Annotated in this window: 53 protein-coding genes (1 of these 53 running past the window's edge); 28 read left to right on the top strand and 25 right to left on the bottom strand. The window is 64.9% G+C overall.

Annotation, left to right across the window (positions count from 1 at the left end; translation table 11 throughout):
• Positions 1-117: 117 nt before the first annotated feature.
• Both istA and istB read left to right on the top strand, forming a co-directional pair.
• On the top strand, positions 118-1,629 hold the full coding sequence (gene istA, locus OXR08_RS08155) for an IS21 family transposase (protein WP_267349264.1): 1,512 nt from the start codon (positions 118-120) through the stop codon (positions 1,627-1,629).
• The gene (gene istB, locus OXR08_RS08160; protein ID WP_267349265.1) at positions 1,616-2,344 is read left to right on the top strand and encodes an IS21-like element helper ATPase IstB; all 729 of its coding nucleotides are present in this window, start codon (positions 1,616-1,618) and stop codon (positions 2,342-2,344) included. The genes istA and istB overlap by 14 nt, the downstream gene beginning before the upstream one ends.
• A gap of 1,357 nt (positions 2,345-3,701) precedes the next feature.
• On the opposite strand, the gene rpsU is transcribed toward istB, so the two are convergent.
• Positions 3,702-3,902 carry a 30S ribosomal protein S21 gene (rpsU, locus tag OXR08_RS08165; RefSeq protein WP_112383140.1) on the bottom strand — a complete coding sequence of 67 codons (201 nt, stop codon included), beginning with the start codon at positions 3,900-3,902 and terminating at the stop codon, positions 3,702-3,704.
• 489 nt (positions 3,903-4,391) lie between these two features.
• On the opposite strand from rpsU, the gene OXR08_RS08170 reads away from it, so the two are divergent.
• The 7 genes from OXR08_RS08170 (at position 4,392) to OXR08_RS08200 (ending at position 10,034) form a co-directional block, all read left to right on the top strand.
• Positions 4,392-4,892: a ferritin-like domain-containing protein gene (locus OXR08_RS08170; protein ID WP_112383139.1), complete on the top strand. Its 501-nt coding sequence runs from the start codon at positions 4,392-4,394 to the stop codon at positions 4,890-4,892.
• A 67-nt stretch (positions 4,893-4,959) separates the two neighbouring features.
• Complete coding sequence (locus tag OXR08_RS08175) at positions 4,960-5,196, top strand: hypothetical protein (RefSeq protein WP_112383138.1); 237 nt, start codon at positions 4,960-4,962, stop codon at positions 5,194-5,196.
• 268 nt (positions 5,197-5,464) lie between these two features.
• Positions 5,465-5,713, top strand: coding sequence for a hypothetical protein (locus tag OXR08_RS08180; protein WP_112383136.1), 249 nt, complete (start codon positions 5,465-5,467; stop codon positions 5,711-5,713).
• A gap of 15 nt (positions 5,714-5,728) precedes the next feature.
• Positions 5,729-6,889: a TonB-dependent receptor gene (locus tag OXR08_RS08185; RefSeq protein ID WP_267349266.1), complete on the top strand. Its 1,161-nt coding sequence runs from the start codon at positions 5,729-5,731 to the stop codon at positions 6,887-6,889.
• A gap of 523 nt (positions 6,890-7,412) precedes the next feature.
• Complete coding sequence (locus OXR08_RS08190; protein ID WP_267349267.1) at positions 7,413-7,991, top strand: hypothetical protein; 579 nt, start codon at positions 7,413-7,415, stop codon at positions 7,989-7,991.
• 241 nt (positions 7,992-8,232) lie between these two features.
• Positions 8,233-8,679 carry a DUF2231 domain-containing protein gene (locus OXR08_RS08195; protein ID WP_267349268.1) on the top strand — a complete coding sequence of 149 codons (447 nt, stop codon included), beginning with the start codon at positions 8,233-8,235 and terminating at the stop codon, positions 8,677-8,679.
• On the top strand, positions 8,676-10,034 hold the full coding sequence (locus tag OXR08_RS08200; RefSeq protein WP_112383133.1) for a sorbosone dehydrogenase family protein: 1,359 nt from the start codon (positions 8,676-8,678) through the stop codon (positions 10,032-10,034). Before OXR08_RS08195 ends, OXR08_RS08200 begins: the two co-directional genes overlap by 4 nt.
• A 144-nt stretch (positions 10,035-10,178) precedes the next feature.
• Here OXR08_RS08200 and OXR08_RS08205 read toward each other — a convergent pair whose 3' ends face one another.
• Complete coding sequence (locus OXR08_RS08205; RefSeq protein ID WP_112383132.1) at positions 10,179-10,469, bottom strand: hypothetical protein; 291 nt, start codon at positions 10,467-10,469, stop codon at positions 10,179-10,181.
• A gap of 148 nt (positions 10,470-10,617) precedes the next feature.
• Between OXR08_RS08205 and OXR08_RS08210 the strand changes: the two genes are divergently transcribed.
• Positions 10,618-11,289 (top strand): hypothetical protein, encoded by a 672-nt coding sequence (locus OXR08_RS08210; RefSeq protein WP_267349269.1) that lies wholly within the window; start codon positions 10,618-10,620, stop codon positions 11,287-11,289.
• A gap of 133 nt (positions 11,290-11,422) precedes the next feature.
• Positions 11,423-11,821 (top strand): Dabb family protein, encoded by a 399-nt coding sequence (locus tag OXR08_RS08215; RefSeq protein ID WP_112383130.1) that lies wholly within the window; start codon positions 11,423-11,425, stop codon positions 11,819-11,821.
• A 41-nt stretch (positions 11,822-11,862) separates the two neighbouring features.
• Here the strand turns inward: OXR08_RS08215 and OXR08_RS08220 are convergent, their stop codons facing one another.
• On the bottom strand, positions 11,863-12,810 hold the full coding sequence (locus tag OXR08_RS08220; protein ID WP_267349270.1) for a hypothetical protein: 948 nt from the start codon (positions 12,808-12,810) through the stop codon (positions 11,863-11,865).
• A gap of 201 nt (positions 12,811-13,011) precedes the next feature.
• Positions 13,012-14,256 (bottom strand): glycoside hydrolase family 43 protein, encoded by a 1,245-nt coding sequence (locus OXR08_RS08225; RefSeq protein WP_267349271.1) that lies wholly within the window; start codon positions 14,254-14,256, stop codon positions 13,012-13,014.
• 411 nt (positions 14,257-14,667) lie between these two features.
• Between OXR08_RS08225 and OXR08_RS08230 the strand changes: the two genes are divergently transcribed.
• Positions 14,668-17,031, top strand: a complete 2,364-nt coding sequence (locus OXR08_RS08230) for a membrane-bound PQQ-dependent dehydrogenase, glucose/quinate/shikimate family (protein ID WP_267349272.1) — start codon at positions 14,668-14,670, stop codon at positions 17,029-17,031.
• A gap of 69 nt (positions 17,032-17,100) precedes the next feature.
• On the opposite strand, the gene OXR08_RS08235 is transcribed toward OXR08_RS08230, so the two are convergent.
• The 9 genes from OXR08_RS08235 to OXR08_RS08275 form a co-directional block, all read right to left on the bottom strand.
• The gene (locus OXR08_RS08235; protein ID WP_267349273.1) at positions 17,101-17,508 is read right to left on the bottom strand and encodes a DUF2809 domain-containing protein; all 408 of its coding nucleotides are present in this window, start codon (positions 17,506-17,508) and stop codon (positions 17,101-17,103) included.
• Positions 17,501-17,893: a HAMP domain-containing sensor histidine kinase gene (locus OXR08_RS08240; protein ID WP_267349274.1), complete on the bottom strand. Its 393-nt coding sequence runs from the start codon at positions 17,891-17,893 to the stop codon at positions 17,501-17,503. Before OXR08_RS08240 ends, OXR08_RS08235 begins: the two co-directional genes overlap by 8 nt.
• Positions 17,894-17,962: 69 nt before the next feature.
• Positions 17,963-19,048, bottom strand: a complete 1,086-nt coding sequence (locus tag OXR08_RS08245; protein ID WP_267349275.1) for a histidine kinase dimerization/phospho-acceptor domain-containing protein — start codon at positions 19,046-19,048, stop codon at positions 17,963-17,965.
• Complete coding sequence (locus tag OXR08_RS08250) at positions 19,039-19,740, bottom strand: response regulator transcription factor (protein WP_205411642.1); 702 nt, start codon at positions 19,738-19,740, stop codon at positions 19,039-19,041. Before OXR08_RS08250 ends, OXR08_RS08245 begins: the two co-directional genes overlap by 10 nt.
• A gap of 34 nt (positions 19,741-19,774) precedes the next feature.
• Positions 19,775-20,266, bottom strand: a complete 492-nt coding sequence (locus OXR08_RS08255) for a hypothetical protein (RefSeq protein ID WP_267349276.1) — start codon at positions 20,264-20,266, stop codon at positions 19,775-19,777.
• 5 nt (positions 20,267-20,271) lie between these two features.
• Positions 20,272-21,021: an archaeosortase/exosortase family protein gene (locus tag OXR08_RS08260; RefSeq protein ID WP_112383124.1), complete on the bottom strand. Its 750-nt coding sequence runs from the start codon at positions 21,019-21,021 to the stop codon at positions 20,272-20,274.
• Positions 21,018-23,333 (bottom strand): VIT domain-containing protein, encoded by a 2,316-nt coding sequence (locus OXR08_RS08265; protein WP_267349277.1) that lies wholly within the window; start codon positions 23,331-23,333, stop codon positions 21,018-21,020. The genes OXR08_RS08260 and OXR08_RS08265 overlap by 4 nt, the downstream gene beginning before the upstream one ends.
• A gap of 286 nt (positions 23,334-23,619) precedes the next feature.
• The gene (locus OXR08_RS08270; protein WP_112383122.1) at positions 23,620-24,408 is read right to left on the bottom strand and encodes an SDR family oxidoreductase; all 789 of its coding nucleotides are present in this window, start codon (positions 24,406-24,408) and stop codon (positions 23,620-23,622) included.
• Positions 24,405-24,740, bottom strand: coding sequence for a nuclear transport factor 2 family protein (locus OXR08_RS08275; protein ID WP_112383121.1), 336 nt, complete (start codon positions 24,738-24,740; stop codon positions 24,405-24,407). Before OXR08_RS08275 ends, OXR08_RS08270 begins: the two co-directional genes overlap by 4 nt.
• Before the next feature lie 95 nt (positions 24,741-24,835).
• On the opposite strand from OXR08_RS08275, the gene OXR08_RS08280 reads away from it, so the two are divergent.
• Positions 24,836-25,726, top strand: coding sequence for a LysR family transcriptional regulator (locus OXR08_RS08280; protein WP_112383120.1), 891 nt, complete (start codon positions 24,836-24,838; stop codon positions 25,724-25,726).
• A gap of 100 nt (positions 25,727-25,826) precedes the next feature.
• On the opposite strand, the gene OXR08_RS08285 is transcribed toward OXR08_RS08280, so the two are convergent.
• Positions 25,827-26,381 carry a GNAT family N-acetyltransferase gene (locus OXR08_RS08285; RefSeq protein ID WP_267349278.1) on the bottom strand — a complete coding sequence of 185 codons (555 nt, stop codon included), beginning with the start codon at positions 26,379-26,381 and terminating at the stop codon, positions 25,827-25,829.
• The gene (locus OXR08_RS08290) at positions 26,378-26,737 is read right to left on the bottom strand and encodes a DUF1778 domain-containing protein (protein ID WP_240313548.1); all 360 of its coding nucleotides are present in this window, start codon (positions 26,735-26,737) and stop codon (positions 26,378-26,380) included. Before OXR08_RS08290 ends, OXR08_RS08285 begins: the two co-directional genes overlap by 4 nt.
• An 879-nt stretch (positions 26,738-27,616) precedes the next feature.
• Here OXR08_RS08290 and OXR08_RS08295 point away from each other — a divergent pair.
• From OXR08_RS08295 to OXR08_RS08310, 4 genes are all read left to right on the top strand, one after another.
• Positions 27,617-27,874: a hypothetical protein gene (locus tag OXR08_RS08295; RefSeq protein ID WP_267349279.1), complete on the top strand. Its 258-nt coding sequence runs from the start codon at positions 27,617-27,619 to the stop codon at positions 27,872-27,874.
• 185 nt (positions 27,875-28,059) lie between these two features.
• On the top strand, positions 28,060-28,233 hold the full coding sequence (locus tag OXR08_RS08300) for a hypothetical protein (protein ID WP_162844004.1): 174 nt from the start codon (positions 28,060-28,062) through the stop codon (positions 28,231-28,233).
• Positions 28,233-28,505: a hypothetical protein gene (locus tag OXR08_RS08305; protein WP_112383115.1), complete on the top strand. Its 273-nt coding sequence runs from the start codon at positions 28,233-28,235 to the stop codon at positions 28,503-28,505. Before OXR08_RS08300 ends, OXR08_RS08305 begins: the two co-directional genes overlap by 1 nt.
• Positions 28,506-28,735: 230 nt before the next feature.
• A complete protein-coding gene (locus OXR08_RS08310; protein ID WP_112383114.1) occupies positions 28,736-30,508 on the top strand; it encodes a sensor domain-containing phosphodiesterase in 1,773 nt (590 codons plus the stop codon).
• 22 nt (positions 30,509-30,530) lie between these two features.
• Here the strand turns inward: OXR08_RS08310 and OXR08_RS08315 are convergent, their stop codons facing one another.
• The gene (locus OXR08_RS08315) at positions 30,531-30,956 is read right to left on the bottom strand and encodes a hemerythrin domain-containing protein (RefSeq protein WP_112383113.1); all 426 of its coding nucleotides are present in this window, start codon (positions 30,954-30,956) and stop codon (positions 30,531-30,533) included.
• Positions 30,957-31,571: 615 nt separating this feature from the next.
• On the bottom strand, positions 31,572-32,432 hold the full coding sequence (locus OXR08_RS08320; RefSeq protein ID WP_267349280.1) for an aldo/keto reductase family oxidoreductase: 861 nt from the start codon (positions 32,430-32,432) through the stop codon (positions 31,572-31,574).
• 91 nt (positions 32,433-32,523) lie between these two features.
• On the opposite strand from OXR08_RS08320, the gene OXR08_RS08325 reads away from it, so the two are divergent.
• On the top strand, positions 32,524-33,486 hold the full coding sequence (locus OXR08_RS08325) for a LysR family transcriptional regulator (protein ID WP_267349281.1): 963 nt from the start codon (positions 32,524-32,526) through the stop codon (positions 33,484-33,486).
• A 421-nt stretch (positions 33,487-33,907) separates the two neighbouring features.
• Here the strand turns inward: OXR08_RS08325 and OXR08_RS08330 are convergent, their stop codons facing one another.
• From OXR08_RS08330 to OXR08_RS08350, 5 genes are all read right to left on the bottom strand, one after another.
• Positions 33,908-35,305: a PLP-dependent aminotransferase family protein gene (locus OXR08_RS08330; RefSeq protein WP_240313547.1), complete on the bottom strand. Its 1,398-nt coding sequence runs from the start codon at positions 35,303-35,305 to the stop codon at positions 33,908-33,910.
• A 42-nt stretch (positions 35,306-35,347) separates the two neighbouring features.
• Positions 35,348-35,647, bottom strand: a complete 300-nt coding sequence (locus OXR08_RS08335; RefSeq protein WP_150131798.1) for a hypothetical protein — start codon at positions 35,645-35,647, stop codon at positions 35,348-35,350.
• Positions 35,640-36,077: a DUF983 domain-containing protein gene (locus tag OXR08_RS08340; RefSeq protein ID WP_112383108.1), complete on the bottom strand. Its 438-nt coding sequence runs from the start codon at positions 36,075-36,077 to the stop codon at positions 35,640-35,642. Before OXR08_RS08340 ends, OXR08_RS08335 begins: the two co-directional genes overlap by 8 nt.
• A 578-nt stretch (positions 36,078-36,655) precedes the next feature.
• Positions 36,656-38,518 carry an NPCBM/NEW2 domain-containing protein gene (locus tag OXR08_RS08345; protein ID WP_267349282.1) on the bottom strand — a complete coding sequence of 621 codons (1,863 nt, stop codon included), beginning with the start codon at positions 38,516-38,518 and terminating at the stop codon, positions 36,656-36,658.
• Between the two features lie 40 nt (positions 38,519-38,558).
• Complete coding sequence (locus OXR08_RS08350; protein ID WP_267349283.1) at positions 38,559-39,668, bottom strand: glycoside hydrolase family 43 protein; 1,110 nt, start codon at positions 39,666-39,668, stop codon at positions 38,559-38,561.
• Between the two features lie 604 nt (positions 39,669-40,272).
• Here OXR08_RS08350 and OXR08_RS08355 point away from each other — a divergent pair.
• The 4 genes from OXR08_RS08355 to pelA all read left to right on the top strand — a co-directional run bounded on the left by OXR08_RS08355 (position 40,273) and on the right by pelA (position 47,964).
• Positions 40,273-43,788, top strand: coding sequence for a TonB-dependent receptor (locus OXR08_RS08355; RefSeq protein WP_112383180.1), 3,516 nt, complete (start codon positions 40,273-40,275; stop codon positions 43,786-43,788).
• A gap of 83 nt (positions 43,789-43,871) precedes the next feature.
• On the top strand, positions 43,872-45,116 hold the full coding sequence (locus tag OXR08_RS08360; RefSeq protein WP_205411640.1) for a family 43 glycosylhydrolase: 1,245 nt from the start codon (positions 43,872-43,874) through the stop codon (positions 45,114-45,116).
• Positions 45,113-46,693 (top strand): family 43 glycosylhydrolase, encoded by a 1,581-nt coding sequence (locus OXR08_RS08365; RefSeq protein ID WP_267349284.1) that lies wholly within the window; start codon positions 45,113-45,115, stop codon positions 46,691-46,693. The genes OXR08_RS08360 and OXR08_RS08365 overlap by 4 nt, the downstream gene beginning before the upstream one ends.
• On the top strand, positions 46,690-47,964 hold the full coding sequence (gene pelA / locus OXR08_RS08370; protein ID WP_240313546.1) for a pectate lyase: 1,275 nt from the start codon (positions 46,690-46,692) through the stop codon (positions 47,962-47,964). The genes OXR08_RS08365 and pelA overlap by 4 nt, the downstream gene beginning before the upstream one ends.
• Before the next feature lie 6 nt (positions 47,965-47,970).
• On the opposite strand, the gene OXR08_RS08375 is transcribed toward pelA, so the two are convergent.
• Together OXR08_RS08375 and OXR08_RS08380 are read right to left on the bottom strand one after the other, a co-directional pair.
• Positions 47,971-48,879 carry a rhamnogalacturonan acetylesterase gene (locus tag OXR08_RS08375; protein ID WP_112383105.1) on the bottom strand — a complete coding sequence of 303 codons (909 nt, stop codon included), beginning with the start codon at positions 48,877-48,879 and terminating at the stop codon, positions 47,971-47,973.
• Positions 48,852-49,793 carry a pectinesterase family protein gene (locus OXR08_RS08380; protein ID WP_112383177.1) on the bottom strand — a complete coding sequence of 314 codons (942 nt, stop codon included), beginning with the start codon at positions 49,791-49,793 and terminating at the stop codon, positions 48,852-48,854. Before OXR08_RS08380 ends, OXR08_RS08375 begins: the two co-directional genes overlap by 28 nt.
• Before the next feature lie 232 nt (positions 49,794-50,025).
• On the opposite strand from OXR08_RS08380, the gene OXR08_RS08385 reads away from it, so the two are divergent.
• Positions 50,026-52,374: a TonB-dependent receptor gene (locus tag OXR08_RS08385; protein ID WP_267349285.1), complete on the top strand. Its 2,349-nt coding sequence runs from the start codon at positions 50,026-50,028 to the stop codon at positions 52,372-52,374.
• A gap of 273 nt (positions 52,375-52,647) precedes the next feature.
• Here the strand turns inward: OXR08_RS08385 and OXR08_RS08390 are convergent, their stop codons facing one another.
• Positions 52,648-53,265: a GntR family transcriptional regulator gene (locus tag OXR08_RS08390; RefSeq protein WP_267349286.1), complete on the bottom strand. Its 618-nt coding sequence runs from the start codon at positions 53,263-53,265 to the stop codon at positions 52,648-52,650.
• A gap of 149 nt (positions 53,266-53,414) precedes the next feature.
• Here OXR08_RS08390 and OXR08_RS08395 point away from each other — a divergent pair, with 149 nt between their 5' ends.
• The 5 genes in view from OXR08_RS08395 to OXR08_RS08415 are tightly spaced (at most 12 nt apart) and all read left to right on the top strand, a layout consistent with a single transcriptional unit that may run on beyond the window.
• On the top strand, positions 53,415-54,011 hold the full coding sequence (locus tag OXR08_RS08395) for an amino acid synthesis family protein (RefSeq protein WP_112383102.1): 597 nt from the start codon (positions 53,415-53,417) through the stop codon (positions 54,009-54,011).
• A complete protein-coding gene (locus tag OXR08_RS08400; protein WP_267349287.1) occupies positions 54,011-54,844 on the top strand; it encodes an alpha/beta fold hydrolase in 834 nt (277 codons plus the stop codon). Before OXR08_RS08395 ends, OXR08_RS08400 begins: the two co-directional genes overlap by 1 nt.
• Complete coding sequence (locus OXR08_RS08405; RefSeq protein WP_267349288.1) at positions 54,844-56,316, top strand: aldehyde dehydrogenase; 1,473 nt, start codon at positions 54,844-54,846, stop codon at positions 56,314-56,316. The genes OXR08_RS08400 and OXR08_RS08405 overlap by 1 nt, the downstream gene beginning before the upstream one ends.
• A 12-nt stretch (positions 56,317-56,328) precedes the next feature.
• Entirely contained in the window at positions 56,329-56,829 is a 501-nt protein-coding gene (locus OXR08_RS08410) for a flavin reductase family protein (RefSeq protein ID WP_112383176.1), read from the top strand.
• Positions 56,826-57,446, top strand: partial view of an NAD-dependent succinate-semialdehyde dehydrogenase gene (locus OXR08_RS08415; protein WP_276589400.1) — the 5' portion only. Its footprint extends 825 nt past the window's final position; the window shows 621 of its 1,446 coding nt (coding positions 1-621); its start codon is at positions 56,826-56,828; the stop codon falls past the right edge of the window. Before OXR08_RS08410 ends, OXR08_RS08415 begins: the two co-directional genes overlap by 4 nt.

The raw sequence follows: 57,446 nt of genomic DNA on the forward strand, positions 1-57,446 counted from the left end.
CTGTGGATCAGCGTGGAAAAAGGACCCCGGTAGCGGGGTGATCGGCGTCGAAAAAGGACCCCTCATCCCGGTGGTCTAGGCTGCACGCTTGGCGGTGTGTCAGGCGGCGAGATCGGGATGTTGGTATTGGAGACGGTGTTGAGGATCCGGCGCGAGCATGCGGCGGGGAAAGCCATCAAGGCGATCATGCGAGACCTGCATTTATCTCGCAAAGTGGTGCGCAAGGCGATCCGGTCGCCGGAGGCGGACATGGGCTACCGGCGCGAGGTGCAGCCGCTGCCCAAGCTGGGGCCGTTCCAAGCGCGACTGAATGCGTTCCTGGAGGAAGACGAGGCGCGGCCGCGGCGCGAGAAGCTGCGCATCACGCGCATCCACGATCTGCTGCTGCGCGAGGGGTTCGATGGCTCATACGATGCGGTGCGTCGCTATGCGGCCCGCTGGCGGCAGGCACGTCGTCGGGACGTGATGAATGCACCGGCGTTCATCCCGCTGCTGTTTCGACCGGGCGAGGCCTATCAGTTCGACTGGAGCCACGAGGACGTCGAGATCGCGGGCAAGCCAATGCGCGTGAAGGTCGCTCATGTGCGGCTGTGTGCGTCACGCACGATGTATGTGCAGGCCTATCCGCGCGAGACGCAGGAGATGCTGTTCGACGCTCATGCGCGGGCGTTCGCCTTCTTCGGAGGCGTGCCGACGCGCGGCATCTACGACAACATGAAGACGGCGGTGACGAGCGTGTTCACCGGCAAGGAGCGGGTCTTTAACCGGCGCTTCCTGGTCATGGCCAGCCACTACATGGTTGAACCGACAGCCTGCTCGCCGGCAGCCGGCTGGGAGAAAGGCCAGGTCGAGAACCAGGTGCAGACCGCGCGCGGCCGGTTTTTCCAGCCGCGCCTGCGCTTTGCCAGCATCGAGGAACTGAACGGCTGGCTGGAGGCGGAGTGTCGGCGCTGGGCTGAGCTACACCAGCATCCCGAGCAGAAAGAGCTGACGGTTGCTCAGGCCTGGGCTGCGGAGCGTGGCATGCTCCAACCGGTCGTCGCGCCCTTCGACGGGTTCTACGAGAGCGAACACGCGGTGAGCGGGACGTGCCTGATAAACTTCGACCGCAACCGCTACTCGGTCATGGCCAAAGCGGTGCGGCGCGCGGTCCAGGTTCGTGCCTATGCCGACCGCATCGTCGTGCGCTGCGACGGCGAGGTCGTTGCCGACCATCCCCGGTTCTTTGGACGCAACCGGACCATCTACGACCCGTGGCACTATCTGCCGGTGCTAGTGACCAAGCCGGGCGCTCTGCGCAACGGCGCGCCATTCCAGGGCTGGGAGCTGCCACCCGCGCTGTCACGGCTGCGTCGCAAGCTCGGCGCCAGCGACGATGCCGACCGGCGGTTCGTGCGGGTGCTGGCGACTGTGCTCGACGACGGACTGGAAGCGGTGGAAGCGGCCGTGCGCGAGGCGCTGCTGGCCGGCGTCACCAGCGATGACGTCATCCTCAACATCCTGGCCCGCAGGCGCGAACCGCCAAGACCATTGACCATCGTCACGCCCGAGGACTTGGCGCTCCGCCATCCGCCGCGTGCCGACTGCGGTCGCTACGACAGCCTGCGGGGCCTCCATGCAGCGGCATGAGATGATGACGGCGATGGCGGGGCTCGGCCTCAAGGGCATGGCCGGCGCCTTCGACGAAGCAGTGACCACCGGCCTGCAACGCAAGCGTACGACGATGGAGATCCTGACCGACCTGCTGCGTGCCGAGGCAACCCACCGCCATGCAGCGTCGGTCCGCTACCGGATGTCGGCGGCTAGATTGCCGGCGGTGAAGGACCTCGACACCTTCGTCTTCGACGGCACGCCCATCAACGAGGGTCTGGTGCGCTCGCTGCACGGCGGGTCCTTCCTGGCGGGCCAGCGCAACGTCGTGCTGGTCGGTGGAACGGGCACCGGCAAGACGCATCTCGCTAGCGCCATTACAGCCAATGTCGTGCGGGAGGGCGCCCGCGGGCACTATTTCAACACGGTCGATCTGGTGAACCGGCTTGAGGAGGAGAACCGCCTCGGCAAAGCCGGCGCGCTCGCAAAACAGCTCTCCCGCCTCGATGTCGTGGTGCTGGACGAGCTCGGCTATCTGCCCTTCGCCCGCTCAGGCGGTCAACTGCTCTTCCATCTGGTGAGCAAGCTCTACGAACGCACCTCTGTCATCGTCACGACGAACCTGGCCTTTGGCGAATGGCCCACCGTCTTCGGCGACCCCAAGATGACCACCGCGCTGCTCGACCGCATTACCCACCATTGCGACATCGTCGAGACCGGCAACGACAGCTGGCGCTTCAAGCATCGCAGCTGACGCCCAGAGCCACCGGCAGAAGATGCTTCGCGCTGGTCGCGCCTCCGGTCGGGCTACGCCCGCCCTACGCCGCAACCAGCGCGAACGGCGCGCCCGCCATAACCGTCACACCGCTCAACGAAGGGGGGTCCCTTTTGAACGCCGATAGGGGGTCCTTTTTGGACGCCGATTGACAGGCTGAGATCATGCCGCCGCGTCACAGGAGCTGGTTCCTTGTACTGGTTGGCGGCTACCTTGCGGCTAGCGGTGCTGCGCATCTATTCGAACCTTTGTTCGGCTGGCGCAGCTTGTGGTTACAGGGCTTCCGCACCGGTGTGCTGCTGCTCGCAATGGCACGGTGGATCCCCGAGTCCCCTCGCGTCCTGATGGAATGGGGTATGGACGCTGAGCTGGCCGACATGTCCCGCAAATTCGGCATAATCAGGCGTGCGCCTCAAGCTGCTCCACTCGATGGCAGCAGCGCAGCGCCTCACCACCGGGAGCTGATCATTGCACTGGTAATCACTGCCCTGTCGTGGAGCTCCGTTAATTTTGGGCTGCTGCTGTGGCTTCCCTCCGATCTCCAAGAGCGAGGTTTCAGTGCCGAGATCGCGAGCGGTATCACCGCTAGTTCAGCACTCGTCGCCTTACCGACGATCATGGTTGCCGCCTTGCTGTACAGCTGGTGGAGCAGCAAACGAACTATGATCGGCACGGTACTCCTCACCCTTGCAGGCCTTGCCGGAGCATTGCTGCCGGCCCCAACGCTGGCTTGGCCGCCAGTGCTAATCGCTGGGATCGCGCTGCTGGTAGTAGTTGGCACCAACGGTTTGATCGCCGTGCTCCTGCCCTATGCAGCCGAAAATTACGCCTTGCGCGTTCGTGGTCGAGCCACTGGGCTAATCGCGGGAAGCAGTAAGTTGGGGGGGTGCGGCCCAGCTAGGAGCATTCGCAAGGCTGATCCCCACAATGGGTGGCGTGGCAGTGGCGTTGATCATACCGATGACCCTGTCAGCAGTACTGATCGGACGCGCAGGAAGAGAGACACGCGGCCGCAGCTTACGCGAACTGGAAGCGGCGACCTAGCTGTGTGCTCGGCATGAGCTGCGCGGGACGTCGTTTATCGGCACTTTCCTATTCAGAAGCGGACCGTCTACAATCCCCCAATTACCGTCGTCCAAAAGTCGCCGCTAGCTGCCAAAGACCAGTCCTTCGTTCATTTCGCAGCCCTGGCCGGTTCAGCATTGCTTGCGGCCAAGGCGGTTCGCTCAAGCTGGGCCAGTATGAGGCGGGAAAACTCCTTTCGGATGACGCTTTTGCAGGTAGAAGGCACCGCCGTCCCGGATCAACGTGCCGATCTCATCGATCCGGGTGCCGATCACCGATCGCGTTCTGCGCGTTTGCGGTCGGCCTTGCGCGCACGGCTGATCGCGGCCGCGCGCTCGCGGGCCCGTCGCTCGGAAGGCTTCTCATAGGCCTGGCGGCGCTTCATCTCGCGGTAAAGGCCTTCGCGCTGGAGCTTCTTCTTCAGGGCGCGCAGCGCCTGGTCGACGTTGTTTTCGCGGACGATGATCTGCATGTCGGACGGGGCTCGTAGAGATATGATGTGGTTGGTGTGAGCCGATGTAGAACGGTTGAATCCGGCTGCCAAGCGGACAGGGCCTCAGCGGCGCCACTAAAGGCTGATGTTGCGCCGCTCCATTTCCGCAAAGGCGATCTCACCGAGCGGCTTATCCCGCTGGTCGCGAAGATGTCGGCCAGGTCGAGGATGTCCTCGTCGGTCAGCTTCGCCAGGGAAGCTTCGATTTCGACCAGCCGCCGCAGCGCCTGCTCGCCGCTGCGGGCGTCTCTCTTCATCCGTGTTCTGAGCATCCGCTCCCTCTATCATCAACCTCGCGGCACGGAAGCGTGTATCCGGTATCGCGTGGTCGAGGCTTCGCGCGCTGGCCCTGGATCTCATGACAATCCGGATAGGCGATCCTGCCCCGGGAACATTGGACGATGGCCTCGGTTGAGCCAATCGCCAGCACGCAGCGGCAGTAAACCATTCAAGATCAGGAACTTGATTATGTCCGCTCCCGAAGACTTCGATGAAATCTACACGGACGAGCTGAAGGACCTCTGGTCCGCCAACGACCAGATGAACCGTGTCATCAAGAAGCTCACTTCCAAGGCATCCGCCCCTGAGCTGAAGGAGATGCTGCAAAAGTCACATGATGGGATCGAGAAGCACACCGGCATCGTCAAGGAGCTGATCGTCGCGGCCGGCGAGAAGGCATCCAAGGAGCACTGCAAGGGTATGGAAGGCCTTGTCGCGGAGGCTACCAAACACTGCATCGAAGAGGCGCCCAAGAAGGGCCCGCTGCTCGATGCGCTCATCATCGCTCAGTATCAGCGAATGACCCATTACGGTATCGCAGGCTTCGGTACCGCTGCCGCCTACGCAAAGGCTCTCGGCAAATCCGACGACGCCAAAAAGCTGAAGGACGCTACCAAGGAGATCTATGGTGGCGATGAATATATGAACCGCCTTTCCGAGACGGTGAACGCCGATGCACAGGATGCCTGATTGACGAGCGGCTCGCCGTCGACAGACGGCGAGCCTTCTCAGCCAAAGCTATGAAGTGGAGCCAGCAATGCAACAACCAGGCCTGCACAACCGGCACCGCAACAAGGACGGCGAGATCAGCCGGAAACACGGCAATACCCTCGTCAGCACGTTGCGCAAGATCTATGGTCCGTCCTTTGCGCCGGACGCACGGCCGGGCGAGACGCTGTCCGAAGTGCTCGCCGAGCTTGACGAGCCGTCACTGACCAGCCTCGTCCATGATCACCAGCGTGGTGCTCTTGAGGGAAAAATCGCGGCAGCATAGTGGTTCGTAGGCGGCTGGCGTTCTTGGTTCCAAGCCAGCAACGTTGCCTCAGGTGGCACACCAGCGGTAGCCTTGTTTCAGTTCTAACAAGTGTTCAGGGTCAGGCGGTAAAGGTGTCGATGATTGCTGCTCGTCGGACACGGCATTCCGCGAGCGCCGTGTAAAACGTTTCCAACAGGTCATCTGCCGTCTTTGTTGGCAAGGATTGCATTCGCAGCCTCGTCATCAGCCTCGCCTGCCTGGCGATGCGGAGCTCCCCTTCAACGATATGGCGGTTAGTCATATCAAGATCGGCTTCTGTGTCGGCATCCACCGCGATCTCGACTGGACGGTCGACTTCGGCAGCGTCGGCCTCGGTTTTCGCGCGACGGCGGAGGATCGTGGCCTCGGCGCGAGGGTCGGCGTGGCGGTGACACGCACCGACCTGTCCTACGACCAGCGGTACGACGAGTTCGACTCGGCCAATGCGGCGGGGCTGGCGAATATCGGGACGTTCTCCGGGATCATCTATCCATAGCGGCCCGCGACCTACATGACGCCGGGCGTGCCCTATCTGTTGATCGACCGGCCGGCCGCGTGGCGGCGGTTCGAGGCGAACCGCAGTGCCTTTATCGCGACCAACCAGATCGCCAACAACGCCGCCGACGACTTCCGCGACATCGAGACGACCAGGGCCGCCTATGCGCAGGCGCTGTTCTGTACCGACGACTTCGGCGTCCAGGCCGGGGTCCGCTACGACGCCACGACGGTCGCGGTCTTCACCAACCAGGCACCCACCGTCCGCGTCGCCACCGCCTATGAACCGGTCCGGCGGACAACAGACTATGATTACTGGCTCCCCTCGCTGCTCGCCACCTATCAATTGGGCGTCGGGATGCGGGTGCGGGCCGGGGTGTCGAAGACGATCGGCCGTCCCGACTACAGCCAATACGCCGCGCGCACCTCGTTCGGGGTCGGCACCGACGGGACGCTGACGATCAACACCGGCAACCCGGACCTGCGCCCGCGCGAGGCGTGGAACTACGACCTGTCCTATGAATGGTATATGGGCGGGGGCGGCCTGCTGTCGGTTGTCGGGTTCGTGAAGGACATCCGCAACGAGATCTTCACCAGCAGCGAACAGAGGCCGCCGACGGTCTTTCAGGGCGAAACCTATCAGAGCGTCTTCGTCCGCACACCGCGCAACGCCGCTGCCGCGCGGGTCAAGGGGGTGGAACTGGGCTTCACGCAGGAGCGGCTGGCGGCGATCCCCGGCCTCGGCTTCAACGCCAATTTCACGCTGCTCGACGGGTCGTACGATCAACCGGCCAGCGCCGCGGCGGTCGCGGCCGGGCTGTCCGCCACCCGCGCCACCAGCGGCCTCATCCAGCAGCCCGACTATATCGCCAACCTGACCCTGTTCTACGGCACCGGCCCGGTCGAACTGCGCGCCTCCTACAACCGGATCGGCCGCGCGCTGCAATCGGCGGACGGCGATACCGCGACCCGCGACCTTTATCAGGAGCTGCGCCAGCAGGTCGACGTCCAGGCGCGCTACGCGGTCGGGCCGGGGCTGGAACTGGTCGGGCAGGTGCAGAACCTGACCAAGTCGCCGTTCGTCGTGCGGCAGGGGATGCGGCGCGACTATGTGAACTATTTCTTCCCGGTCGGCCGCACCTTCTGGCTGGGACTGACGTGGAAGCCGGGCCGGTGATCGCCCGCATCGTCACAGCGGCGCTCGCCGCCCTGATCGCCGTGGCACCTGCATATGCGGAGCAGCAGGACGCGCCGGTGCGGATCGTCCTCAAACTGGTCAAGCGCGCGCCCGGCACCGGCGTCCGCTTCGATCCCGAGAGCTGCCGGGCCTGCACGCCGGTGACGGAGGCCAACTGGAACGCCGACAATCCGCGCGAGACGGTGGTGGCGCTCGCTGTCCCGCGCATGCGCAGCCTGGAGCTTGGCTTCGCGGGTGCCGCCGCCAACATCCGCCGCGTCGTGCTCGAAGGCGGCGACGTACCGTTCCGCCGCGAACGCGACCGGCTGATCGTCGCGGTGCCCCGGCGCACGCCGACGCGATCACCGCCGCGGAGGTCGCGACCCACATCGTCGAGCCCGGCATGGTCCTCCGCTTCGAGCACGCCGACCCTGCGCGGCGGGCGGGCGACTATGCCACCGGGCTGTTCCCGACCGTCCAGCGCGCCGCGGCCAATGTGCTGGAATTCGCGTAGCGCGAGGTGGTGCGCGAACTGGGGCTGGGCGAGGAGGTCGAGCGCCGCGACCTCGGCCGCATCCAGATCATGGGGTTCGACACCAACGCGCCGCACGACCACACCGACTCGCCGCCGCACATGCACATGCATCTGCGCTGGCCGCGCAACGCGGGCACCCAGATCGGCCATTACTATATCGGCGCGGACGGGCTGCTCAGCCACAATCTGGTCGGGATCAAGGCCATGCGCGCGCCGCAACGCCGCTTCGGCCGCGGCGAGGCCTTCACGACGATCGGCGCCGACGGTGCCCCGGTTTACACCCACCGCATCACGGCGGAAGGCTGGCTCGATCTGGGGCGCGCGGGACAACCGCCCTGCCTGATCCGTCCGGCAGGGGCGGACGGCTTTGCCGGCGGCGCGACCGTCGCCTGCCCCGGCCGGCCGGCACGCCGCATCGTGGTCACGGATGATCTCGCCCGCGGGCTCCTGACCGTCGACACCAATGCGGTTCGCGAAACTTTCCGCTACGACCCCGACACCGGGCGCCTTTTGTCTCCCACCGAAGTGCCGGCACCCGCGCCGTCCGTCTTTACAGGTGAAGGGTAGCTCGCACGCGGTTGCGCCACGCCAACCGTTGCAAAACTCGGGTCTGAGTGTCCGGAAGCGGCGTGGTCTCGGCGGGGGCTGTGCGAAATCGCATGTGAGCGGCCGCCGCGCCCGTAAATGTCGCATCACACGTTAGTCTATGGAAGGTAACCGCATGATTATGTGCTGACATATCGCCAATTGAGGAACCGCCGCCGCCGCGGCTCGTAGTCATCGCGGCTCGGCGGTGAGGATATGGATAATGGCGAGAAGCTCAACTCCTGCCCCGGTCAGGCTTGTCGGACCGGCCGCGCATCCATTGTACCCGGCGCTGTTGCCAATTCCGATCATCTGCTTCGCTGGCGCGCTGATCACGGATCTGGCGTACATTGCGAGCACGGAGATGATGTGGCTCGATTTCTCTTCGTGGCTCCTGCTCGCTGGATTGATCGGGGGCGGCCTCGCAGGTGCCTTGCTGATCATCGAATTGGTTCGTAGTCATAATCGGCGCGCGCTCGTCCCACACCTCGCCTGCCTCCTCGCCGCCTGGGTGATCGCGGTCTTCAACTCGTTCATCCACGCGCGCGACGGATGGACCGCCGTCGTCCCAACCGGACTATCCCTGTCCATCGCCGCCACCGTGCTCGGCGTGCTTGCGGGCTGGTTCTGGCAATCTGCCTATCATCGCCCGGCGGAGATCGTACGATGACCCGCATCCTGATCACGAGCCTCTGCCTGCTGCCCCTTGGCGCATGCGGCAGCGGTCAGACGATCGACCCGAACAGCCAATATGGCGCAAACCCGTTCCTGCCCGCACCACACGAGCAGCTCGTGGCAGACGTCGGCGTGTTCGAGACGGTCGGTTGGCAACGCGGGGAAACCCCGGCCGTCCCCGCTGGCTTCCGGATTGCGGCGGTTGCACAAGGCCTCTCCAATCCGCGCAACGTGCTGGCGCTGTCCAATGGTGACGTGCTGATTGTTGAGTCGCGCAACGAAGGCGGCGAACCGGTGCAACGACCCAAGGATCCGATCAGAGACTGGATCATGGCACGGGCGCACTCACAGACGAAGAGCGGGCAAACACCAAAGCCGAGCAACCGGATAACGCTGGTCCGTGACGTGAATGGCGACGGTCGATCCGAGTTTCGCACCGTGCTTGTCGACCATCTGCACGCGCCGTTCGGCATCGCGGTCCTCAACGGATTTCTGTATGTCGCGAACACCGACGCTATCATCCGCTACCCGTTTTCACCGGGCGAAACGCGGATCACCGCACCTGGCGTAAAACTGGTTGATCTACCTGCAGGCGCGATCAACCACCATTGGACGAAGAGCCTGACGGCGAGCCCGGATGGGTCGAAGCTTTTCGTGAGCGTGGGTTCGAACAGCAATGCGATGGAGCGCGGGTCGGACGCCGAACGGGACCGGGCGGCGATCCATGAAGTCGACCCGCAGACCGGGCTCATGAAGACGTTCGCAACCGGCCTGCGCAATCCCAACGGCCTGACCTTCTATCCCGGATCCAATACCCTGTGGACGGTGGTCAACGAACGCGACGAACTCGGCCCCAATCTCGTGCCCGATTATATGACGTCGGTTCGCCCCGGCGGTTTCTACGGCTGGCCTTACAGTTATTACGGGCAGCACGTAGATCCACGTGTGCGGCCGCAACGTGCCGACCTCGTCGCGCGCGCGATCCGGCCCGACTATGCCTTGAGTTCGCATGTCGCGGCACTCGGGCTGACCTTCTACACGGGCGCCAGCTTCCCTGCGCGGTTCCGCGGTGGCGCCTTTGTTGGCGAGCATGGCAGCTGGAACCGCACCGATCCGCATGGCTACAAGGTGGCGTTCATCGGTTTTAGTGGGGGCCGGCCGGTCGGCATCCCGCAGGATTTCGTGACCGGCTTCCTCAAGGACAGGAAGGCTCACGGCCGGCCTGTGGGTGTCACGATCGATCGCACCGGCGCTTTGCTGGTCGCCGATGATGTCGGCAATACGGTCTGGCGTGTGAGCTACGCTGGCGATCGGGTAGCGTCACACGAAGATCGGCTCCTGAGTCGATAGAACAACATGAACGACCGTCCGCTTTTTTGGGGACGTTCGAGTTCAGGTGAACGGCCGATATTAGGGTCTGATGCCAGCGCGATAGGCATCCCGACCCAAGGGGTAAGTCTTTGCGGCCTGCAGACGGCCAGAATGCTTGCTTACTTACTTATTCTTATCGTCAGCGGCGACATCGAGACGGCGTTCCACCCCGGCCCAGAAGCGGTTCAAACGATCGAGTGCATGCTGGCGGATACGATTCACCTCGTCGGCGCTCATCGCCTGGACGCCTGTGGCGCGTAGGCTGGCGAAATCACGCAACATGGTCTGTGCCGTCGCCCGGCAGGCGCCGACAGGATCGGGATCACCGACCAGGAGCAGGGCGTACAGATTTTCCAGAACAAAGCCGTGGGCAGCCAGGGTGCCGGCGATAGCCTCCGCAAATTCATCATCCAACGCGCATCTCCATCAAGGATTTTCCCGGGTAGTAGCTGGTCGAATGGCCGTGGGCCATATATTCGGGAGGCAGCGCTACGGCGCTATGCTACGCAAAGCACACAGCATATCTTCGGGCGGGTGGATCGTGATACGGCAGGTTGGACAGATGATGGCGGCCATCGCACTGCTTGCTGGTGCAAAGGCGTATGCTGTCGCCCCTCGACCGATCGGATTGCAGTGTACGGCGGTTGAGACATGGGCCTGTGAGGAAGGCAAACCGTGCCGCGCTGGCGGGGATGATACCGGCGTACGCTACAGCTTCGATCTCGTCGCGATGACATATCAGACTTCTGGCAATCACGGCGTGATCACCGACCTGGAAGAGGACGACGGCGGCTTCATGACCTTCGTACTGGATAGTGGACCGCGCTACGTCCACAAGAATGCCGACCAGGGTGATCCGATGACGTCGTTCCTGTATATCGGCGCAGACAATATGCGGGAGTTGCGGTGCACGGCGCGTTACCCGACGGCGACTTCAAGGATCGAAACCGAAGCGCACCGGGATCTGATCGGCCACTACTATCTTTCCGGCGTCAGAGAGACGGGATCCGAACTGCTGCTGCGCCCGAACGGGCGATTTTCCTGGTTCATGAGTTATGGTGCCGTCGACCAGGCGGCAGAGGGTGAATGGCGCGTCGATGGCAAGACGGTCCTGCTCGACGCCGCGCCGGATGCCAGGGTCGAACCCGCGTTCAGGCAGATACGACTGCAGATCGACCAAGGCGCGCTCCTGCTCATCGGCTTTGGAAAGGGCCGGTACGAGCGCCGCCCGTGAAATGTCGTTCAAGCGCAGACGAGCCTGTCGAAGCCTGGATCACACAGGCATGCTCCTTCCGACGCGGCCGCAATCACGTTGACCGCACGATGGCATCGTGTTCAGCTATCAGGCAGCGCCAACCGGAGACATTATGGATATCGATCGACGGACCCTCGTGATAGGGATAGCACTGAGCGGCGCTGGAGTGAGCGTGGCGGGGCAGGCCGAGGCCGGGAAACCGGGCGGCATACGTCATCAGGTGTTCTTCTGGCTCAAGCGACCCGGAAACGCTGAAGACAGGGCAAAGCTGGTCGAGGGGCTGCGCACGCTGGCCGCGATCCCGCAGGTGCGTGAACTCTATCTTGGCGTTCCTGCGGCAACGGAACAGCGTGACGTAGTGGATGCGAGCTTCGATGTGTCGGAGATGATGCTGTTCGACACGCTGGTGGACCAGAAAGGCTATCAGGACCATCCAGCGCATCAGGCCTTTGTGGCGGCTTGCTCACCTCTTTGGCGCAAGGTCGTGGTGTATGATACCGTTTCGGCGTGACGGGCGGCATGATCTTCATGGTGCGCTGAAGAAGCACCACCTCAAGGCGAGGCGTATGCCCGCCCCGACTGGATCAGCCGCTGCCGCGCGGTATTGCCGGGCACGGCGACATGGGTGGCGGGATCATATTCCTTGCCGATGCCGGGCGAGCCTTCGGGGGCCCATATCTCGACCACGGTATTCGAGTAGCTGTTGGGCAGGTATCGGATCCAGTAGCCATCGGGATGGTGGCTCCAGCGGCCACCCGGTACGGTGATGCTGCCGGGGCCGACCGGTGCAATACCGGCGAGTACCGCCACGCGCTCCAGCTCGCCAAAGCTCGTTCCGGGCGTCGTCAGCATCTGGCGGAGGTCAGCCTCTGCCTGCATCATGGCTCGAATCTCTCGCGGGAGATTATCCGCGATCGGCCCAGCGGAGAGCATGTCGAGTACGCTGCGGTTGAGCCCGGCGAGTTGGCGTGGGGACAGGAGTTGCGCCGCCGCGCTCCTTTGCTCGTCCGACAGGTTTTCCAGCTTCGCCCGAGAAAGGATCGCCCAGAGGAGCGCCTGAATGACGTGTTGGTCGATGTCAGGATGATGCACCGAGTTCCGGACGATCGTGATGACGGCGTCCTTGGCTGCACCGAGCGGTGGCGCGTAGAGGTAACCGTCGCCGCCACCCGGCCCATGTGTGCCAGCATGTAGGCAATAGCTCTGGTCATGGAATCGATAATAGCCGGCCTGGAGAATGAAGCCGCCATTCGCCGTACGCTGCAATTCCGTCAGTTCACGCCGGGGCAGGGGTGGGACAAACCCGTCCTGAGTAGGATCGCCCCAGCGGGCGTCGGGCAGACTGGTGGAGATCGGTTCCTTGCGCAGGCTGGGAACGGAGATGCCGGCGCGTTTCGCCAAGTCTCCCAGTTTCAGCCCGCCAAACTGCGCCCCTGCCGGCACGGTGCAAACGGACAGAACCATGGCGATCGCTGCTGCCCGAAACATCTGTCGATCCATCCTCACCCGGTTCCGCATCCAGTTCCGATCGTAACGCTACCGTATCGAAATGTGCCGCGAGATCAAGGACATAAACGTCGGCTCGTCGGGTCAAGATCTGCCGTCTGGTTATGTCGAACGGTTGGCGGATTGTCGGGGGGTCTTTACGCGTCACCGGGTGTGCAGCAGATGCAGCGTTAGAAGGAGGGCGGGTCGCAGACGTTATCGCTCGGTCATTCCGCCCGGTTTTGCAATGCGGGTATCGGGTGAGCTTGGAGGATCAATCTTGGGTTCGCCGGATGCGGTCCATCGCACCCGGCTCAGATATGGCGCTCGTCGCGCCGTACAGCCCATATTCGCCGCGGGATTTCCGTGAAACACGATCCACTGTTCACGTCCGTCTGGTGAGCGGAAGAAGCCGTTGTGACCGGTGGCAAAGACGCCATTTCCGCTCGCCAGCACTGGTATCGGAGACTTCGTCCAGGCGGTCGGCGACAACAGGTTCGATCCGTCGGCGCGGAGTAGCCCCAGCGCATAATTGTCGGACCAGCATGCGCCTGCGGAATAGGTGAGAAACACCTGCCCCCGGGGCCCTGCCAAAAACTCCGGGCCTTCCATGATCTGACGACCACCCTGGTTTTCAAACGGCTGATCGGCCTTGGCAACGACGACCTCGTCGCCCGCGATGGTCCAAGGATCAGATAGCCGAGCGAGTGCGATGCCGCTGATGGCATCGAGATAGGGCGAGTAGGCGAAGTAAAGCGTTCCGCGGTGTTCGAACACCGTACCATCAATGCCTGCCCATGCGGTGTTCACGCGGCCTCGGTCGACCCATCCTCCCTGAAACGGATCAATCGACGCGTTTTCGAGCACGAAGACGCCGCGATGCGCGTCATCTTTGAAACCGGAGGCCGTAGCCGAATAGTATAGATACCATTTCTTGTTGATCCGGTGGAGTTCGGGAGCCCAGATAGAATGCGCGTTTGGGCCCTGTGCCGGTGGCGTCCATACGGTGCGATATTCCGCATGTTCGAGATCCGTGACGTCCCGTGTCCGCCACAGGCCGATTCTATCCCCCAGCGTGTGGGTGTAGTAATAGACGCCACCTTCCTGCGTCACCCATGGATCGGGGCCAGACGGCAGGAGGGGGTTGGTAAAAGTCGCGGCTCCCTTTTGGTCTAGCGCAGAATGGCTACCCGCTGCCGCACACGCGCCGAGCGCGATCGCCGCCGCGAGGGGCGCATACTTATACAGGGAGTACATGTTCGTCGTGTCCGCCCGCTCGTCGGTGCTGCGTCGACGATCATTCATAGGGCATGATGACTGATAAGCCACTGCTATCCCAAGACATTGTAACGCAATATGGCTCAAGCACCGCCATGCGATGTTGCCGGATTCGGCGCTGAGGCCTCCCATCGCGGCGGCGAATAACACAAGCCACGGGACAGCCCTCACGGCTTCGCCCACTACACAAGCGGTACCGAAAGAACCTCGCCGCGGTGGAGTGGGTCTGACTTCGGATCGCGCACAATGTGCCCATCGCTGCCGCAACGGTCGCGTATAATCATCTGGAAAGTCTGGCTTTTTGTCGCGAACGATCAATCGATTCTGAAATAAGCGACGATCGGGTTGCAAGAGGCTGGCGGGATAGCGCTGGTAGCTACAAGTGGGCCCTTCACGGAAATCTTTTGAGACCCGTTCTTCTTGCTCAGTCGCATGACGGAAGTCGACCTCAGAACCTTAGGACTCGCCCGCTCCATCGCCTCTGCTTGAGCGATAAAATACAGCCTTGGATTGGATTAAATGCGGGAAGGAAGTCTGGCCTGAAACTTCACTGCCTTGGAGCGTTGAGCTACCAATAATTCGAAAGGAACCGTAATGGCTCGGCTCTACCGGCTGGCGATCGCATGGTCTGTGGCCGTCCTTGGCGGACTTTTCGCGGTCGCGGGTGGGGTACTCGCCTCGCTCGGTGGGTCGCCCTATTACCTGATCGTCGGCATTGCGATGGTGGTCAGTGGCGCGCTGCTCGGCCGCGCCGCTCGGCTTGGACGCCGGTTGTTCGTCGCCATCTGGATCGGCACGCTGATCTGGGCGATCTGGGAAGTCGGGTTCGACGGCCTGCAACTCGTCCCGCGCTTGGTAGCGCCGACCGTCCTGCTGGCGCTCGTTTTGCTGACCGGGTGGCGATCGGGGTCGTGGCGGTCGCCGCGGCATGCCGTGCCTGCCGCTGCGGCGACGCTGCTCGCGCTCGGTATCGGCGGTATCGCGCTGCGCGGCGAGGGGGTCGAGGCACAGAGTACGACCGACGCCGTCACGCTGCCCGCTGCGCCGACCGGCGAGGCCGATGGCGACTGGCGCGATTACGGCGGAACGCTGTCGGGACGGCGCTACTCGGCGCTTGCTGACATCACGCCGCAGAATGTCAGCCGGCTTCAACTCGCTTGGACCCAGCGCACCGGCGACCTGCCCGTCGCGGCCGAGACGAAGGAGCACAAGCGCGAATATCATTCGGAGGCGACGCCGATCCATATCGGCGACACGCTCTACACCTGCACGCCGCATTCCTTCGTGCAGGCGATCGATGCCACGACCGGCAAGACGAAGTGGAGCTGGCACGAAGACGCGCCGATCCAGGGCAACAACTATCTGGTATGCCGCGGCGTCACCTATTTCGAGGCACCCGAGGGAACGCCGTGCCCGCGTCGCATCTTCGCTCCCACGTTCAATGCCCGTCTCGTCGCCCTCGACGCCGATACGGGCCGTCCGTGCGAAACCTTCGCCAACCGTGGCGCGATCGATCTGCGCACCAACATGGGTACGTCGAAGCCCTCGGACCAGATAGGCACGCCACCCGTCGTCGTCAACAACCGGCTGATCATCGGCGAACGGATCATCGACAACGTCAATCGCGACATCCCCTCCGGTGTCGTGCGCGCCTATGATCCGGTATCTGGCGCACCGGTCTGGGCCTGGGACGTCGGCCGTTCGCAGGACGCGATCGCGCCTTTGCCGGCGGGGCAGACCTACACGCGCGGCACGCCCAACGTCTGGGGCGCGATCACCGCCGACGCAGCCAATGGCCTCGTCTATCTCGGCACCGGCAACGCCTCGCCCGATTACTGGATCGGCTATCGCCGGCCGTTCGACGACCGCTTCGGCTCGTCGATCGTCGCGCTCGACATCGCGACGGGCAAGCTGCGCTGGATGCGGCAGCTCGTTCACCGCGACATGTGGGATATGGACCTGCCGATCGGTCCTTCGCTGTTCGACTATCGTGCGCCGAACGGACAAGTCGTCCCCGCGCTGATCCAGACGACGAAGATGGGCCAGGTGTTCTTCCTGAACCGTCTGACCGGCGCACCGATCGCGGCGATCACCGAGAAGCCGGTGCGCACCAACGGCGCAACGCCGGGGGTTCGTGTGTCGCCAACGCAGCCATTCTCGACCGGGATGCCGAGCTTCACCCCGCCTGCCCCGACCGAGGTGGCGACTTGGGGAGCAACGCCGATCGACCAGCTGTTCTGCCGCATCGACATCCGGCGCGCGCGAGGGACCGGCATCTACCAGCCGATGGGGCTCAAGCCGATCATCGGTCATCCCGCCTTTGACGGCGTCACCGACTGGGGCGGCGCGGCAGTCGATCCGGTTCGCGGCGTGATGACGGTCAACACGATGGAGATGCCGTTCAAGCTGTGGCTGATGCGGCGCGACGATCCGCGCGTCGCCGAACTGATGAAGCAGAAGCAGGGTGGCGAGAACGCCAAGCAGGCGCAACTGCAGACCCAGTACAACACCCCTTATGTCGCCGTCGTAAAGGCATGGGTCGGCATCTTCGGTGCGCCGTGCGTCGCGCCGCCCTGGGGCCACCTGACCGCGGTCGACCTCGGCACCCGGCGCGTGATGTGGAAAAAGGTCCTCGGCACCGCGCGCGATACCGGCCTGTTCGGCTCGCATCTGGGCGTCCCGATCAAGACGGGCGTGCCCAATCTCGGCGGATCGATCATCACGGCGGGCGGGCTTGCCTTTATCGGCGCGACAACGGATCAGTATCTGCGCGCCTTCGATCTCAACACTGGAAAGGTGGTTTGGAAGGCGCGGTTGCCCGCCGGGGCACAGGCGACGCCGATGACCTATCGTGGACGCGACGGACGGCAATATGTCGTGATCACCGCGGGCGGGCATGGGGCGCTGGGAACACGCTATGGCGATTACACTCTGGCCTACGCCCTGCCGAAGAGCTGATGACAGCAGGCAGCCAGCGCGCTTTCGGCAGATCGGCGCGTACTGCTGCTGCCCCGTATAGTCGCTGATTTATCCCGTGCGTTGCTTTGGTCGAAGGTGGTTATCCAGCTGCGATGCGATGACAACCGCAAAGGCATAGACGGCAAGGTCCGTCGCGGCGAACACACGGCCGAGCAACAATGCTCCAACCGGGGTCCGGCGAAACGCGTCAAGCGGCGGCCAGTGGAGGAGTTGGGAGAGTTCGATGCCTGTGGTGACGGCGCAGGCGACCAGCGTCGTGGCCGGCCGGGGCCAGCGCGGTCGCACGGTGCTGACGATCCAATATAGCATGGCCGCCCACAGCAGCGAGCCGCCATGCTTGGTGACCGGCGGGGGCAGGCCAAGCGGCAGCAGGCGCAGCGCGAGGCCTGCCGTGATGGTCCCCGCGATCAGGAAAAAGGATGCCAGGATCGAGCGCGCCGAAGGACGATCAGCCATCGCGTTTTGGCAAGACCAAGCGGAAGACAGCCCCGCCCTCGAACGACCCGTCCGGGTCCAGCGTCAGCGTGCCGCCATGCCCATCGAGCAGTGAGCGGGCGATAGGCAGGCCAAGCCCGGTGCCGCCGCCCGCCCGCCGGCTGGTGAAGAAGGGCTCGAAAATACGGGACCGATCTCGCGGGGGTATGCCGGGGCCGTCGTCGGCGTACCGCAGCGACGCACCGGCGGCGTTTGCATCCAGCGTCACCCATGCCGTCGCGGCACCCGCCTGCCGGCTGTTCTCCGCCAGGATGCGCAGCACCGTGCCGAGCGTCTGGGCGTCGATCGGCACATCGCCGTCTACCGGCACCGTCACGGCCAGACCCTCCACGTTCAGCCCTGCCACCACATTTCCGAGGCGACACGTACCTGTCCGCGTCTCCGCCATGTCCGCGCGCGCCAGTTCCAGCAGTCGCTAGACAAGGAGCGCCAGCCGGTCCGCGTCGGCGGCCGCGTTACGCAGGAAGCGGCGGCGCTCGGTGAGGGTCATCTCGTGCTCGGCCAACAACTCCAGCGCGCCGCGGATGCCGGTGAGCGGTGTCTTGAACTCATGGCTCATTGCGGCGGCAAAATCGCGCAGATAACGGGTGCGCGCGTCGATACGCGCGGCCATGGCACCGAAATTCCCGTACAGGTCACGTATCTCGACCGCGGCGGTGGCGGGTGGTTCGAGTAGGGCCACCTGGCCGCCTGCGACCTGTTCGGTCGCGCGGTTGAGGTCGCGGATGGGCTTGGCGATGCCGCGCGACAGCAGACCCGCCAGCAGCAGCAGCGTCAAGAAGATCAACACTACGCCCGCTGCGATCTTGCCACGGTCCTGGTAGATGCCGACGAACAGCCCGCGTGGGGACCGCGACAGCAGCACCACGCCGACCACATGGCTCCCGGCCAGTACGGGGCGAGCGTGGTGGACGCGCAGCGACACCGCGCGGCTGAGCCACTCCAGCGGCGAGCGCAGGCCATAGGGGTTCTCATTGCGTGTACGAAGCGTGGTCGCGGGTTGGCCAGCTAAGGCGCGTCGCACCTCGAAAATGTCCACGTAACTGAGACCGAGGTCGCCGCGCCCGGCCACAACCACGCCCCGGCCGTCGAGCAACCGCACGGACGAAAGCGTCACCGCCGCCGCGTCCGCCGCCACGGGCGCCAATGCCCGTCCCACGCGTACCGCGCGAGGGTCGGGCAGGCCCGCCGGATGCGGGTCGGGCATGGGCTTCAGCACCGGATCGGTACGCAGGTCGATGGTAGGCGGCTCGGGCAACAGCGCTCGCGACCCGCCCCCGCCGTCCCAGGCGGCGCGATAGGCCGCCGCCAGCACTGCCCCTTGCGCGATCAGTTCGGCTTCGGTCTGCTGAACCAACGTGTTCTCGTATACTCGAAGCGCCACGGCGCCGACGCCCGGCAGCGCCGCCACGAATACGAAGGTGGCAAGCAGGATGGTGCGGATCGACAGCGCGGGCCAGTGTCGCTTGGCAACGTTCTTGATGGCCCCAATCAGGCGCATCGGCCGATGCGGTATCCCACCCCGCTGCGCGTCTCCACCAGCTCGTGCAGCCCGGTGCCGGCGAACTTGGCACGGAGGTTACGCACGTGGCTGTCCACCGTGCGGTCGGTCATGGCAAAGCCGGGGCCGTGCAGCCGGTCGATGATGACGTCGCGTGAGAATACCTTGGACGGCATTCCCGCGAGTAGTGCCAGCAGCTGAAACTCGGTCGCAGTGGTAGCCACCGGCTTGCCGTCCACGCGCGCCTCCCACGCGTCGGTGTCCAGTGTCAGGCGGCCGTGGCGCAGCACGGGCGCGGGCGTGGGCGGAGGGGCGGGCACTGCGCGCTTCAGGATGGCGCCGACCCGCGCCACCACTTCGCGCGGCGAAAAGGGCTTCACCACATAATCGTCGCCGCCGATCTCCAGGCCCACGATCCGGTCCACCGCCTCGTCGCGCGACGACAGGAAGAGGACGGGCAGGTTGGACAGGCCGCCGCCGGACGCGCGCAGCCGACGGCACAGTTCAAGCCCGTCCATGCGTGGCATGTTGATGTCTAGGATCATCAGGTCGGGCGGCGAGCGTTCGGCCGCGGCGAGCGCCTCCTCGCCGTCGCCGGCCTCGGCCACGCGCATCCCGGCCTTGCTCAACGCAAAGCTGAGCAGGTCGCGGATGTGCGGGTCGTCGTCGACCACCAAGATCGCTTGTGTCATGGCGTACATGGCTGGCACCTATGGGGGACGATCGTCAACCGACCCGCTCCACCGTCATCACCGCGAGCCAGGGGCCGGCGTCCGCGCGGGTCACCGCATGCCAGTACCAGCCGGGCACGTCCGAATGCACCGCGCCCCCGTGGCTGCGGACCTGTTCGCAAACCCTCAGCCGCTCGCCGGAACGCGCCGCCTCGAAACAGGAGGCGAGACTGCCCGCGATCATCTGCATAGGCAGGGGCGTCAGCGTGTAGCCCAGGCTCCCGAAGCAGTCGCGCGGCGGGTGCAGCGCGCGGGTGGCGCGCTGCACCTGGCGCAGCACGACTTGGCGCCGCCCATCGGTGAACCGCGCCACGTGCCCAGGGAAGTCGCGCGCCAGCAGCGCATCCCCGACGCCGGGCGGCAGCGGGCGGAGCGGCCGCCCTTCGAGCTGGGTCGGCCAGGGGCTGAGGGGCTGGCGGGAGACGGCGGTGCGGGGCAGCATTGGTAGGCCCGCGGCGAGCAGCGCGGCCAGCGCTAGTGGTAGCACCGGCCTCACGCCACGCCCCTCCGCCGGCTCAGCAGCGGCACGGCAGCCGCGGCCGCTACCGTGAAGGCGGCAAGCCCCACCGCCTCGTGCATCGCGTGGCCGCCGGGCACGGCGACGAAGCCCGCTTCCACGTAGAACAGGCTGGCCGCGCGTAGCGCGTTGCCCGCCAGCGCCACCGCGGTCGCAACCGCCAGCAGCCCCGCGAAGCGGAGCGGCGATGCTCGCTCGACCGCGCCCGCCAGGCTGGCGAGCACCAGCAGTGCCCAGAGCATCCTGACCCCGCTGCACGGCCCGTCGAACAGCAAACGCTGGCCGTGCCACTCCAGCGCGACGCCCTCCAGCCCGACTTCCACCCCGTTCATCCGCAACAGCCCGGCGGTGGCGAGTGCCGAGGCGCGGCGCAGTGGCCAGGCCACCAGCACGTCCAGCGTCGGCAACACCGGCACCGCCAGCAGCGTCAGGGCCAGCACCGGCCAGCGCGGCCGCGCATCGGCACAGCGGTAAAGCCCCGCCACCACCACCTCGATTTCGATCAGCGCGGTGCTGCTCAGCGAGGCGAGCGCGGACCCCGCCAGCAGCAGCGCCACGTCACGCTCCGGTACCGCATGGGTGGCGCGGACCAGCGCCCAACCCAACGCCGCGGCCAGCGCCAGCGTGGTTCCCAACCCAACTCCGTCGGCGCGTCCAGCGAGCAGCCACAGCCCGTGCCAGCCGCCGCCCGCCACCAGCAGCGCCGCTACGCGCGCCGGGATCATGCGACGGCTCCGACGCGCCGCCGCTGGCGTAGCATCCAGGCGCCCGCCACCGCGATCAGGATCAGAAGCGCCCAGGTGTCGGGTTCCGGTACGGTCGGAACGGCATCCGGATCGGGCAGGGGCAGATCGTTGGCCCGGTAGTCGCGGTCAGTCTCCAGCACCACGGCGCCGCTGACCGGCGTGACGATGTTCAGCCGATGCGCCAGCGCCACGTCGTGCGTGCGCGTCGCGTCGCGCCGGTCGCCGGCCGAGGCGAGTTCGCGGGCGGCCCAGAGCCGCACCAGTTGCGGCGAGCCGACGATGCCCGCCGCGTCGTGCGGCCGCCGGATCACCGTCCACCGCGGCGAGGCGCCCGCTATGTCGGCCAGAAGTTTGCGCAGGTCGGCGACGACGTCGCCGCTTGGCGACGGCAGGCGCGCGGTATCGAACCAAGCGCTGCTCCCTGGCACAAGCGCGCGGCCGGGCACGGCCTGGTAGCGGACCAGTTGCGGCCGGGCCGGCAGCCGTTCCAGCGCCTGTTCCAGCGCAGGCTCGACCGCGGCGAAGCGAACCGGCTGTGCGCCGTGCACCCACAAGAGCGTCGCGTCGGCACGCGGCGCCGCATGCAGCGCCGCCGCCAGTGCCGCCCGGCCGTCCTGCCCGCCGCGGTAGCGGATGTCCGCCAGCACGGCCCGAATGCGGGCCGCCTGGGCCGACGACCACGGTTGCGGTGCCACGAACGCGATCCGCTCGCCCGCCACCGCCAGTCCGACCGGACGGCCGGGTGGCACTGCGTCCAGCGCGGCCGACAGGGCCTGGCCCGCGGGTGCGACGTCGGCGGACGCGTCCACCACCAGCATCAGCGGACCGATCGGCGCGGCGGCCCGAACGATCCGCTGTTCCACCGCGAGCGCCGGCGCCTTGCCCCATGCTGTCGCACGACCCAGTGCAACGGACGGTGCCGTGACCGGCGGCAAGGCCAGCCGGTATCGTCCGGCAACCAATGCCGGATCGGACAGGTCGGTTCGCGCCGGCACCGGCCCCTCCACCCACACGGCGTGTCGCAGGCCCTGCGCCAGGTCGAAGTTGCGTTCCACGATGGCCGGCGCTGCCAGAGTGCGGCGTCCATTTGGGCTGACGGCGAACGGCGCCGTGATTCCGATCCGTAGCCGCACGCTGGCACGCGGCTGAACGGGAAACACCTGCACCAGCAGCCGCTGCGCGCCGTCGGTGGTGACCAGCAGCGGGTCGCGCGACCGGCGGACCACGCTGCCGTACGCTGTGCGCGCCTCGCCGCGTGCAGCGATGCTGGCTTCGCGCGGCTCGCCGTTGATCCACAAGGTGGCGCGCGAGGCCACCGCGCTCCCCGGCAACGCCAGCGTGAACCGGCCCTCGCGCTGCGCGTCACCGCGGTTCGACAGGTCCAGCGTCCATTCCAGATAGGCGAGGTTGAAGGCGGCGTCCGCCACGCCGTCCAGGCGCGATCCCGCCAACATCAGGTCGGGCACGCGCCCGCCCACCTCATCTGCTCCTTCGTCGTCGTCCCAGACGAGACGGCGACCAGCACCGCTCAGGGTCCGTCCGGGACGCGGCACGGCGTTGAAGGCGTTGCCCGTCACACGGTAGTAGAGTTCTCGCGCATCGGCAGTCCGCGGGCGCTCGCCAAAGAGGGTGCCGTTGGTCCAGGCGGACGCCAGGAAGCTGCCGATGCCGCCGGCTCGGCCAGAATCGCCATAGGACTGGCGCAACAGCAACGCGGGGTCGCCCCAGGCGCGCATCAACCCTACCGCACTCGCCCGCGCGTTGGCATCGCCGCCGTAGCGGTCGAGCGCCACCTGGGTCATGGTGGCCCGCAGGTCCACCAGCACCAGAGCTGCCGCACCGAGCGCGAGGCCCGCGAACAGCAGCCGGCCCCCGCCATGCCGGGTAGCGGCCACGGCAAAGGACCAGCGCAGCGCGAACACCAGCCCCGCCACCGGCGCGAACGGTAGCAAGCCAATTCCGAACGGCACCGCGATCAACGCCATCGGCAGCATGGGCAGGAACAGCAGCGTGTAACTCGCCGCCACGCACACGGCCGCCCCCGCTGCCACCACGAGCCAGATGGGCGGCCCGGCGGTTCCATCGCTTGCACCGCGCACCGCCCGCCACAACAGGACGTTGCAGACCGGCACGAACGCCACGAGCAGCAAGTGCCAGACGGTCGGCATCGGATCAAAGAACACGCCTGCACACAGCCCGGTGGTCAATTCGATCGCGATCACGGCGGCAGGAAAGATGCTCGCAACGGTCAGTGCGCCCGCGCCGGGCAGGTCTTCGCGGTGGTAAGACATGACGATGGCTCCTTCGGGAGCTCGTCCTGCCGGGCGCGGGTAGAGCGGTGATGTTCAGATTGAGGAGTTGCTGTCAGGGGCATGTGCAGAAGCTGTGCACGAAGCGCAGTTGCAGGGCGGACCCCTTCGAACGACCCGTCTCTGGCTTTTTACCCCAGCGATGCCGGACGACCCCCTGTGCCATTCGGGTGGCTCGCGACCACTATTGCGGCGTCGCTGCGGGCAAGGGAACGCCTGTAATCTCAGGCCGAGGGGGGTGATCGCCCACCTTCCCCGGCGAGAGGCTTCAAACGGTTCGAACGGTGCCACCGTCGATAATGAACTCGGCGCCATGGATCGCCGCGGCGCGATCCGATGCCAGATACGCAATCAGGTCGGCGACCTCGTGAGGTTCGGCAGCCCGTCCGATCGGGATGCCGCCCAGGCCATCGAGCACCTGTTGCCGTGCATCCTCGATCGTCCCTCCGTTCGCCGCTCGCAGGCGCTCGAGCAACCCGGCGGCGGCGTCGGTCATGATCCAGCCGGGCGAGACGGCATTGACCCGAACGCCCTTGGGACCGACTTCCTTGGAAATGGACTTGCTGTAGGTCCTGAGTGCCGCCTTGGCGGCGGCATAGGCCGTGGTCGATTCCGGCAGCGGCAGGATGGATTGGATGGAGGTGACGTGCACCACGGTGCCGGTCCCCTGGTCGATCATTTGCGGCACCAGCAGGCGATCGAGGCGGACTGCGGCCATCAGGTTTAGGGTCAACTCGGCCAGCCAATGCGCGTCGGTAAGCGCCGCGAAACCACCGCTGGGCGATGCAGAACCGCCGACCACATGCGCAAGGATGTCGACCCCGCCCATCCTGTCGAGTGCTGCGTTCGCGAGCGCTTCACCGCCCTCGGCGGTCGTCAGATCCGCTTGCACGAAGATGGCGTCGGCGATCGGTTCGTGGTTGCTCCGGGCGGAGGTGATGACCTGTGCTCCCCCCTGGAGGAAGCGCAGGACCGTTGCGCGGCCCAGGCCCCTGGTTCCGCCGCTGACGAGCACCCGTTTGCCGGCGAACTCGGTCGCATCGATGGCGGCGGTCACAGCGTGATCTCCAGCGCCTTGATCGCGCCGTTCTGAAGCGTGAAATTGTAGGTGAAGCGGATGGGACTGCCGGGAAAGTCGCCGTGCGCCGGCCCCTCGACGACGACCTTTCCGTCTTCCTGGCGCGCGGTGTCCGGCGTGAAGATCGCCCTTGCCGGGACGACCTCTTCTTCGAACAGGGTGCGGAGTTCGGCGTGGCCCACGAACCGCTTGCCGAGGCCGACGTCGAGGATGACGGCGTCGGGCGCGAAGGGCTCGATCATTCCGTCCACGTCCAGACGGGCGTTGGCGGCGACATAGGCGGCGACGGGTGTGGGAAGTTCGATCGTCATCACTCGGCTCCTTGACGGGACACGATCAATCTAGCGATACGATTGCTGATGATAATCGCCACAAAGCGGCACCTGACGTCGCGGAAATCGGGATAATGGCTGGGGACGGTCTGGGCGAATTCGATGCGGTTCTCGCCATCGCGCGCCGGGGATCGTTCCGCGCGGCGGCACTGGAACTCGGCCTGTCGACAACGGCACTGAGCAATCTGATCGGCAAGCTGGAGCGACGTATCGGTGTCCGCCTGTTCAACCGCACGACCCGCAGCGTCTCGCTCACCGACGCCGGACGGACCTTTGTCGAACAGATCAGGCCCGCGGTCAGGACGTTGCATGATGCGATAAGCGTCGCGCGTTCGCAGATGGAGACGCCATCGGGCACACTTCGCATCAATGCCTTCGCGACGGGCGCGCGTGAGGTTCTGCGTCCGCTATTACTCGCGTTTCTGAGGCGTTATCCTCAGGTGCACATCGATCTGGTCACCGAAGGGCGGATGGTCGACATCGTGGACGCGGGCTTTGATCTCGGTCTCAGAAGCGCCGATCTTGTGCCGAGCGACATGATCGCCATTCCGGTCGGCCCGCCGCGCAGCTTTGCGGTGGTCGCGACGCCTTCCTACTTCGAGGTCAATGGCGAGCCTCGCGTGCCGCTCGATCTCCTCCGCCACGCGTGCCTGCGTATAAGGCTGCCGAACGGCGCGCTGCACCGCTGGCAGTTTCAGAAGGACGGCGAGCCTCTTCAGATCGACGTCAACGGCCCGATCACGCTCGACGAGGCGAGTCTCGCCCGGATCGCGGTTCTGGATCACGCCGGGATCGGATATTTCATGGAGTCCGATGTCCGCGAAGACCTCGACGCGGGACGGCTGGTCCGGGTTCTCCAGGACTGGACACCGCCACTGGAGCGTTTGAGCCTCTATTATCCCAGCCGGCGCAATCCTTCCGCCGGGTTCAAGGCCTTGATCGGGATGGCGCGCGACATTGGTTGAGGAATAGGATCGGCGTCCCCAAGCCGGCTGCTCCGGCTTGATGCAGTTGCTCAATATGAATGGCGGCGCGACCGGGCGTTGCACCGATGGCTCACCCGGCCTACGCCATTGGCCGCGTGAGCGCTCGAACCGTTGCCATAGGTAGGAAAAGGCGCAGGCCATTGGATGCCAACGGCTCAAACCTATAGGCAAGGTAGAGCGCCAGGCGTTTCGCGACGCTTTCGGGATCGCCGCAGTCCAGCACGTCCAGCATGACAACCGCGATACCTAGGACATCGGCAGCGACGGCGAGCCGCTTGAGGCAATCGACCAACAGATCGCCGCCATAACCCTGTCCCTGAAAACGGCGGTCGACGCCGATCATCGAGATATAGGCTCCCGGGATGCTGCCGTGGGCGGGGCGGGTGCGCGCAAAGCGTGCCGGTAATTCGGTATAGTCGATCGCATGGGCGTTGGCGGCGTAGAAGCCGATCAGTTCGCCCCCAGAGCCAACCATCACGAACGTTCGGACATTGCCGGCCTTGGTGAGCTTGTTGGCGGTGCGACGGAAGAAGTTGTCGACCTGATCGACGCCACAGCAAAAAGCCGCCCGATCGTGCTTGGCAGGATCGAACGGCTCGATAACGATGGGTTGCACGCTATGGGTCGCGGTCACCGGCTGATGATCGTCTCACGATGACGGGCAAACGCCGCGCGCAGCCGATCGCTGGGTTCCGGCGGCGTATCGAGCGCCGCGAAAAAGCCGGCATGGTCGACCGGCTGCAAGCTGGTGCGCTCATGTGCCGCGATCGTCTCCATGGCCGAGCGATAGGCCGCGTTCATGGTGAAGACGGAATCGTCTACGCCTGAAAGCGCTGCGGCCTGCTGGATGGCCTGCTTGATGCGCGGCTTGGTGCGAAAGTTCATCCGCTCGCTGCTGCGCTCGTCAATGGCACCGACCTGATCCTGAAAGCCAAGCATGGCACACCTCGTCTCATCCTCCGCATCTATGTACGCCTGAACGACGTACATTGCAACAAAGGCGGCATGGTGTTGCCGTCAAGCATGGAGCGATTGGAGTTGAGGCCGGGACCATGGTGCTGTCCGTAGGCGACCCGGCCTCAAGAGACATCCATCGCACGCCTGGGCGCGCGATCGACTGATGCGTCCTAAGCGGAAGATATTGTCAAACTATGGCATTCGCCAGCCAAAATGAGGCAGACCCGCCTTGGCGAGGAGCGCGCGACCGCCCCGACACGGGACATTGCCACCACGGCATGGAGAGCGAAGCACGCTCGTTTCCCGGCATGCAGGAGGGTCGTCGTCGGAATGACGGGCGTCGCGGCCAATGGATGACATTCCGGTGGACTTAGCGGGTGACTCGATCGACCGCCTGCGCCTCATCCATGATGCGGATGATCGTGGCCGATGCCATAAATGCCATCGCCTCGGCTCAGTCGTCATCCCGATAGGTCAACCGTGGGGTACCTCGCCAGCGTCGATATAGCGCACCGCCCAACCCGCCGCGTGCTCTATACTCATCCCGCCAGGCGCGCAGTTGCCGCTGACGTACGGCGTCCAGCACCACGACCCCCACGCAAGCCAGCACCCCGATACCGGCCAAGACCGCGATAAGCATCATCATCGTCATCAGGATTTTCCAGCAAGCCTCGAAGCCGACAGTTTGGAAGCGCATTTCCGCTGTGACAGGGGTCGACCTCGCCAGCATCGGCGTCGATATTCTGCTGCCTTACCATCAGGTTAACCATAGCAATCGCCAGTGTTTATCAGGTGCGACCACCGTCGTCAGTAAATATTGGCCGCGGCCTGCGGAGGCGCGCTCCCGGTAAGTCCCGAAATGTCGTGTTCCCGGCTCTTGCGAGCGCCCATGGACGGCATATTTTGACGCGCATGGCCAAGTTTGACGATACCTTCGATCCCGAGCTCGGGGCAGCCTGCAACCGGTTGGCCGCGTTTGTGGAACCCTTGCCGGAAGGTGTCCTGATCGACGCGTCATCGCAGCTGACGGAACGCGATCTCGCCCTGATCCTGCGCCGGCTGTACGACACACGGCATACCGAACAGGCAGACAGCCATCCCGACGAGGTCGCGACAGCGCGTGTCGGTCGTGCTTCCATCCCGATCACCGCAAGCCGGACGACACGTTAGTCCGGCACCTATCATCAAGTGAGCGCTCGCCGACCCTTGGTAGCGTGGCCCGATGTCCGTCGTTGCAGCGCTACCCTAGGATTCGGCCACCTTCATCCCCATCTACGGATCATCGCTGTCACCCGCTCGTAAGCGGCAGCGGCTGAGAGACCGTCGTGCTCCCGCTTACAAGCAGGGATGCATCTATGGATCTCAACTACCTCCTTCATCGGCATCAGGTCTCGCTGATGCGCTCGAATGCGGCGGGTTCGCCCGAAGCCCGGCACGCGCACAACGGACTGGTCCGGGGATATGCCTCTCAGATCAGCGAGCTGACAAAGCATGCCCGCGACGGCCTTCGGCCACTGGTGGCTCTGTGATGGACACAGTCATCGAGGCCAAGCCGCAGAGCCGTACCCGTCGGTTTCGTGCCAATGACGCGAAGCGAATGGAGCCGAACGCGATGCGCAGGCAGGCCGCCTTGGCCCAGAGTGCGTGGCACCATCTTCGAGAAAGCGCGGCAGCCGTCACCTTCATAAACACCCATAACGTCGCGTTGGGCGCCCGGCCGATCGATATCGCCGTCGCAAGTGACGAGGGATTGCTTCGGGTCCTAACGGAATTGAAGACGGTCGCGACCGTACAGCCGTAGCGCCATCGGCCTGCTTGATGATCCGGTTTCGAGATAGGATCCGTTTTACCAGCAGAACCGACATCCGGGCACGCCGCTTCTCTGGCTGCGCTGGCCCACCGCTCGATCGCGGCGTGTGGGTCGCCTTGCGTACCGTGGATACACCACAGGCACCATTGCAAACATGACCCGGGATTCATACCGGCGCGAGGCGGCTAAAGCATTAATGAATTGGGCCTATCTCATGGGCGATGATTCACCATGCGCACGATTACAGGGAAGAAGCCCGGCTCGACGCCTTGTACCAGCTCAAGCTCCTGGATACGTCGCCCAGTGAAAGCTTCGACCGCATCACGAGGATGGCCAGCCAGATCTTCGGGCTTCCGGTCGCTGCGGTTTCGCTGACTGATCGGGACCGGCAATGGTTCAAGTCGCGCGTCGGTGTCGATCACTGCAGTATCCCACGCGACAAGGCACCCTGCGCACAGGTCGCGGAATCGACCGAGCCACTCGTCATCGAAGATATGGCCGCGAACCCCTGCTATGCCGATAGTGTGCTTGGCCGTGCGGGGACGCGCTTTTATGCCGGCGCACCGCTGATCACGAGCGACGGTTATGGTCTGGGGGCCCTGTGCGTGCTGGGCAGCGAACCGCGGCAGATCAGCTCGACGGAGTTGTCGGCGCTCGTCGATCTGGCGGCCATGGTGATGGCGCAGATCGAACTGCAACATGCCTTTGGGCGCGTCGATCCGGTAAGCGGCCTGGCGACCCGCAACCAGTTCCGCGATGATCTCATCGATATGGCGCGCGAGCATCCGGGCGAGGAGCGGCTGGCCGTGGTCGTCGATCTGGCGCGCGACGACCAGATCAGCCGTATCGCGCGCGTCATGGGCGGTGCGCGCGTCGACGAGATGATCCGCGAAGCAACGCGGTCGCTGCGCGCGGCGCTCGGGCCGGGACGGGCGGCCTATCATGTCGGCTCTGCCCAATTCGCCTTCCTATCGCCTGCCGGCGTTGAGCAGGTCGCCTATATGGAGGAGCTGCGATCGGCCTTTGCCGCGATCCGCTCCTCCTCCTCGGTCCGCTTCGTCACCAACGTCGCAATCGGCGTCAGGCCCTTTATCCTGGGCAAGATGTCCGCGGATGACGTGCTGCGCGGGGCGGTCAGCGCTGCACAGGACGCCAGAAGCGTTGACGGGTCGGTCGCGACCTATTCCTCAGCGAATGACACCGCGCATCGCCGTCAATATGGCCTGTTGCGTGATTTCGGCACGGCGCTGGAGGCTGGCGATCAGTTGCAATTGGCCTTTCAACCGCGCATCGATCTTGCCACGGGTCGTTGTGTCGGCGCCGAAGCCTTGCTGCGCTGGCGGCATCCGCGCCTTGGCGAAGTATCGCCGGCCGAGTTCATTCCGATCATCGAGCAGACGTCGCTGGCACGGGCGACGACCCAGTGGGTGCTCGACACGGCGATGGACCAGCTGGCGAACTGGCGGATGGGAGGGGCGCTTACCGTTTCGGTGAACATTTCGGCGACCAACCTTGCCGAAACCGATCTGATCGACCGCATTCGGTCCGGACTGCTGCGTCGGGGGCTACAGACCGGGCAGCTGGAGATCGAACTGACCGAGAGTGCGATCATGGCGCAGCCCGAACAGGCCCTCGCCATGCTGCACGACATGGCGGACGCCGGCATCTGCCTGGCGATCGACGATTTCGGCACGGGCCATAGCAGCCTGGCCTATCTCCAGCGGTTGCCGGCCCGCGTCGTCAAGATCGATCAGCTCTTCATCCGTAACCTGACCCAGGCACAAGGATCGGATTTCGTGCTGGTCGAGACGATGATCGGCCTGGCCCACAAGCTTGGCTACCGCGTCGTCGCCGAGGGCATCGAGACGCAAGCAGCCGCGGACATGCTGGTCCAACTCGGTTGCGAAGAGGCGCAAGGTTTCTGGTTCGGGCGACCCATGGAGGCTGCAGCCTTTGTCGAGTGGCTGGGGGCGCGCAGACCGGAAGCTGCCTGATCGACACTCGTGCGGCCAGCGGCTATCGCCCGGCTGGCCGCATATCGATCAGCCCCTCGCGCATGGCCATGCCATAGAGCAGCCCGGTTTCCTTCATCACGCGCACGCGCAGTCTGGCGAGCATGCCGATGGTCGAGGTCCGGAATGCCTCCCAGTCTTCCCGGGCCTGGCCATCCCTCCAGGCGCCCAGATACGCCTGCCAGTCATGCTTGATCTGTTCGAACTCCGTGATGAGGTCCTGCGCGTTGGCGGGATCGACCGAGGCTGCTATTCTGGGATAGATGAAGCTGTCTTCCTTGTGCAGGTGCAGCGCGACCACGCTTTCCAGCTTGCTCAGCAGCTGGTCGGCCAGCTGCTCATTCGAGCGATCACCCTTGGCAACCGCTTCCAGTTGGCGGGCTAGCTCATCGATCTGATCGTGATCGTCGATGAGCTCCTGATAATCCATGTAGCCGCCTTGTACCGTTGAATGCGCATCAAAACGCTCTCAAATCGGTTTTATATCCAAGCATTTACGATGCGGTTTTGCGGCAGGAACGCCATCCGGTATCGGCCGGTCCGAGCAAATGTTGCCTTGGGTACCAAGCTCCCAGTCCGTCGACGGCGATGGCCGTCGATCATGATGCCATCGGCAAGGTCAAGCCTGCCTGCCTCCGTCTGGCATTCAGAAGGGTCCCGCCATGAAAGCCGGGGCATTTCTTGCGGATGGAGATATGATGATCACGGCGAACACGATTGGGAGACTGACTACCCTGTTGGGCCTGGCTGGACTTGGCGCCTGCGCGTCAACCGGCAGCAGCGCGCCGCCACCCGCCGTCTGTCGGCCGGCGAGTGCCACAACACTTGTTGGCAAGGATGCACCCGATGATGCCACCATCCTGCAAAGCACGGGTAGCTCGATCGTCAGGCGCATCGCTCCGGGTGATCCAACCACGAAGGATTACCGCCAGGAGCGCGTCACGGTGACAATCGCTGAGGGCCGGGTCGTCGCAGCGTCCTGTGGATGAGGGGGCGGCATGATGACGCCGACCATGCTTTTCGCGGCGCTCGCCACCCGTTCCGGTTAATCGCCGATCGCGTCGAGTTCCGCCACGGTGTCTTCGGGTAGCGTGAGGGATGCCGCGGAGAGGTTTTCATGGAGATGCGCGACCGACGACGTGCCCGGGATCAGCAGGATATTGGGCGAGCGCTGGAGCAGCCAGGCGAGCGCCACCTGCATCGGCGTCGCCTCAAGCCGTGCCGCCACGTCGGAGAGTGCCGCCGACTGGAGCGGGCTGAACCCGCCGAGCGGGAAGAAGGGCACATAGGCGACACCTTCCGCCGCCAGCGCGTCGATGAAGGCGTCGTCGTCGCGGTGGGCAAGGTTGTACTGGTTCTGGACGCAGACGATCTCGGCGATGCCGCGGGCTTCCTCGAACTGCGTCGGCGTGACATTGCTGAGGCCGATGTGCCGCACCAGCCCCTGCCGCTGGAGGTCCTTCACCGCCTTCAGCGGCCTGGCGAGCGATCCTTCCGCCGGCCCGTGGACATCAAACATCAGGCGCAGGTTGACGACGTCGAGTGCCTCCAGCCCGAGGTTCTTCAGATTGTCATCGACGGCGCGCGCCAGTTCGTCCGCTTGGAACGCCGGTAGCCATGACGCATCGTCGCCGCGACGTGCGCCAATCTTGGTCACGATCAGCAGGTCGTGGGGGTAGGGCGCCAGCGCCTCGCGGATCAGCCGGTTGGTGACGTGCGGGCCGTAAAAGTCGCTGGTGTCGATGTGGTTGACGCCCGCCTTTACGGCTGCGCGCAAGACGGCCAGCGCAGCATCGTGGTCGCGCGGCGGTCCGAACACGCCGGGACCCGCCAGCTGCATCGCGCCGTAGCCGAGCCGCTTCACGTCGCGCCCGGCGAAGGAGTAGGTGCCTGCCTGATCGGTCATCGTCATTCTCCTGTGCTGTTCCGGAAATACGGCTTGCGGATCATCGCGATAAGCCGGAGTGATCCGAACGGGTTGTACGGAAAACCGAACGATGAAGGCTGATCTTGCCGATCTGAACGCATTCGTGGCGGTCGCACAGGCGCACGGATTTCGCGATGCGGCGCGTGTCTGTGGAGCCAGTGCCTCGACGCTGAGCGACGCGGTGCGGCGGCTGGAGACGCGGCTGGGCGTCCGCCTGCTCCATCGCACCACGCGCAGTGTCGTGCCGACCGAGGCGGGGATGCGGCTGATCGAACGGCTGGCGCCGGCGCTGGGTGAGGTCGAGGCGGCGCTCGACGTCGTCAACCTGTTCCGCGACCGGCCGGCGGGCACGCTCAGGCTCAATGTGCCGGTCAGCGCAGCGAAGCTGGTGCTGCCGGCGATCCTGCCCGGCTTCCTCGCCGCTTATCCCGACATTCAGGTCGAGATCGTTGCCGAGGATGGTTTTGTCGACATGGTGGCATCGGGCTGTGACGCCGGTATCCGTTACGACGAGCGGCTGGAGCAGGACATGATCGCGGTACCGATCGGCCCACGCATCCAGCGCTTCGCCACCGCGGCAGCACCCGGTTATCTCGACGTGCGGGGGCGCCCGAGCCACCCACGCGAACTGCTGGACCACGCCTGCCTTCGCGGGCGGTTCACCAGTGGCGCGCTCACCAGTCCATGGGAGTTCGAGCACAACGGCGAGGTCGTGCGGATCGAGCCGCAAGGGCCGTTGATCGCCAGCGTTTCAGGCGCGATCGGTCTCCTCGTTGATGTCGCGGTCGCGGGCGGGGGGATCATCTATCTGTTCGAGGACTGGCTCGCGCCAGCACTGAAGGGCGGTACGCTCGAACCGGTGCTGCCGGACTGGTGGCAGTCCTTTCCCGGTCCGTTTCTATATTATTCCGGCCGCCGTCTGGTGCCGCCACCGCTGCGTGCCTTTCTTGAATTTATCCGTACGCGAAATCCAGGCATCGATCCTGCGCAGCATGGAAACACGTCGCAGCCAAGCCCGACGAGAGGGCAATAAACGAAGCGCAGGCGTCACGCTGAAGGAATGGCTGAAGTCCGTTAGTGGCGATCAGCTTGCGAATGTAGCGTTCTGGGTCGAGAAGGCGCAGCGCCAGCCGTTCGGTGAAGTGGAACGATGCGCTCATGTTGTGCAGCACGTCGCCATAGTGCTGCGGCGCGGCAACTGGCACCAGCCGCGTGCGGTGGGCCCGTCACGCACGATAGATTTGGGCAGAGCCGCTGAACACCCGTTCGCGCGCGGCGAACGGGTTGAGCGAGTTTGGCACCCGAGCACTCGGACACGATCAGGCCGGCCTGATCTAGGAAGCGGGAAAGACGAAGGTAATGGAGACGGTGCTCGCGCAACGCACGCCCGCAGGGAAAAGTGCTTCGTCAGCCATGACGAAACCCTTGAATGAGGGGATATGATCGGGCCGTCGTCATACCAGCGGCACTTTCCTGGTGGCGTCCGGGCCGGTCAGTGCGTCCAGCAGCCGCAGGCTCCGCTCCAGTCGATCGCGCGTGATGGCGCCACCGATGGATACCCGCAGCGCCGGCGTGACCGACGTGCGATCGACGGCGAAAGCATCACCGGCCACGACCGACAGGCCATGAGGCCGCAGCGCGCTGATCACGTGCGCCGTGTCGACGTCGCGCGAAAGCGGCATCCAGAAATGATACCCTTCGGGCTGTGCATGGACCGTCGCCGCACCAAGGCACGACGCCACGATCGCCTGCCTCGCCTGTGCCTGTGAGCGCACCGCAGCGATTAGCTGGCCGAAAACCCCCGTGCCGATCCATTCGGCAACGACCGCGGCGTTCAGCGGCGGCGCCATGATCGCCGTTTCATGGATATCGGCGGCCAGCCGCCAAGCCCGCGACACGCTCGGCGCCCGCAACCAGGCGACGCGCAGACCGGGCGCCAGGATCTTCGACACGCTGGCGATATGCCACGTCCGATCGGGTGCCAGCGAGGCGATCGGTGGCAGCGGACGCGCCGGCAGCAGGCCGTAAGCATCGTCCTCGATGACGATGAGGCCGTGACGCTCGGCCATGGCCGCCAGGGCGGCACGTCGTTCCGATCCCATCGTGGCGGTGGTCGGGTTGTCGTTGGTCGGCACGACATACAGCGCGCGCACGGCGTTGCCGCGACATACCGCGTCGAGGTCGCGCGGATCGATCCCCTCTTCGTCCGAAGCGACGACGGCCAGACGCAGCCCGTACCGCCGCGCCAGGGCCAGGAAGCCGGGATAGATGTGGGCGGCCACCGCCACGACGTCGCCGGGGTGAAGTTCGGCGCTGACAACGGCATGCAGCGCATGCTGGCCACCCGAGGTCACCAACATGGTGTCGGCGTCGCAGATGACGCCGCGCCCGCCGAGCAGGTCGGCACCGGCTTCCCGCGCGATCGGCAGTCCGCCGCTCGGTTGATAGTGGAAGGCACCGGCCGCGCCCGACTGCGTCAAAACCGCGTCCAGAGCGCGACGGAAAGCCACCGCCAAAAGGCCGTCCTCCAGTTCCGGGGGGGCGTTCATGCCGGTATCGGACGCATCCGAGCGAACCGCGGCGGGGTCGGCCGCCGCCTTGCGCCGCACGAAACTGCCGCGTCGCCCGCTGCCCTCGATAAGCCCTAGGCGCTGGACTTCGCCATAGGCGCGAGTGACGGTGGTCAGATCGACCCCCAGCGTCTCGGCCAGTGCGCGCTGTGGCGGCAGGCGCGTTCCTTCGGCCAGTCGCCCGCCCTGGATGTCGCCGGCCAGCGCCTCCGCGATGGCAAGATATTTGGGGCCGGCGATCTGATCGAGCGTGGGGGTCCAGCTTTGCATGGCGTTCTTCATGGTGCAGTCTGCATACAATCCGTGTGCGCTTTGGCGTTGTCGTCAATCGCGATGTTGCGCGAACAACTCCTTCCCCGTCAGCGCTGACCGCGCCATCGCCCCCTTGTCGTGGTAGGCGAGCGAGGCTTCCGGCATCTCGTCATCCCAGAATGTCGGATCCGCGTAACATCGCAGCGTTCGCTCGAGCAGCGTCAACCGGCTTCGGCTGTGCTCCAACGCGGCAAGCGCGACACGTACCTCTGCAAAATCGTCCGCCCCGCCGGCTTTGACCAGATGCGCAGCCTGCACATGACCGCCTCGCTCAAGGAACCCGGCAGCAACCTGTCGCGCCTTTTCAATCATCGAAGTCGGTCCGGTTATCTCCGGCCTCGCGGCCGTGCAACTTGGCCCAAAGCCCTCCGGTCCCTGCCTCCTGTGCACGGTTCACATATTGCGAGGCGACGAGCCAGCCCTTGATCGGGCGCAGCGGCAACAGGCAACCGATCAGCATCAGGGGGAACGAGGTCAGCAGATGAACCCACCATGGTGGCTCAAACGCTACCTGGATCCAGACGACGATAAATGCCAGCGGGAATGCGACGATGCAGAGCGAGAAGAACGCTGGTCCATCGTCCGGTGCCGCGAAGCGATAACTCAAGCCGCAGACGTCGCACGTGTCTGCCACTTTCAGCCATGACTTGAACATGTGACCCTTGCCACACCGAGGGCAAAGCCCTTTCCAGCCGGTTTTCAGGATCCATCGAAACGCGTCATTGCCGGGAAGCTGCTGCATGGTTCGACTCAATTGCATGGAATATGTAGCCGTACATAAACGGTGTGGATGGGAAATCCTACTCGCTTGTCTGTCGGCCGGTGCTGCTGCTCGTTCGAACTTCGATGGCAAAGTGGGCCACTCGGCGTGCGTATAGAAGGCGACACCGCCCGCAAGTTCACCAGACTGCGTTGGAGGAGGCCGTCAGGGCCACTTTGTCGGATCGCTGGGATCCGGCAAGCCTTTCCACGTCGGCGTCCCGATCGGTCGCTGCTTCGGCGCCGGCGTTTGGAGGCAGATTTACGCCGGGGTGATCTCACCGGGGGGAATCACGCATCCTGAAGGGTCTGCTGCCGATCGTCGGCGCAGGCCTGCCGGCCAAGGCCGCGCGATGATCAACGGCAAATTCTGGCGGCGCCCCGTGACGGATGCGCCGCGCGATTGAAGATCGAGCATGACCGGACCCGCTACAAGCAGCGCAACCGCATCGAGCGCATGTTCGATCACCTCAGGATCGACCGAGCTATCGCTACCCGATGAGGGCCGACGTTCTCATGGCACATGACGATGACCAACCCATCAGGTCATGCGTAGAAAGATCAACGCCGAAATGCCGCATCGCCCCAAGTTACCGGCAGCGCTTCATTGTCCGTGCCCTCAGAACGGGCGACGAGTTCGAGAAGCTTCACGCCCGACGTATTCACCGCCAAGTCTTGCGCCGCATCCCCTCGACGCAGCGCTGCGCTCCTGGCTAATGGGCGCCCGTCGCCGTAGATGATGAAGGTCACGGGGCGCTTCGCGTCGGTTGCGGAGTTATCGACCCCCACCGAAACGGTCAGCCGCCGGTAGTGCTGGTTCTTTACCTCCAGGCGGGAATTGGAGAGAATACCGATACCGTTGACAAAGTGCCGGCCGGCGACCTGCAACCCGTGGCCATAGGGTGTGCGATCCGCCTGGGCCCCGCCCCAACCGGCATAGATGGGCGGATCTATCGTAGGATCGGGTTTGGGTCGAACGACGCCATCGACGGCCGGGTTCACGACGCCGGGCAGTTCCGACAGATACATGCCGTCCGTCAGGCTGCGGGCGCCGTTGGCGCGGAAGACGAGGGTCTGATGCGGCGCAAGGCGAAAGCTCCGCTCGCCCGTAAAGTCGACTGCGGTCCCGTTCCATAAATCGACCAACCGCACGGGCGCATCGTTCCGGAACTTCAATTGCGCGGCGTTCAGCGTGGCATCCTGGGATGTCGATCCGCGATTGAGGATTGCTACCGCCTTGTCACCATTGGCCAGCGTCTTCACCAGCGTCTGGATATCGCCCTGACGATCCACGACGACCGCCTGATGACCGCCCCTATCCTGGTTGATCGCGATCAGGCGGTCATTGCCGAAAACGTCCATCAGCAAAGGCGGCGTCTTGCGAAGATCCGTGCCGATCAGAAGCGGTGCGTTGAGCATCGCCCAAAGCGCGAAATGCGATTGTGCTTCGACCAGATGGTTTTCGTCGAAATCACCCTTGCCGATGAACAGCATGTCCGGATCGTTCCAGGAGCCGGGATGCGCATACAGCGCGCGCGTGGCGGCCGTATCGAAGTTAGTGAGCAGCGCATCCCAGCGCGGAGCGATATCATCGCTCGTCCGCGAGATATTGCCGACATCCTTGCCCCAGGATCGTACATTGGCCGAACCCCAGATGCAAAGCGACAGCAGATAGTCACCGTCGGAAGCATGCCGGGCAAGTGCGACCTTTACCTGCTCGAACAGGTTGCGCACGGCAGGAATGTCGGACTTGTTGACATCGCGAAGGTCGAGAATGGGGTAGAGCTCGCGGTAGCGACCGGATTTCACCAAAGCACTGTCCGGGCCATAGGCGCGCAGGCCGCAGCCATCGATCTTGATGTAATCGAAGCCCCATTCGCCAAAATACAGTCCGATGTCACGGTCGATATGGCCGTACAGCCCAACCTCCCGCTCCCGCACATTGCCGCGGGGAAGGTTCGGTTCATCCGGCATATAGGCCTGGGCGCACGTGTTGCGGCCCAGATCGCTGTAAAGCCCGGCCTTCAATCCCATCGCGTGCAATCGGTCCGTGAACGGGCGGAACGATGTACTGCCATCGTCGGTACGGGCGGAGGGAAACTTCTCGGTACGAACCAGCATCCGGCCATCTTCCCGGCGCTTTTCCCACCAGCCCTCGTCCAGGTTGATGTAGCGATAGCCCTTGGCGGCAAGCCCGCTGCTGACGATCTTCTGAGCCGAGGCAAGGACTTTCTCCTCGTCCATGTCGGTGAAGAACGCGTTCCACGAATTCCACCCCATTGGCGGCGTCGCGGCCTGCCCATCGGTGTTCGCGGTCCATCTGCCGGTCGGGGCCAGGGGATCGGCGGATTGCGCCTGGGCGATGCTGGGGGCCAATATCAAAGCAAGCCCGATCATTCCCGACCGGATTTTATGTTTCCGCATAGTTCCCCCCCACCTTTTTCGTTGCAGCTACACGGCCGTGCTATTGGAAGAAATGCTCCAGCCGCTCCGCCTCACGTTCCGTGATGGCAACGACGGCGCCGTGTTTGGGTCGTGTGAAGTTCGTCGCCTTCATCGGTGAACCTGCATCGTTGAAGCGGCCCAGCGGCTTGAACGTGACGAAGTCCTTCGTCTCGGCGAAACCCATATTGTTCGGCTTGATCCCGAAAACGTCGTACATCAACACATAGGTGTTGGTGTTGTAGCGCCGCCAAAGCGTCGGTGCTTCCGAGGCATGTTGCTCGTGATCGACCTTGCCGGGCTCATAGCTCCAACCGGTATTGATCCGGCTGGATACGGCATGGCGGATGTTTCCGGGGGCGGTATGGGCAACATAGAACATGTGATATCGGTTGCCGACCTTGGTGATGTCGGCGTCGATCACATTGACCTTGGGATCCGGATACGAAAACAACTTGCGCGGGACCGCGGTCAGCGTCGTAAAGTCGGGATCGGCGTAGGAATAGACTAGGTAGTTGGGTCCGTTGCCATCGCGAGTGGTGTAATACACCATCAGCTTGCGTTGCTGCGGGTCGTAGATCGTCTCTGGTGCCCAGCTGTTGCCGATGTTGCGATACTCGGTGAACAGATCGGCGGTCGTCACCCGTGCCAGCGTCCAATGCAACAGGTCATGCGACTTCATGAAGATCATGTTGCGATTGTTGCCCCAGCCATATTCCTCTTCGGGGCGCTCCCAATCGGTCGCACGCAATCCTTCGCGCTTGGCAAAGATGTGCAGGTCAGTCATCGACAGGTAGAAGGCACCATCGGGGCCGCGCATGATGTGCGGGTCGCGGATACCCTTCTGCTCGGCGATCTTTCTGCCAGACAGAACGGCCTTGCCGCCATTCACGTCGGTGAAGCGATATCCGTCGCGCGAAGTGGCTAAGTGCAGCGAATGATCCTCGTCCGTGAAATAGCTCATCAGATAGGCGCTACGCTTGCCGGGATCGGCCGGCGGCTTCGTCAGACCGGCTTTATCGACGATGGCCAGTTGGCGCGTGTCGCGCGCAGCCAGTGGATCTGGTGCCCGCAGCAAGGTCGTGGCGAGCGCGACAGCAACGACGGCGGTAGGATGGATAAAGAGTCTCACGGCGCCCCCCCTTTAAGTTCAACGTTAGATTTATAGTCTGACAAGTCAATCGGCCGATGCAATCGTTTCGCTCGTCGTTCCCCAGTTGCTAATCGACGGCCGCGTGCCACGCGGTCGTCCGATACCGCCCCCCAGGGATCCCATAATGGTCCCGAACTCTCGCTGCCAGAAGAAGCCACACGAGCGCGGCATGCGCGACCAGCCAGCCTGTCGATAATGCAACGTCCGCTCGAATGAGCGTTGACAGACATGCCCGAACATGGCTTCATTGACACCGGTTACCAAGTCGGCCTGCGGAAAAGGCCATCGGGTAAGCGGTTACGATTGAGGGGAGAGGATGTCTTGCTACAGCGTGCACGTCCATATGCTCGACGGTGGTCCATAACCGTGTGCCGCAGGCGACTACGTCTGCGCTAAGCAAACCAAACACCAAAAGTCTCGCATCAGCCTGAAGATATAAGCGGTGGGCCTATTTATCGCCGAAACGGCCAACAGAGCCGTATCGTGGTCTGACACCGGTTACCAATAAAGCAGATCCATGAATGTGGAAGCACCACATCATGAAACCATGGGGAGGAGCGAAGGGATGAAGGGTTCGCACAAGATGACACGCATCGCGTTCGGTGCGTCCATGCTGGCGCTGGTGGTCGCCGGGCAGGCGATGGCACAGGATGCGTCTGCGCCGGCCCGCGATCCGGCCGCCCCGGGGTCGCCCGCGCAGAGCAACGCGCCGGGGCAGACGCCTCAGGTAAGTGGCGGACAGGCTGACTCCATCGCCGGCCTGCCCGGTGTCGATCCCGTCGCAACCGCCCAGGCCGCAGCCGAAGATCCGGAGGCGAACGCCGCAGACATCGTTGTCACCGGCTACCGCGCATCGCTGCGCGAGTCGATTACCGAGAAGCGTACCGCGACGGTGCAGGTCGATGCGATCAACGCCGAGGATATTGCCGATTTTCCCGACAACAATCTGGCTGAGTCACTTCAGCGCCTGCCCGGCGTATCGATCGACCGCGACAATGGGGAGGGGCGCTCGATCACGGTGCGCGGGCTTGGCGGCGACTTCAACCGCACGCGCCTGAACGGGCTGGAGGCGCTTGCGACCGCCGGGTCGAACGACGCCGGCACCAGCCCCAACCGCAGCCGCTCCTTCGACTATAGCACGTTTGCGTCGGAGTTGTTCAGTTCGTTGAAGGTGCAGAAGACGCCGTCGGCGGAGACGGACGAGGGATCGCTGGGGGCGACGATCGACCTCCAGACGGGCCGTCCGTTCGACTATCGCAAGGGGGCGTTCGCGCTGTCGACGGAGGGCAGTTACCAGGAGAATAGCGGCAAATGGTCGCCGCGTCTTGCCGGGTTGGTTTCAAAGAACTTCTTCGACGGCAAGATGGGTCTGCTGGTCTCCGCGGCCTATAGCAAGGCGGAGAACGAACTCGACCAGTATCGCCGCGGCGCCGGACAGTCCGACTTCGTCTATCGCGGCTCGACCTGGGCCGGCAACGAGAACCCGCAGCGTGCAGGCTTTGCGGCACCGGCCGGCACCAGTTTCGGCAGCGCGATCACCAATCCGGATGCGATCGCCCAACTGACCGGATCAAACCCGGAGGCCTATGCCAAGCTGTATCCGGGCAGCCCCTTCAACACGCCGGGCCGTTTCGACAACTCGACGGTGCGCTTCCCCGCCTTGCCGGCAATCGAGCAGCAGAACGTCAAGAACGAACGGTTGGGCCTGACCGCCGCCTATCAATGGCAGGTGGGGGACCGCACGCGGCTCAGCATCGACGGGGCCTATTCGCGCTTCAAGAACCAGAGCACCTATTATCAGGTCTCCGCGGTCGGCCTGAACCGCAACAACACCAACGCGACGTACAACACCGCAGGCAATACCCTGACGCCGTCGGCCGCGCGCGCGCTCTATCCCGGCCTGTGCGTGCCCAATGCCGGGTCGGACCTGGTCGCGGCGCAAGACTGCGGCACGCAGAATTACGGCAGCACGCCGGCCTTTTCGACCGCGCTGAACCAGCAGGGGCAGCTTGTGGGATCGGTTCTGGCGCCCTCCGCCGTCACGCCCGGCGCGGTTGCCGCGGGAGACCCGACGACCTCCAACATCTTCAGCACCAACCCGTTCAACCTCGATCCCTATGACTATTACAACAATCCCAATTCGGTGGGCTACATCCCGTCCAGCAATCGACTGGCGTTCCGCGGCTCGCTGATCGGGCGACCCGCGGTCAAGATCCAGGACGTCAACGTCAACAACGGAAACGTCGATTATCTCGTCGCCACCAATGTCGATCTGCGGTCCGCGGCCGACCGGTCCGAATATGTCACCAAGTTCAAGCAAGGTTCGATGCAGCTTGAACATGACTTCAGCGACAACCTGCGCGCCGTATTCATCGGTGGCATGTCCGAATCCACCAACGTCACGCAAGGGTTGCTGGTGGAGTTCAATCGCATGGATTCCCCCGGCCGCTTCCTCTATGACGAGCGTGGCGGCGGGGGCATGCCGGTCATCGATTTTGGCTTCGACGTTGCCGATCCCTCCAACTGGCAGACAGTGAAGGGCTTCTCGGCGATCCGCAACTATGAGCGTTTCGTCAAGAACACCTACAAGCAGGGAAAAATCGATTTCGACTGGCGCGCCAACGAGAATTTCAACATCGGGTTCGGCGGCAACTACCGCGAATATGAGTTCGAGACGGAATTGTTCGAACGCAACAACGACCTGATCAATCCCACCTTGCTGGAGGCAGGGACCAACGCCGCCGCCGTCGGACAGGTCATCCAATTCGGGCAAGGGTTGAAGGTGCCGGAGGGCACGGCATCCAGCTTCTACGCACCCAGCATCGAAGCGTTCAACAACCTGTACGATTTCACCTGCAACTGCGTGAACAAATGGGGTGACTGGCGCCTGACCAACAAGCGCAACGGTGGGCGTGAGAATTTCAACGTGCTGGAGAAGGATACCGGCTTTTACATACAGTTCGACTGGACCAGCGAGCTGTTCGGCCGGCCCTTCCGCGGCAATGCGGGCACGCGCATCGCGATCACCGACGTCACCTCGAACGGCACCACGCCGGGCGGGCGGGCGATCCGCGGTACCAACCGCTACACCGATTACCTGCCCTCGCTGAACATCGTCTACGAACCGCTGGACGACGTGCTCGTCCGCTTCGGCGCCTCGCGGGTCATGGCGCGCCCGCTGCTGGGCAACCTGTCGCCGTCGATCACCGGCATTTCCGTACCCAATACGGGCGACATCACGGGCGCGACGCTGACGATCGGCAACCCCAAGCTCCAGCCGTTCCGCTCGACTAATCTCGATGCCAGCCTGGAATGGTATTTCGCACCGGGCGGCCTGATCTCGGTCGCCGGGTTCAGCAAGGACATCTCCAGCTTCCCGCAGACGATATCCTTTGCGGCGCCGCTGTCGCAACTGGTCGATGCCGCGACCGCCGCGGCGATCCGGGCGCAGTTCACCAACCAGTTCCAGATCGACTATATCAACAACGATTACGTGTTCAACGCACGCCAATATCGTGACGCGCCGGGCGGGTACCTGCGCGGTATCGAACTGAGCTATCAGCAGGAGCTGAAGTTCCTGCCCTGGATCCTGCGCAACCTGGGCGTTCAATTGAACTATACGTACATCAAGTCGCAGCTCAGCTACATTCTCGACCCCGGCACCGCGACCATTCCGCAAACCACGGGCAGCGCACCGTTCCTGGGCGTGTCGCCGCAGGCGGTGAACGGGACGCTATCCTACGAAACCAGCCGGTTCCGCGCGCGCGTGTCCGTCGCGTATCGCAAGGGCTATTCGACGACCTATCCGATTGCAGCGGGATCGTGCGGGCCGGGCCTGACCAACAATCCGGCCAATCCGTCCGTCGCGGGCACGCCGTGCGATGCGCCATTGGTCAACGATTTCGTCTTCAGCCGCGATACGACCAATGTCGATGCATCGATGAGTTATCGCTTCACCGACTGGTTCTCGGTCACCGCCGAGGGGCTCAACCTGACCAACCAGTTGAGCGAGCGCTATGCCTATCAGGCACAGAATGCCGTCACGCAATATGCGAGCTCGGGTCCGATCTACCGCATCGGTGCGCGGGTCCGTTTCTGATGCCCTCTCCCATCCCCTCCCGGGAGAGCCTGCCCCCTGCCTGCCTTGCGCCGGCAGGGGGATTTTCGCGGTTCACTCGGCGCATGCTGATCGGTGGGGGATTGGCGATATGGGCGGCGCCTGCACTGGCACAGCATGTGTTCTATCGTCCTGCGCCGCTGCCGGGCCAGCCGGTCGATCCGGGTGGCGACGATAGCGGCCGCGTCGTGCCCGCGCCGGCGCGCGGCTATTGGCCATTCTCGGGCATCAGTGGTCCGGGCCGACCTGCTACGGATGCGAGTATCGGGCAGGGCTGGGTGTCAGGGCTGCCCGACGTGCGCTACCGGGGCGAGGCGGCACGATCCTATCCGGTGGCGCCGTGGGCCGACGCGGCAAGCGGCCTTGCCGTGCGACAGGGCGTTATGCCCGCGCTGCGGCCCATCCATCATGTCCATATCCGCGACACGATCGTCCGCCCCGGCCCGGACGGCTGGTATTATATGACCGGTTCCACGGGCGACAACATCTGGGCGATGAACGACGGCGTCGAGTTGTGGCGGTCGCGCGACCTGGCGGATTGGGAGTATCGCGGCCTCGTCTGGTCGATCGAGCGCGACGGCCGGTGGGAGCGTCATTGGCGGATGCGCAAGGGCGTGCCGTTTCGGGCACTATGGGCGCCGGAGATCCACTATATCCGCAGCCAGTGGCTGATCTGCCATTCGATGAGCCGCGCCGGGCTCGCCATCCTGCGCTCCACCAGCGGGCGCGCGGAAGGGCCCTATGTCCATGCCTTTTCGCCCGACGCACCGATCCGGGGCGGGATCGATGCCACGCTGTTCGAGGATGACGATGGCTCGGTCTGGCTGACCGCGGGATCGGCGGACGAGATCGTGCGGCTGAAGGACGACCTGTCGGGTCTGGACGGCGCGTGGCAACCGATGACGGGGGAGGGCTGGGACCTGGATCCGCGCCATCACCGCGCGGAATGTGCGAAAAAGGGTTTGCGCCATTTCGGCTATGAGGGCGCCACGCTGTTCAAGCGGGAGGGCCGCTATCATCTTGGCGTCGTCGACCGCTATGACGATCGCTATTCCTTTGCGATGTGGACCGCCGACCGCATTACCGGTCCCTACCGGGATCGCCACGAACTGCCGGATTGCGGCGGGGGCAACGTTTTTCGCGATCACCAGGGCCGCTGGTGGGTGACATGCTTCGGCAATGCGCAGGCGTCGCCCTTTCGGGAGATGCCGGGCCTCGCCCGCATCGCCTTCGACGCGGACGGCCGAATCCGCTTCACCCGCGAACAGCCGTTCGCCACCCGCCCCTTCGATGCAGGAGTGACCGCGTGACCCTCAACCGACGCGAAGCCTTGACCACCGCCGCGCTCGGCACCTCGCTGATCGCTGTGCCGGGCGTGAAGGCACAGCGCACCCCCGCGCCGCCGCCCGCCCGCGGCTATGACAACCAGCGCATACCCGATCTGGGCAACGGCCGTTTCCTCAATCCGCTGATGGCCGGAGACCATCCCGATCCGACCATCCTGAAGGACGGGCGGGATTACTATATGACCTTCTCGACCTTCGACTCCTATCCGGGTCTGGTCATCTGGCATTCGCGCGATCTGGTGAACTGGCGGCCGCTGACCGCTGCGCTCACCCGCAACATCGGCTCGGTATGGGCACCCGAGCTGTGCAAGCACAAGGGCCGCTACTACCTCTACATTCCCACCAAGAACCCGACCACGAGCTGGGTGATCTGGGCCGATCGGATCGAGGGACCGTGGAGCGACCCGATCGACCTGAAGCTGCCCAACCATATCGATCCCGGTCATGCGGTGGGCGAGGACGGCACGCGCTGGCTTTTCCTGTCGGGTGGCGATCGTATCCGGCTGGCGCCCGACGGCCTGTCGACGGTCGGCGCGCCCGAGCATGTCTACGATCCCTGGCGCTATCCGGACAGCTGGGACGTCGAGGGATTCAGCCCGGAGGGACCCAAAGTCCTCCGGCATGGCGAGTATTACTACCTGATCACCGCGGTGGGCGGGACGGCCGGGCCGCCCACCGGGCATATGGTGATCGCGGCGCGGTCGCGATCGATCGACGGGCCGTGGGAACATCATCCGGGCAATCCGCTGGTCCGCACGACCTCGCTGGACGAGAAATGGTGGTCGCGCGGCCATGCCTCGCTGGTGGAGGCCCCGGACGGCAGCTGGTGGTCCGTCTATCATGGCTATGAGAACGGGTTCTGGACGCTGGGACGGCAGACGCTGCTCGACCCCGTCGAATGGACCGCGGACGGCTGGTTCCGGATGAAGGGTGGCGACCTGTCGCAGCCGATGAAGAAGCCGGGCGGCGGGCAGGCGGTGCGCCATGGCCAGGCGCTGTCCGATGACTTCGCCACGCTGGCCTATGGTACCAAATGGAACTTCTTCCGCCCCGGACCCGACGAGCGGCGTCGCGCACGCGTGGAGAACAGGACGCTGCTGCTGGAGGCGCGGGGCAAGGCGCCGTCCGATTCCGCGCCGCTGCTGCTGATCGCGGGCGACCCCGGCTACCGCTTCGAATGCGATATCGAGATCCCGCCGGGCGGCACCGCGGGGCTGATCCTGTTCTATGACGACAAGCTCTATTGCGGGCTGGGCTTCGACGAGAAGCGGTTCGTGACGCATCAATATGGCATCGAGCGGGGGCGACCGGCCAATCCCCATGGGCGCCGCATGCGCCTGCGCGTCGTCAACGACCGGCACATCGTGTCCTTTCACACCAGCGGCGATGATGGGGCGACATGGACGCGGTTCGATCGCGGGATGGAGGTGTCCGGATATCACCACAATGTACGCGGGGGATTTCTGATGCTGCGACCGGGTCTCTATTCGGCGGGGCAGGGCACCGCCCGTTTCCGCGACTTCCGGTTTGCCGCGCTGTGAGGGCACTCCTCCTCCCGCTCGCGCTGCTCGCCCAGCCGGCATTCGCGCAGGATCTGGTGCGCTTCACCCCCGCACAGCCCCTGACCGAGGCGCGGATCGCCGGGCTGCCCCTGGCGCAACAGGCGCCGTGGCGGGCCTATCTTGCGCGTTCGCAGCGGCTGATGACGGCGGACAAGGCGGCGCTTGCCGCCGAGCGCGCCGGAGCGCCGGCGCCCGGGGCGGTGCCGCATGGCCGGTCGGGTGGCGGGGGCATGCCGCTCGACAAGCCTGCCGCCTGGTATGGCGGTACCGAGGCCCGGTTGGTCGCGGACAACATCGTCAGCTTCCAGACGCCGGCCGGCGGCTGGGGCAAGAATCAGGACCGCGATGGTCCGCCGCGCCGACGCGGGCAGGCCTATACCGCGACCGATGTGCCCGGTGCCGCGCGCGACATCGCCGGCCCCACAAACTGGGCGTTCGTCGGCACGATCGACAACAATGCGACCATCCTGGAACTGCGTTTCCTGGCGCGCGTGATCGCTGCGGCACCGGGGCAAGGAACGCCGTATCGCGCCGCGTTCCTTCGCGGTGTCGCGTATCTGTTGGCGGCGCAATATCCCAATGGCGGCTGGCCACAGGTCTTTCCACTGATGGGGGGCTATCACGACGCGGTGACCTTCAACGACGATGCGGTCGCGCAGGTAATCGAACTGCTGCGCGACATCGGCGCGCGGACGGGCGATTTCGCGTTCGTGGACGCCGCCCTCGCCGATCGCGCACGGGCGGCCGCGGTTCGCGGATACGACGCCGTGCTTGCCGCGCAAGTGCGGGTGGGTGGACGCCTCACGATCTGGGGTCAACAACATGACGTGCTGACGCTGGCCCCCACCGCGGCGCGCAATTTCGAGCCCGCGGCGCTCTCCAGCGAAGAAAGCGCCGGACTGCTGGCGTTGCTGATGCGCGTGCCCGATCCTTCGCCGCGCATGGTGGCGGCGGTGCATGCCGGCGCCACGTGGCTGCGCGAGCATGCGGTGTCCGGTGTCGTCTGGGTGCGCGAGGGGCCGGAAGGCCCGCATCTGGAGCAGCGTGCGGGTGCCGGGCCGCTCTGGCCCCGCTTCTACGACATCGCCACCGCCACGCCGATATTCGGTGATCGCGACCGGCTGGTGCGCACCGACGTCAACACGGTCAGCCTGGAGCGGCGCAAGGGCTATAAATGGTGGGGTACCGGCCCGGCCGCGGTGCTGGCGCGCTACGACCGCTGGGCCAAGGCGCACCCGCTGCCGCAATAGGCCGCGTCAGGGGATCAGGTCGCGCGCCAGCTCCGGCACGGCGCGGGACAGCCCCTCCGCCACCTGCCGCGCGAACAGCGCCGCACCCGCCGGCCCCAGATGTGTATAGTCGAAGACCACCGTGGGGCGCGCCTGCGGGCCTTCGCGGACTTCGGTGGTGGGGGCGGCAGAAACCTTGGCCGCGGCGATCGTGGTGCCGGTCAACGCCGCCTTTGCCACGTCGGGCGGGGGCGGCAGCTCCGCCAGATCGGCTGCGGCGCGGGCGCCCATCGCCTGCACTGCCGCGACCGAACTGGCATGCAGGTCGACGAGCGGCGTGTTCGTCTCGCGCGCGATGCGGCGCACCGCCTCGGCCCAGGGCATCAGGTCGTCCTGCAGCGACCCGTCCTTGAACTGGCGCCGGGTCAGCGGTGTCACCAGAACCGGTACCGCGCCTGCCGCGCGCGTTTCCGCGACGTAGCGACGCAAGTTCGCAGGGTATTCGGTCGCCAGATCGGTGCTGCGCCCCGGCTTGCCCGGCTGGTCGTTATGACCGAACTGGATCAGGACGTAGACGCGTTCATAGCCCGGCACCGCCATCTCCGCCCGGGCGATCGCCCAGGACCCTTCCGCCCGGTAGTCGAACGTGCCGCGCCCACCACGCGCCAGATTGACGCACGACACGAACGATACGAGACGCGTCGCGCAGAATGCACCGCCCCAGCCGCTGTTCGTCTGTATGGTCGAATCCCCCACCAGGATCACCTTGCGCACCGTAATCGGGCGGATCGCGGCACGTGCAGCCGCATCCGTCACCGCCGCAGGGCCCGAAGTGACGGGCGCCGGGATCACCGTCGGCCGCTGCTGCGCGGTGGCGGGCAGCGCGCCGATCAGCGCGGTTCCGGCGATCAGGAGCGGGCGGATCGAGGCAGCCATGCAGTATCTCCCTTGAAAAAGGCGGAAAGGGTCCAGCGCGCCGCCTGGTCCGCGGTCAGCTGCTGTGAAAAGGGCGTGCGCGTAGCCGGGCTCGCGCCCCGCCCGGTGGAGCGGTATTCGGCATAGGTTGCGGTGCGCAGGGTATCGGTCTTGCCCGGCGACCATTCGGTCCAGCCTTCCGGCAGGACGGGCGCGTCCATGCGGGTGTTGAGGTAGATGACGGTCGCATAGGGCCGCCAGGCGCGCCCCAGGGAGATCATCTGCGCGCCCGGATCGGCGGTGAGCCGGCACCGATCGAAGACATAGCCGCTGTCCTCCTCACGCGTCAGCTTGCTCTGCGCGGTGTACATTACGCTATCATGCGCCAGCGCGTGAATGCGACAGCGATGGAAATAGGCCTTGGCATCGCCAAAGATGAAATCCACGTCGCCCTCGATATAGCAGTTCGAAAAATACTGCCGCGCCATGCGCTTGTTCGGTCCTTTGCCCGCAAACAACGTGTCCTGCGCACCGAGCAGCCGTATGCCGTCGCCCACTACCCGATCCCCCGTCACGGCCAGCGCCACGGCCTGACTACGCGCCTGCGCCCGATCCCGCTGCCAATCATTCGCGACGGTAAGGCGCAGCAGCCGCAGATCGTCCCCCGTGGCCGTAAGCGTCGCCGAACGGACCGTGCCGCCCGCGCTCTTCGCGCTGTCGCCATAGACCAGTACCACCGCCGCGGCGTTTCGCCCGGTGCCACGCAGCGTTACCCGCGGCTTGGCGACCGTCAGCTTTTCACGATAGGTGCCAGGCGCGATCCGGACTTCTCCGCCGGTCGCGGGCAGTGCATCGATCGCCGCCTGCACGCTCGTATAGGTCGCACCGGGGCCGACGCTTAGCGAGACGGGTCCGGGCGCTGCACCCAGAAGCATGATGAACAACGGTGACGCAAGCACCAGTCGCGAGCATCCAGCATGGCGCTGCCGGCTGTATGGCATCATCTCTCCCACCTTATGACACCGGTGTCTTGTCGAACTCTGGACGACTTCCGGTGCACTTTCAAGAGGGTGTGCCGTTGCCGATGTTTACCGCGCCGATCAGCTTGGCGGGGCCGGCAAACCATTGAAAAACCAAACGCATTGACTCAATGATATACCATAACACATGGGTGCCCCATTCAGGATGAGTGGGGTAAAGACGGTGTGTTTCGAAAAGCTTAGGTTGGGCATCACAGTGTCTTGCGCTGCGGCTGCCTTTGCGATCTGCGCCGCCGAGCCGGTCTCGGGGCAGGAGGCTTCTGTCGAACGCGAGAAAGGGAGAGACGACGAACGTCGACCGCGTCACACCGACATCGTGGTCACTGGCCAGTCGTTGAGCGTGGAGGAGTCGCCACTACCGGTCCAGGTCCTGGCGGGTGAGGATCTGGCGCATCGCCGCCAGGGCGGATTGGGTGAAACACTGGCGGGCCTGCCGGGTGTTCACCTCGACAATTTCGGGGGCGGGGCGTCGCGACCGGTCATCCGCGGACAGACGCTGCCGCGGATCGAGATCCTGAGCGATGGTGCCAATCTGTACGATGCTTCATCGGTTTCGCCGGATCACGCCATCACGACCGATCCGCTACTGCTCGATGCGATCGAAATCCAGCGCGGACCCGCGGCTGTCCGCTATGGCGGTAACGCGAGCAACGGCGCAATCAATCTCATCGACGGCAAGATTCCCAAGACCTTGCCCGTCGGCGGGCTGACCGGTGCGACCGAGATACGCTACGGCACCGGTGATCAGGAAAAGACCGTCGTTGGCCGTGTCACCGGCAGCCTTGGCCAGTTTGCCGTCCATGCCGAGGGCGCACGTCGAGCGGCCGAAGACTATGCCGTGCCGGGCAGCTACGGGTCCGACACGCTGCGTGATTCCTTCGCCCAGAGCACCAGCTATGCCGTTGGCACTTCCTGGGTCACGGCCAAGGGATATCTTGGCGCCGCTTATACAAGGGTCGAGAACCGGTATGGCCTGCCCGGACATAGCCATGCCAATGGTGTTTGCCACCTGCATGGCTACCCTTTTCCCGAGCCAGGTCAGATCGACCTGCACTGCGTGGGGCATGGCAGTTATCAGAACCCGTTCACGAACCCCGATAGCGATACCGCGCTGATCAATCTGCGCAGCGAACGCGTCGACGTGCGCGCAGACTATGTCGATCCGCTGCCGGGCATCGCGAATGTCCGGGTCAGGGGATCGTACACGGACTACCGCCATGACGAGATTGACGGGCCGATCCTATACAGCCGCTACACGAACGAGGTTTGGGATGGGCGTCTGGAGCTTACCCATAAACCGCTGTTCGGCTTCACCGGCACGTTGGGTGCCCAATATACCGACGGCACGTTCAACGGCCTCAACCTCATCAACCTGCATGTTCCGCCGTCGGATGGCCTGGGCTTTCATGGCACGCCCGATTATCGAACAAGGAGCGTCGGCATCTTCCTGAACGAGCGTCGCAGCTTCGGCGCGGTCGATATCGAACTGGCTGCACGCCAGGACTGGCGCACGATAAGCGTCCCGGTTCCGGGCGCATTCTACATCAACCTCGAAGAGGAATATCAGGGCTATTACATCGACACCTATGGCGCGAACTGGCGGGAAGCCGTCGAACAGGAATATCGCGCATGGTGGGTCGAGGACAATCCGGACCGCAAGCACAACCCCTTTTCAGCCTCGGTCGGGGCGACCTGGAACATCCGGGGTGGCTATTCGATAGCATTGTCGCTGGCGCATACGGAGCGGGCGCCGAACATGCGCGAACTGTTCGCTGACGGCAGCAACCTTGCGACCAACAGCTATGAGGTTGGCCTGTTGGCAAGTCCGAACTTCGTCAAGACCTATCTGCCGGACGAGATGCTGGCCGACGATGACGTCATGGAGCGGACCAGGGCAGCCAACGTCACTTTTCGCAAGGCGGGCGGGCCGCTCGCTTACGAAGTCGGCATATTCTATCAGAAGGTCGACAACTATATCTTTGCGCATCTTCTGGAAACGGAGGTTGGAACGGGAACCCGGCACAACTTCCTGCTCTACACGGCCGTCGATGCCGAGTTCTACGGTGTGGATGGCCAGGTGAGCTACCAGCCGACGTCAGCCTCACGCGTCACCGTCTTTGGTGACTATGTCCGTGCGAATGTCAGGAACAGCGACGACAATCTGCCCCGCATCCCGCCAGGGCGGCTGGGTACGCGTTACGAACACAGGGTGGGGCCTCTGTCGGGCGACGTGGAATATTCGCATAGCTTCGGGCAGGACAGTGTCGCATCCTATGAGACACCCACATCCGGCTATGACCTGGTGAACGCGACGCTCAGCTACCGGTTCGATCTGGGTCAGGCCAAGGCGGTCGAGCTCTATGTCCGGGGTACGAACCTGCTCAACGATCTGGCGTTCGTGCACACGTCGTTCGTCAAGGATCAGTCACCGCTGCGCGGGCGCAATTTCGTGATCGGGATGCGCCACGCGTTTTGAGGGAAGCGGTGCCCAAAGCTACAGCTACACCGACGGCGAAGGCTTGCTGCCGCCGCGTGCAGCCTAGCTTTTCCGGAACGCCGGGCCATGCTCCACGAAGGGGCGTGGTTCATGGCTCAAAGCGTCGAGGATAAATTTTCCAAAGCATACGTCCTACGATGCAGCAGACGCTGGATCGCATGACGACCGACGTTGATTGCAGCCCGGTCCGCGTGGATCAGCCAGCGCGACAGGAGCGGGTGAAGACGGACATCCGCGGATGCGGAAGCGGGCTCAACCCTGCCGCAACCGATCGCAGGCGATCGTTGCCGCCTCCTGGACATGCTCGCGACACGCCGCTGCTGCAGCGTCCGGTTCATGCGCCTCGATCAGGGAGACGATGCGCGTCAGTCGGCTGAGGCCCGCGGCTTGCCGCCCGACCACCGATAGCGTCATCGCGCGAAGCTGGCTTATCCGGCTGTTCAGCCTTTGCACGATTTCCCACGCAATATCATGCCCGCCGGTCGTGAAGATGATCTCGTAGAACCGCGTGGTCGCCCGCAACGCACCCGTGGGATTCCGGTCCTTGTGTGCTTGCGCAATGTCCTGAAGTGCGGCGTGCAGGTCCTGGATCGTCGTGGCGGTCGCCACCCGCGCGCAAGCCGCGACGGCGGAGGATTCGAGCTGGACGCGGATTTCATAGATCTGTTCGGCCTGCCCCACGCTCAGGCTGGCAAGGCGTGGGCCGGAGGGCGTGCCTTCCACCAAGCCTTCGGACTCAAGGTTGCGGATAACCTCCCGAATGACGGATCGGCTTACCCCCAGACGCTCGGTGAGCGTGCGCTCCACCAGCCGTTCGCCGGGTGCGATCCGCCCTTCCAATATCGCGTCGCGCATCCTGTCCAGCGCCATGAGGCGTAGTGTTTGCGGCCTGGTCTCGATCCTGTCCAACGCGTTCATCCGTCCATGTCCCCCATCTTGCCGATCCAATCCATATGATCCCTGTTGTCAACGTGCAATCTCATGGTATACCAACAGACAGAATACGAGGGAGAGCAGGCATGGCTTTGAACATCCGTAAGATCGTGACCTATAACGAAGAGGTCCGGATCGAAGGCGAGCGCGCGGCAGACCGCCCCGTCACCACCGTCATGGTGGCAGCCGTCCTTACAAATCCATGGGCGGGACGGGGTTTCGTCGAGGATCTTCAGCCGGAGATCCAGGCCAATGCGTCCGATCTGGGCGCGCTGATCGTTGCCCGGCTGGTCGCCGCGATCGGAGGCGCCGACCGGATCGAGGCGTACGGCAAGGCCGCGGTGGTGGGAGCGAACGGCGAGATCGAACATGCCTCTGCGCTGATCCACACGCTGCGCTTCGGCAATCATTATCGGGAGGCGGTGAACGCTAAATCCTATCTCAGCTTCACCAACAAGCGTGGCGGACTGGGTACGTCGATCCAGGTGCCGATGATGCACAAGGACGATGAAGGACAGCGGTCGCATTATATCACTGCCGAATTCTCGATCAGCGACGCGCCGTTGGCCGATGAAATCGTGGTCGTTCTGGGCGCGGCGGATGCCGGACGCGTGCATCCGCGTATCGGCAACCGCTACCTGGATCTGGAGGCGATCGCGGCAGAGAAGCAGGCGCAGGCCTGATGAGGGCGGCGCACGCGCTGCGGCCGGTGCCGCCCCCGGCGGGATATCGCGACACCGGCGGTGAAGGCCCCGTGGTCGTGCTGATCCATGGCGTCGGGCTGGACAAGGACATGTGGGCCGCCCAGGTGGAGGCGCTGCGCATCGATTGCCGCGTTATCGCGGTGGACATGCTCGGCCATGGTGACAGTCCACAGCCTCCCGCCGGCGCGACGTTGGAAGATTATGCCGAGCATCTGCGTGGGGTGCTGGATGCGCTGGGCGTGGCGAGCGCGGTACTCATCGGATTTTCCATGGGTGCGCTGGTGGCCAGAGCCTTCGCGCTGGCATGGCCCGACCGGGTGGCCGCATTGGTGCTGTTGAACGGAGTGTTCGCCCGCTCGCCCGAGGTGCGTGCCGCGATCGTGGCGCGCGTCGCGGAGGTGGAGGCGCACGGGCCGGCGGCGAATCTCGATGCTGCGCTCGAACGATGGTTCAGCCCGGACGTCCGGCGCATCCATGCGGACTATATCGCACGGCTGCGTGACCGGTTCGCGGCCAACGATCCTGTCGGCTATGCCCGCAGCTATCGCCTGTTCGCCACCGAGGATGCCTATGGGCTCGACCGGCTGGGCGAAATCGCCGCCCCCACGCTGGTTGCCACCGGCGAGCATGACGTGGGATCGACGCCGGCGATGGCGCAGGCGCTGGCCTCGCACATTACGGGCGCGGCGGTGCGCGTCATACCCGGCGCACGTCACATGATGCCGGTGGAGATGCCGGACGAAACCAACGCGCTGCTGCGCGGCTTCCTCCAATCCGTCGCGCCGCAAAGGCGTGTCCCCGGAGATCGCTGATGTTGACCGAATTCCTGATGCTGGTGAACGGCGAACGGGTGAGCGCCCGGTCCGGCCGGACCTATCAATCGCTGAACCCCGCTACCGGGGAGCCATGGTCGGTGCTGCCCGATGCCGATGAGGCGGACGTGGATCGCGCGGTACAGGCGGCCGATGCGGCGTTTCGCGATGCCGCCTGGACGAAGCTAACCGCGACTGCGCGGGGCAAGCTGCTGCGCCGACTGGGCGACCTGATCGCCGAGCATGCCGGCGAACTCGCCGAGCTGGAAACGCGCGATAATGGCAAGCTCATCCGCGAAACCCGCGGGCAACTCGCCTACCTACCTGAATTCTTCCATTATACCGCCGGGCTGGCCGACAAGCTGGAAGGCGGCACGCTGCCGATCGACAAGGCCGACATGTTCGCCTTTACCGTGCCGCAGCCACTTGGCGTGGTCGCCGCGATCGTGCCGTGGAACAGCCCGCTCTATCTGACCGCGATCAAGCTGGCGCCAGCGCTCGCCGCGGGCAATACAATGGTCATCAAGCCCTCCGAACATGCCTCCGCCAGCATCCTGCGCATGGCCGAGCTGGTGGCGCAGGCGGGCTTTCCCGCAGGCGTGGTCAACGTCGTCACCGGCTATGGCGCCGGGGCGGGTGCCGCACTGACGCGGCATCCGCTTGTGCGGCGGGTTGCGTTTACGGGTGGGCCGGCGACGGCGCGGCACGTGGTGCGGGCGACGGCGGACAATTTCGCGAAGCTGTCGCTGGAACTGGGTGGGAAATCGGCGAACATCGTGTTCGGGGATGCGGACCTGGAAGGGGCGGTGAACGGGGCGGTCGCGGGGATCTATGCCGCGTCGGGGCAGAGTTGCGTCGCGGGGTCGCGCCTGCTGGTGCAGGATGCGATCTACGACAGGTTCGTCGCTGCGCTGACCGAGCGTATGAAGCGGATTGCGATCGGCGATCCGATCGACCCGGCGTCCGACATGGGACCGATGGCGACCGAGCAACAGCTGGGCGTGGTCGAGACGATGGTGGCGCGCGCACGCGAACAGGGCGTCACGGTGCTGGCCGGCGGCAAGCGGCCGGACCGGGCGGGCTGGTTCTACGAGCCGACGCTGCTGGAATGCGCCAGCGATACGCTGGACATCGTGCAGAACGAGGTATTCGGCCCCGTCGCCGCGCTGCTGCGCTTCCGCGACGAGGCGGAGGCGGTCGCACTGGCGAACGGCACTGAATATGCGCTGGCGGCGGGCATCTGGACGCGCGACCTGGCACGCGGGCATCGCATGGCGCGCGACGTCCATGCGGGCATCGTCTGGGTCAACACCTACCGCGCGGTATCCGCCATGGCCCCGATCGGCGGATACGGCGCCAGCGGCTATGGCCGCGAGGGCGGGATCCATTCCGTCCTGGATTATACCGAACCGAAAACCGTGTGGGTCAACCTGTCGGAGCAACCGATGGGGGACCCGTTCGTGATGCGCTGAGGAGAGAAAATGATGACGGACGCTTCCATCGATCCGGACCTGTTCCGGCAGGCGCTGGCGGGGTTTCCCTCGGGGGTGACGGTGGTCACCACGCTGGGCGACGATCGCCGCATGGTCGGCTTCACCGCCAGTGCGTTCAGTTCGCTGTCGCTCGATCCGCCTCTGGTGCTGGTGTGCCCGGCGCTGACCTCGTCCACCTATCCGCATCTGGTGCGACGCCAGCGCTTTGCGATCCACATCCTGGCGGCCGGCCAGCAGGCGATAGCAATGGCCTTTGCGTCGAAGGGCACGGACAAGGTCGCGGCGCTGGACTGGCGGGAAAGCGAACTCGGCAATCCTATCCTGCCCGGTGCGGCCTGCGTGATCGAATGCACGCTGTGGCGGGACTATGAGGGCGGCGACCACGCGATCGTCGTCGGCGCCGTGCAACGGATCGATCACGCCGATCAACCCGTTCTGCTGTATCACCGAGGTGCCATGGCGGATCATCCGCCGATCGCGGAGGCCGCATGACGCTGAAAGACTTGCATCCCTGGCGCGAGGGCGCGCTGATCGACGGCACTTGGATTGCGGCATTGCCCGGTCAGGGCACCCCCGTCCATGATCCTGCCGATGGCGCGCAGATCGCCGAAGTGCCGTCGCTGGGCGCCGAGGAAACCCGGCGTGCGATCGCCGCGGCGCAGGCCGCGCTGGGCGGCTGGCGCGCGCGTCCGGCGGGTGAGCGCGCGGATATCCTGATGCGGTGGTATGCGCTGATGCTGGAGCATCAGGAGGGGCTGGCGCGGATATTGACCGGGGAGCAGGGCAAGCCACTGGCCGAGGCGAGGGGCGAGATACTGTACGCGGCGGGGTTCCTCCGCTGGTTCGCCGAGGAGGCGCGGCGGATCGATGGCGAGATCATCCCGGCACCGCGCAGCACCCAGCGCATCCTGGTGTGGCAGGAGCCGGTGGGCGTCACCGCCGCGATCACGCCGTGGAACTTCCCCGCCGCGATGGTGACCCGCAAGGTCGCGCCGGCGCTGGCGGCGGGTTGCACGATGATCCTGAAGCCCGCGCCGGAAACGCCGCTGACCGCGCTCGCCCTTGGCGCACTGGCCGAGGAGGCAGGGGTGCCCGCCGGCGTGTTCAAC

It is taken from the genome of Sphingomonas sp. GM_Shp_2, assembly GCF_026540875.1.
Taxonomy (GTDB): Bacteria; Pseudomonadota; Alphaproteobacteria; order Sphingomonadales; family Sphingomonadaceae; genus Sphingomonas; species Sphingomonas carotinifaciens.

Bases quoted from the DNA above. Each gene is read 5' to 3' on its own strand.
- istA (WP_267349264.1), top strand. From the start codon at position 118: ATGTTGGTATTGGAGACGGTGTTGAGGATCCGGCGCGAGCATGCGGCG.
- istB (WP_267349265.1), top strand. From the start codon at position 1,616: ATGCAGCGGCATGAGATGATGACGGCGATGGCGGGGCTCGGCCTCAAG.
- rpsU (WP_112383140.1), bottom strand. From the start codon at position 3,902: ATGCAGATCATCGTCCGCGAAAACAACGTCGACCAGGCGCTGCGCGCC.
- OXR08_RS08170 (WP_112383139.1), top strand. From the start codon at position 4,392: ATGTCCGCTCCCGAAGACTTCGATGAAATCTACACGGACGAGCTGAAG.
- OXR08_RS08175 (WP_112383138.1), top strand. From the start codon at position 4,960: ATGCAACAACCAGGCCTGCACAACCGGCACCGCAACAAGGACGGCGAG.
- OXR08_RS08180 (WP_112383136.1), top strand. From the start codon at position 5,465: ATGGCGGTTAGTCATATCAAGATCGGCTTCTGTGTCGGCATCCACCGC.
- OXR08_RS08185 (WP_267349266.1), top strand. From the start codon at position 5,729: ATGACGCCGGGCGTGCCCTATCTGTTGATCGACCGGCCGGCCGCGTGG.
- OXR08_RS08195 (WP_267349268.1), top strand. From the start codon at position 8,233: ATGGCGAGAAGCTCAACTCCTGCCCCGGTCAGGCTTGTCGGACCGGCC.
- OXR08_RS08200 (WP_112383133.1), top strand. From the start codon at position 8,676: ATGACCCGCATCCTGATCACGAGCCTCTGCCTGCTGCCCCTTGGCGCA.
- OXR08_RS08210 (WP_267349269.1), top strand. From the start codon at position 10,618: ATGATGGCGGCCATCGCACTGCTTGCTGGTGCAAAGGCGTATGCTGTC.
- OXR08_RS08215 (WP_112383130.1), top strand. From the start codon at position 11,423: ATGGATATCGATCGACGGACCCTCGTGATAGGGATAGCACTGAGCGGC.
- OXR08_RS08220 (WP_267349270.1), bottom strand. From the start codon at position 12,810: ATGGATCGACAGATGTTTCGGGCAGCAGCGATCGCCATGGTTCTGTCC.
- OXR08_RS08230 (WP_267349272.1), top strand. From the start codon at position 14,668: ATGGCTCGGCTCTACCGGCTGGCGATCGCATGGTCTGTGGCCGTCCTT.
- OXR08_RS08235 (WP_267349273.1), bottom strand. From the start codon at position 17,508: ATGGCTGATCGTCCTTCGGCGCGCTCGATCCTGGCATCCTTTTTCCTG.
- OXR08_RS08245 (WP_267349275.1), bottom strand. From the start codon at position 19,048: ATGCGCCTGATTGGGGCCATCAAGAACGTTGCCAAGCGACACTGGCCC.
- OXR08_RS08250 (WP_205411642.1), bottom strand. From the start codon at position 19,740: ATGACACAAGCGATCTTGGTGGTCGACGACGACCCGCACATCCGCGAC.
- OXR08_RS08260 (WP_112383124.1), bottom strand. From the start codon at position 21,021: ATGATCCCGGCGCGCGTAGCGGCGCTGCTGGTGGCGGGCGGCGGCTGG.
- OXR08_RS08265 (WP_267349277.1), bottom strand. From the start codon at position 23,333: ATGTCTTACCACCGCGAAGACCTGCCCGGCGCGGGCGCACTGACCGTT.
- OXR08_RS08275 (WP_112383121.1), bottom strand. From the start codon at position 24,740: ATGACGATCGAACTTCCCACACCCGTCGCCGCCTATGTCGCCGCCAAC.
- OXR08_RS08280 (WP_112383120.1), top strand. From the start codon at position 24,836: ATGGCTGGGGACGGTCTGGGCGAATTCGATGCGGTTCTCGCCATCGCG.
- OXR08_RS08290 (WP_240313548.1), bottom strand. From the start codon at position 26,737: ATGTACGTCGTTCAGGCGTACATAGATGCGGAGGATGAGACGAGGTGT.
- OXR08_RS08295 (WP_267349279.1), top strand. From the start codon at position 27,617: ATGGCCAAGTTTGACGATACCTTCGATCCCGAGCTCGGGGCAGCCTGC.
- OXR08_RS08300 (WP_162844004.1), top strand. From the start codon at position 28,060: ATGGATCTCAACTACCTCCTTCATCGGCATCAGGTCTCGCTGATGCGC.
- OXR08_RS08305 (WP_112383115.1), top strand. From the start codon at position 28,233: ATGGACACAGTCATCGAGGCCAAGCCGCAGAGCCGTACCCGTCGGTTT.
- OXR08_RS08310 (WP_112383114.1), top strand. From the start codon at position 28,736: ATGATTCACCATGCGCACGATTACAGGGAAGAAGCCCGGCTCGACGCC.
- OXR08_RS08315 (WP_112383113.1), bottom strand. From the start codon at position 30,956: ATGGATTATCAGGAGCTCATCGACGATCACGATCAGATCGATGAGCTA.
- OXR08_RS08320 (WP_267349280.1), bottom strand. From the start codon at position 32,432: ATGACCGATCAGGCAGGCACCTACTCCTTCGCCGGGCGCGACGTGAAG.
- OXR08_RS08325 (WP_267349281.1), top strand. From the start codon at position 32,524: ATGAAGGCTGATCTTGCCGATCTGAACGCATTCGTGGCGGTCGCACAG.
- OXR08_RS08330 (WP_240313547.1), bottom strand. From the start codon at position 35,305: ATGAAGAACGCCATGCAAAGCTGGACCCCCACGCTCGATCAGATCGCC.
- OXR08_RS08335 (WP_150131798.1), bottom strand. From the start codon at position 35,647: ATGATTGAAAAGGCGCGACAGGTTGCTGCCGGGTTCCTTGAGCGAGGC.
- OXR08_RS08340 (WP_112383108.1), bottom strand. From the start codon at position 36,077: ATGCAGCAGCTTCCCGGCAATGACGCGTTTCGATGGATCCTGAAAACC.
- OXR08_RS08345 (WP_267349282.1), bottom strand. From the start codon at position 38,518: ATGCGGAAACATAAAATCCGGTCGGGAATGATCGGGCTTGCTTTGATA.
- OXR08_RS08355 (WP_112383180.1), top strand. From the start codon at position 40,273: ATGACACGCATCGCGTTCGGTGCGTCCATGCTGGCGCTGGTGGTCGCC.
- OXR08_RS08360 (WP_205411640.1), top strand. From the start codon at position 43,872: ATGCTGATCGGTGGGGGATTGGCGATATGGGCGGCGCCTGCACTGGCA.
- OXR08_RS08375 (WP_112383105.1), bottom strand. From the start codon at position 48,879: ATGGCTGCCTCGATCCGCCCGCTCCTGATCGCCGGAACCGCGCTGATC.
- OXR08_RS08380 (WP_112383177.1), bottom strand. From the start codon at position 49,793: ATGCTTCTGGGTGCAGCGCCCGGACCCGTCTCGCTAAGCGTCGGCCCC.
- OXR08_RS08385 (WP_267349285.1), top strand. From the start codon at position 50,026: ATGGGTGCCCCATTCAGGATGAGTGGGGTAAAGACGGTGTGTTTCGAA.
- OXR08_RS08390 (WP_267349286.1), bottom strand. From the start codon at position 53,265: ATGGCGCTGGACAGGATGCGCGACGCGATATTGGAAGGGCGGATCGCA.
- OXR08_RS08395 (WP_112383102.1), top strand. From the start codon at position 53,415: ATGGCTTTGAACATCCGTAAGATCGTGACCTATAACGAAGAGGTCCGG.
- OXR08_RS08400 (WP_267349287.1), top strand. From the start codon at position 54,011: ATGAGGGCGGCGCACGCGCTGCGGCCGGTGCCGCCCCCGGCGGGATAT.
- OXR08_RS08405 (WP_267349288.1), top strand. From the start codon at position 54,844: ATGTTGACCGAATTCCTGATGCTGGTGAACGGCGAACGGGTGAGCGCC.
- OXR08_RS08410 (WP_112383176.1), top strand. From the start codon at position 56,329: ATGACGGACGCTTCCATCGATCCGGACCTGTTCCGGCAGGCGCTGGCG.